The following is a 57,671-nucleotide window of genomic DNA, read 5'->3' on the forward strand; positions in this document are numbered from 1 at the left end:
CAGTCCGGTAGCTCGTCAGGCTCATAACCTGAAGGTCATAGGTTCAAATCCTATCCCCGCAACCAATCAAAGCAAAGCCGCTAAGTCAATGACTCAGCGGCTTTTTGCTGTCCAAAACATAAAAGCAAAACTCGGCAATAACCGCCTGAGCCTTTCGTCCTCCCTCGGAAGCATTACGGAAGCACGAGAATCACAAAACAAACGGCTTGACCCAAAGCGTTACCCATTCAGTCGTCTTCAAGCCTGGCATTTAAAAGAGCAACAATCTCGTGGTGACCCATGTATTGGGCTATATCTAAGGCCGTGAAAGTTTCTCCGGAGGCAGGGTTCTGGCAGCACACTGTATGATCTGCTCGGGCGTCGATCAGGGCAATAACCGTATCGGTATGGCCGTTTTGTGCGGCTAGAAGCAGTGGGAATGGCTGTCAATATTGAAATTCATGCTCTATTTCTGGGCTACCAGAGGATAGAATCTGTGTGGGTACTATCTTTATCCGCAAAAATAAGGACAATATGGGCAAGCACATTTTGAGAGAAGCCCTTTATCGTCATGTGCAGCGGTCCTTTGCGTGACTGGGCGGATGATCTTTTAGATGAAAAACACGTGCGTGAGGATGGATTTTTTGATCCTGTTCCTATCTGCAAGTTATGGGGGGGTACTGGTTTGGTAAGCGGAGCTGGCACTATCGGTGTGGTGTGTTTTGATGTTTCAAGTCTGATGGGACGGATAGAAAAGCATATAAATGTCCTTAATATTTTGGTGTAGGGGGTAAGTATATCTCATCATGGTAATTTGTTTTGCGCATAAAAGTGGCGGGTCATTTGTAAGTATAAGCTATGAATAAAAAGAAGGTTTTATTAATAGTAGATAATCGGGTTGAATACCTGTTGTCTCATAGATATTCACTTATTAGTGAAGCAAGGAGGCTGGGTTATGAGGTTCATGCAACAACCTTAACTGACGGTAATGTTGATAAATTAATAGATAATGGGATTTTATTTCATCCAATATCAAAGAAAAGGAGGACGGGATCCGTTATCGATGAATTTGTGTTATTGTTAAATTTATTTAAAATTTTTAGAACGGTAAAGCCAACTTTAATTCACAATATTACAATTAGATCAATATTGTATGGCGGATTTTTATCATGTTTTCGAAGAAAATGTTCTATTGTGAATAGTTTTACCGGACTTGGCTATATTTTTACTGACGATAAATTTATAGTTAATTTGTTGCGCAGGATCGTGGGTGTATTTCTGAAATATACATTAATTATTAATGGTGCGGGAAATATTTTCCAAAATAGGGATGATTACAATCTTTTTGTGGGCAATGGGTGGGTTGCTTCAAACAAAAATATTATTATTCGCGGGTCTGGGGTTAATTTAAATAAATTTAATTGTATAAATAAGAAATTCAATGAGGTCGTAATTCTATATCCTGCACGCCTTATTGAGCATAAAGGGATCTATGAATTTATTGAAGCAGCAAGAATAGTTCACAATGATTTCCCGGACGTAAAATTTATGGTTGCTGGTGATATCGATACAGACAACCCAACCGCAATCGATAGTAAAATTTTGAATGAGTGGAGGAAGCTCGAGTTTATTGATTTTCTTGGTCATCGCGATGATATGCCATCGATCTTTAATAATGCTAGTATAGTTTGTTTGCCAACTTATCGAGAGGGAATGCCTAAGTCGCTTATTGAGGCTGCAGCAAGTGGTTGTGCTTTGATTTCGACAGATGTTCCTGGTTGTCGGGAAATTGTAGAGGATGGGGTCAATGGCTTTCTGGTGCCGCCACGAGACCCTATAGCATTGGCAGAGGCGATGTGTAAATTGATCACAGATAAGAAACGATGTAAGGAGATGGGTATGATGGCGAGAAAGACGGCAGAAAAGGAATATTCTGTTGAAAATATTGTGTCGTTAACTTTGTCTTTTTATGAAGAAGTTCTGAATTCGTCTTCCACAAAATAATTCATCAGAGTGTTAATATGGCGCGTATACTTATAACAGGTGTTTCTGGTTATATTGGATATTTATTGTCTGAAAGACTGAAGGCGGAGGGGCATTATCTTATTGGTATTGATCGTCGCCCATACCCCGGAGGGGGGGTGGATGAGTTTATTTGCTCGGATTTGGTGGATAGCAGCGAATATGAAGCTGTGTTAGCCAAGGTGGAATGTATCCATCACCTTGCGGCTGCAAAAGGTGATTGGGGTATATCTGAGGAAGAGTATTGCCATGATAATGTGGAAGCGACGCGGGCATTACTTTCTGCTGCTCATGCGGCAGGCGTAAGGAAGTGGATTTTCTATAGTACAGTATCTGTTCTGGGGCCCAGTGATACGCCATTGTCGGAGGATGCACCACGTAACCCGGTAAATCCTTATGGTGCGTCGAAGGCTGTTTGCGAGGATATTTTTGAAGATTATGTAGCGAAAACGCCTGATGCGCATGTTGTAATCATTCGCCCTTCAGTGGTTTTCGGGCCGGAAAATCCATGGAACACGAATATTTTCCGCCTTGTTGATGCAATCTATAAACGACGCTTTTTGATGATAGGCCAAGGTAGTGAAATTAAAACGACGTCCTATATATCTAATCTTATCGATGCTCATATGTTCTTAATGGAGCAGCGGGCTTCTGATCACGGATATGGAGTGGAAATTTATCAGTATGTAGATGATCCTGGTATGACTACGATGGAAATCGTAAATCTTATCAGGGTCCGTTTAGAGCGTGGTGTTAATAAATTTCGACTTCCACTATCAATTGCTGCGCCGATTTCCCTTGTGGGGGATGCTCTTGCAGCAGTAACAGGTGTAGACCTGCCTATAACGAGTGCCCGTGTTCGTAAGTTTTGTACTGCGACGAATTTTAGTGGTAGTAAAATACGCCAGTTGGGGTTTAAGCAAAAAATAAGCAATGAGCAGGCTATAATAAGTACAGTTGACTGGTATCTGACAAAATATCTGCAGCGGAATGTAAAATGACGAAGCTCCTTTTTGTTGAAATTAACGAAGTAAATTTCGATGATATGCGAGCTTATGGGGTGCAGGGGTATTTGCCTGAACTTATGGGCCTGATGGATCGACATGGCGTTGCAAAAACGACTTCCGAGCAGGATTATGAAGAACTGGAGCCTTGGATACAATGGGTTACGGCGCATACCGGATTGGCTTTAGCTGAACATAATGTGTTTAGGCTAGGGGATATCGTAAAGCATGACATTCCACAGATTTGGGAACATCTTGAGGAGCAGGGGCTGAAAGTTGGCGCGATCAGTCCGATGAACGCGAAAAATCGTACAGGTAATGCTGCCTTTTTTGTCCCGGACCCCTGGACGCCAACGTCTTTAACTGCAAGCCCTCTGCTGGAGAATCTTTATTTCGCGGTAGCGCAGGCTGTTAATGACAATGCGCAGGATCGTCTGGCCTTGCGTTCCAAATTCGCCCTTTTGGCGGGTGCCGGCACTTATGCGCGGGCAGTAAATTACGGCCAATATCTTGCTCTGGCGCGAGGGGCGAAGAAGGGGCCCTGGTCAAAAGCCATGTTCCTCGATTTGTTGCTGAGCGATATCCTTATTAAGGAAACGAGGCGGACGGCGCCGGATTTTGCATCCCTGTTTTTAAACGCAGGAGCCCATATCCAGCATCACTATATGTTCAATTCCGCTGTTTATAAGGGTGAACAGACAAACCCGGAGTGGGTTATCGGGCCTCATCAGGATCCAATGTTGGATGTTTACCGCCTGTATGACAGGATTGTTGGTCAGATCAGACAAGCCTTTCCAAAAACGCGTTTGATGCTGGCGACTGGGCTGCATCAGGATCCACATCCTGAAACCACCTTTTATTGGCGACTGAAAGATCATGCTGCTTATCTTACAAAGATTGGTGTGCCGTTTGCATGTGCGAAGCCGCGCATGTCCCGTGACTTTTTCATTGAATGTATATCGGAAGAACAGGCGGCGGAGGCAGAGCGTATTTTGTCATCAGTAAAAGCTTCCGACGGCACAAAGCTGTTCGATGTGGATAACCGAGGGCGGGATCTGTTCGTCATGCTGGTCTGGTCGCACGATATAGAAGCGGATTTCTCATATACTGTAGGGAAACGCGCGTTTATTGGGTTGCGCGACGATGTGGCATTTGTAGCCATAAAGAATGGCCAGCATAACGGGATCGGCTATTTCCTTGATACGGGGCTGTCCGCCGATGCGATGCATGGTACGTTCCCCTTGGCTGAAATTCCTGTGAAAATCTGTGATGCATTGGGCGTTTCATGGAGGGAGACGGCGCGGTCCCAAGCAATTGCCTGACTGTAGTATCATTCAAGATATATGAAACTTTCGCGCGGTGATTTGAAAATGGCCAACTGCGTAATCTCGTAGAAAAGTAATCCGTGGGCCCGTTTTCTTTAATAGCCAGATAACTGACAAAGCCGCTTTCTTGCCCTTGCGAAGGGGCGGGGCTTATGGAATGATCGGCTGAAGCCAAGGCATAAAGCCGTAAAAACATAACTGTGGGCTGTGTTGGATTGGGCGCAGCTTTGTTTTATTGGGGATAGTTTGATGGAAAAATCGGCTCAGGAACAGCATGATACGCAGGTTTTCCCGGTGGCCTGCCCCCATTAAGTGGTCCATTTGTTAAGTTAGGACTTGGCCACTATTGCCATCCAGTTGCAGCGGCTGGAGCGTAGCGTAAGCCATAGCAACTGGATGGGGCAAGATTGTTTCCGGTGCCGGTGGTTTATATCCCAACGAGCTGTGCGGTCTGATAGTGTTGTAATGCCGCCGCCAGCGCTCGACCAAGATCGTTGCCTCCTTCATGCTGTAAAATATTTCCGTATTTAAAAGCTCGTCCCTGAGCTTGCTGTTAAAGCTTTCATTGTAGCCATTCTCCCACGGGCTTCCCGGCTCGATATAAAGCGTCTTCGCGCCAACCCGGCCCAGCCAGTCCCTGACGGCATGGGCCGTAAACTCCGCACCGTTATCGGAGCGGATATGATCCGGCACACCGCGCTGCGTAAACAACCCGGTGAGCGTATGAAGTACATCATCCGATTTGAGCGTCCGGGCCGTCGTAATTGCCTGACACTCGCGCGTGTATTCATCGATCACGGTCAGCATACGGAACGCTCTGCCATCATGCGTGCGGGCCATAACAAAGTCATATGCCCAGACATGATTGCGCCAGCTTGGGCGTAGCCTGATGCAGGAGCCGTCATTCAGCCATAACCGGCCGCGCTTCGGTTGTTTTTTCGGCACTTTCAGCCCCTCCCGCCGCCAGATACGCTCCACGCGCTTGTGGTTCACATACCAGCCCTCCATGCGCAAAAGAGCTGTAATGCGGCGATACCCGTAACGCCCGTATTCGCTGGCCAGCCGGATGATGGGTGCTGTCAGAGCAGCCTCCTCCGGTCTGGCAGCAGGTGCTTTGCGCTGGGTGGAACGGTGCTGACCAAGAACACGGCAGGCGCGGCGCAACGATACGCTCAGCTTGCCAATAACGTGATCCACGCACCGCCTGCGGCGACCGGGGCTTAGAAGTTTCCCTCGGCGGCTTCTTTGAGAATGAGCTTGTCCAGCGTCAGCTCTGCAACGGCTTTCTTCAGCCGCACGTTCTCACGCTCCAGCTCCTTGAGTTTGCGGGCCTGGCTTGTTTGCATCCCGCCATACTGGTTACGCCAGCGATAATAGGTTTGCTCGGCCACGCCAAGCTGGCGCGCGGCCTCACCAACCGTGCGACCCTGACTCAACAAGACCTCGGCCTCACGAAGTTTCGAAATAATCTGTTCTGGTGTGTAACGTCTTTGACGACCCATGTGATTTCTCCTTATTCACGGTCATGAATAAGCCAAAATCCTCTCTGAAAACGGGCCACTTTTCGGGGGGCAGACCAGTCGAAAATACTGATTATTTGGCTTCAGGCTATGTCACTTGAACGACCTGGAGCAATGTTGCCTGGTGGTGATTACCGTCATTTTCAGCGCTTTATTCTAGCTGAACTGCCAACATATTTGCAGGGTATCGCCCCTTCCGTAGATCGGACTTATGGAGCGGGCATTAATCTTCAATTGATGTATGGTGAAAACTTCCGGTTTTCGAGTGAGCCTGAGCCAGGGCTGGAATTGGTTGATATAGTAACAAATGCGCTACGACGCGGCCTTGTTGGCAATTTAGGAGAAGAGGGTTGGCCTCCGTTGCGTGGACTTATGATTCACCGTAGTGACGTATATGTAAACCCAGTTGGGCTCTTTCAAGGCGCTGACAGGAAGGTTGCAACAGCGCTCCTTCCTGCAATGAATAAGTTTCGTGAGGGTGGCCGCATCATGGCCACCTCTAGTCTTCAATGGCCGGAATCTAATCACAAGGCCTAGCTCTTTGGTTTAAAAAATCTTGCTGTTCATCTTCTCAATCACATCGCGGGTATGGCCTTCGGATAGATGAGAGTAGCGTTTCACCATCTGCAATGTTTTGTGGCCAAGGACTTCGGCAATTTCAAGCTGGCTGGCTCCGTTTATGGAGAGGTGGCTGGCGGAACCGTGGCGCAGGTCATGGAAGCGAAAATCCACTATACCAGCCTTATCAAGGGCATTTTCCCAGGCTTTGCCAATATCAATAGGCTGTTTCCCATCGGTACGCGGGAAAATGAAGTCTGAGTCAGTTCCTCCTCATTTGTGGTTAGGCTTTAAGGCACAATGCCAGAAATTTAGCCAAACTATCCCAGATAGCGCGGAGGTGTTCTGGCGAAGGCGCAAAATCAGGTGAATGCACATAGCGGTGCAGAGTATCGATCGATATTATCTTTTCCGCCTGCTGCATTTTTTTCAATTCAGACAAATATTTCTTGTCGATCTGGCCTCGTTTGCAAAGGTCATCGGCGACCTTGATTAACTTATTGGCGAGCTTGTCGTTGTCGTAAACATTTTTCAATGTCGTGCGGGCCAGATAATTCTCGATCGACAATTCCAACAACACCCGAAAAAGTGTCGAGATAGCATTTGGATGAGTTTCCAAAAAAAGCTGATGCTGTAACTCTTCCCAGATATCTCGATGACGCTGTAAGTGCCCTGGCCAAGTAATTCCGTAGTCGGTATCAGGGATTAGTGTTGTTCGTTTTTTTGGGCGTGGCGCGGAGAAACGCTTGAGTGGTTTTGATGAAGATGACGCTACTGCCTTGACCTCCGGTTTTTCAATCGCATCTTTTGCTGTTGGTAGAATGCCTTCTTGGTCTAAGCTGTCGAGATAGCGGGTTTTGGCTTCAACATCCCATATATCTTCCAACACCACCTTTTTTTCAGCCAAGTCGCGGGCTACCCGCGCCATGGCCCTGAGAGAAGCCTCTTTTTTACGGATGAATTTGAATTCCCCTTGGCTCACACTGATCCCAAGCCTGTTGCGAAAGGCTTCTGCGGATAAAAGCCTGTTAAGATTTGATCGCGGAATCCTCTGGGCAGGAAGCATCTTTGCTTCTTTTAAATGCGTTTCGATTTGATCGGCTATATTAATGCCGGTGCACTTGCCTGTACGGGTGACAAAATGGGATTTCATCCGGTCATCCCACATGCTCTGGCCAACGCCATTTTGGCTACCCGTGTGGCGACGAAATAGAATTTCGTCGATACGGTCTCGATCTTGTTCGACTTGGCACGGAATCTTGTTCGGAAGTTCTCCGGACCAAGAGTCTTTCAGCTTTTGGAAAAAAACTTGCAATTCAGCCGTTGGTGCACGGCGAGGGTTGATGATGAGCTTCAGGCACGTGGTTCGCCTGTTTCCATCATAAACGGTATATTTGTCCCCAGTTGGAAAGACGAGTGGCGGCTCGTAGATGCCCTTACTTTTTACAATATCCTTGGCAAGGTTGCGCATGTGCGTTTCACGATTGTTGAACAGCCATGATATCGCGGCGGTCTCGTTCTCCAGCTCGCCATGGCGGTCATTCGCGCGGTTGATCAACAGTTTCTCTATATCTATCAAGTCCTGTAACATACGTATTCCAACATCATTCAGATGGGGTGAGTGCTTGGGATATCCGGTGCCCGACTGCGAAGTGACAACTCTTGAATGGAATTTACCTGAATAGACCTGCTTATAAAGCCAAAAATTGTATTAGTAAGCTTTGAGCAAGGCTAGGAGGGCTGGAAACGTGAAAAGGGCCTTTTGCCATTAGTGCCAATAGTGCTACCCCTTCTTCCGGCCTTCATTCTCCTGTGATGGGCCGAGCATGTGGCTTTCGACGACGGCGAGGTGTTTTCGGTAGCGGCTGGCGCGCATGTTCAGGGCGCGGCGCACCAGAAGCGCCGCTGCGTTGTTGATGGGCAGCCATATGAGCGCATAGGCCCATATGGCCAGCGCATATTTCCAGCCGATGGCGCTGATGAAGATGCCGTAAACGGCCATCAAGGTCCCCAGAATCTGCGTGGCTTCCGTGGCCAGGAGCAGGCGCAGGGACGGCCATGGCTTCATCCAGAACCAGTTCTGGTTGCGTGTGACAAAGATGGTCAGATGCCCTGCCACCAGAAGCTTGAGGAAGATCAGCGTCTGGATCGTTTCCCGGGGCAGTTCCAGCACCCGATCGGCATACCAGAACAGCAAGAAGCTGGCGCTGACACCCGTGATCCCGAGAGTCGTGGCGACGACCAGCACCCGCTGCATGTCCCAGCGCACCGGCTTTGGGGCCACATCGGCATTGTCATAGGCGATCATCATGATCGGGAAGTCGTTGAGGATGGCCAGCAGCACGATCATGATCGCGGTCACGGGGTAGAAGTCGAAGATCAGGATGGACAGGGTCATGAAGGCCAGCACGCGGATCGTCTCGGCGATGCGGAAAATGGCATAGCTGGTCATCCGCTCGAAGATGCGGCGGGCTTCCTCGATGGCGCTGGCAATGACGCTCAGCCCCTGTCCCGTCAGCACCACATCGGCGGCGGCGCGCGCGGCATCGGTGGCCCCGCTGACGGCAATTCCCACATCGGCCTGCTTGAGGGCCGGGGCGTCATTGACCCCATCACCCGTCATGGCCACGATATGATTGCGCGCCTGCAAGGCCCGCACGATCTTGAACTTGTGCTCGGGCAAGACGCGGGCCACCCCATCGGCCGCCTCGATCTGCCGGACGATATCGCTTGGCGAGGCGCCCTCAAAGATCTGCTCCGCCGCGCCGATATTCGTGCCCAACCCCAGCTTGCGGGCAATCTGACGCGCAATGGCTTCATGGTCGCCGGTGATCATCTTGATGGACAGCCCCATCTCCCGGGCCGTGGCGATGGTGGATGAGGCATCTTCGCGCGGGGGATCGTAGATCGGCACAAGCCCCAGGAAACGCCATGGCGCCTCGCCATCCTTCTGTGCCACCCCCAGGGCGCGATACCCCTTGCGGGCAAGCGCTTCCACCGCGCCTTCCAGGCGCTGACGGGTTTCGGGGTCCGGCTTTACCAGATCAAGGATGACCTGCGGCGCGCCCTTGCTGAAGCGCACGGTCTGCCCGTTGCGCCGGGCGGTGGCTTCGGCGCGTTTCGAGATGGGGTCGAAGGGCCGGAAGGAGGAAATGTCACAAGCCGCAGTCTCATCATCCGCCGCGGCCAGAATGGCCTTGTCGATGGCATCGGGATCATGGCTGTTGCTCGCCAGGCGCGCCGCCAGAAGAAGCTGCGCGCGGCTCGTGCCTTTTTCGGCCTGCACATCGCCCACGGTCAATTGATTCCTGGTCAGCGTGCCGGTCTTGTCTGCGCAAAGCACATCCACGCCCGCCAGTTCCTCGATCGATACAAGGCGCGAGACGATGGCCTTCATGCGGGCCAGCTTTTCTGCTCCCACGGCCATGGTAACGGACAAGACAGTGGGCAGGGCGACAGGGATCGCAGCAACGGTGAGGATCAGGCTGAATTGCAAGGTCGTCAAAAAGGGCGTTTCGCGAAAGACCGACACGATCAGGATCAGCACCACAAGGGCCACCGTGCTGAGGATCAGGAAATTGCCGATATTCAGCACCGCGCGCTGGAAATGCGACCGGCTTTTGGCTGATTGCACGAGCTGCGCGGTCTTGCCGAAATAGCTGTTCATCCCGGTGGCGGTGACCATGCCGGTCCTCTCGCCCATCTTGACGATCGATCCCGAATAGGCCGTCTCGCCCCGCTTTTTCTCAACGGGCAGGCTTTCGCCGGTCAGCGCTGCTTCATCGACGCTCAGATAGGCTCCCTTGCGCATCGGCAATGTCGGCGGGGACGACATTGCCGATGCGCAAGGCCACGATGTCTCCGGGGACCAGATCCGCGGCGGGCAGGGTGGTCCATCTGCCGTCGCGCAAGGTTCGCGCGCTGAGCGCCAGATTTTCCTTGAGCGCTTCAATGGCGCTGCCGGCCCTGCTTTCCTGCCAGAAATCAACCCCGGCATTCACCAGCAACATGGTGACGATGATCGCAAAATCGGCCCAATCGCCCAAAAGCATCGACAAGATGGCGGCCGTCTCGATCATCCAGGGGATCGGCCCCCAGAAATATCCCAAGAAGCGCTCCAACGGGCGGAGCTTCTTTTCTGCCAGCGCGTTGGGGCCATATTGCTCCAGCCGTCGGGCCGCCTCTTGCGTGCTCAGGCCTTGCTCGATGTCGGTGGGTGGCAGGACTTCAGGCGGTTTTGAAGGATTGCTCTTCTTTGTCATGCGCTTTCCTCCTTCAAAAGCCATGCGCGGGCCGCCTCGAATTCGTCATCGGCAAAAACCTTCAGCGGATGGGGGAAGAACGCGCCGAAAAACAGCGTGGAATCGCGCAGCCATCTCAGATCGCTGACAAGAGCCAGGCGCGAGAAATCAAGCCAGTGCCGAAGCCCCAATTTGGCGTCCGACCAGATCGCGCCGGGCTCAAAGCCCTGAAAATCATCGGAAATGCGCACCAAAAGCCGAACGTTTCCATAACGCCTGATCCTTTTTTCGATCTCGGGAAGCAGGATATGGGCATAATCTTCGGCGCTGACATGCCCCACATGGGACACGCCCAGCGCGTTCTTGGGAAAGCCTTTCAAAATGCGGATCATGGCATGGCCCTCCTTGCCCGGATGCATCGGCGCTGCTGGCCCTTGATCCATTGGGCGATACCCGGCCAGACGTCTTTCAGCGTTCTGGAGCCCATGAACAGGCCGATATGCCCGCCGGGAACCAGATTCTTGACGATCTGCTCTTGAGGCGTGCCCAAAAGATGCTCGGCAGCAAAGACCTGTTCCCGGGTGGTGATGTCGTCTGAAGCTCCGGCCAGCAGATAGGTGGGGCAGGTTACGTCCTTGAGTGATAAAGCGCGGCCCAGGCCGGTGAATTCTCCCTTGGCAAAGCGGTTTTCCTTGAACATCAGCCGGATCGCCTGAAGATAATAAATACCCGGCAGATCAATCGGATTTTCATACCAGCGCTCGAACTGTTCGGTGCGCTTGAAATAGGATTTGTCCTCGATATGGGCGTAAAGATCGACGAATTTTTTGCCATATTGCACGCCGGGATGCATGTTTTTCAAACCAGCCAGCATATATTGGCCCAGCATGCGGCCATCGCCCGCGGCGACCATTTCCTCATAGATGCTCAGTGGCAGGCTGTGGGCCAGCTTCTTGATCGGCCCGTTGCCGGCATCTGTGTCGATGGGCGCGCCGGCCAGCACCAAGGAGGCGACCTTTTCAGGGAAGCGGCAGGCATACATGGCGGATAACCAGCCGCCTTGGCACAGCCCAACCAGCGCAACACGTCCGCCCAGATCGTCCACCACCACATTCATATCTTCGAGATATTTGTCGATATCATAATTGCGCATCTCGGGGGTGGCCGATTTCCAGTCGGTTGCCAGTACATGGCTCAGGCCCGAGGCCAACAATGTTTCGATCAGGCTTTGGCCTTTCGCATAGTCGGCGATGGTCGAGCTATGGCCCGCATAGGGCGCGTCCACCAGTACCGGCACAGCATCGCTTTTTTTGGGCGAGAAATCCCGCAAACGCATGGTGTCCAGATCCAGCAAAATCTTGTTTTCGGTCGCCCATTCCGATGGTGGCGGGTTTTCAATCTTCTCGGCCTCGGCAACGAAGCGCAGATTGTTCTGAAATGCTTGCAAGCCTTTTTCTTCCATCTCGATAGCGGCCGCCATTGGCCAGAAGGCCGGAACGCAATGTTCATATCGGGGTGTTTTCGCCTGTTCGGATGTCATGGCATGGGTTTCCTGCTATGCGTTTAGCAATATTGCTGCACTGCAACAATTCAAGTGACCACAATTTCTGCCGGGTTATGCGGCTTAGATGTCGCAGGGGGAGGATTTTACGCAACCCTTGTAGTCGTTGATGTTTTTGACCGTCATGGGCGGGTCCCTTTTGGCAAAAAGGCCTCAGCGCAGGTTGAACATCTCCTGATGGAAGTCGGCAGGGCGCAGGCCATGTGCAATAAGATCGCGCCGCAGCACTTCGCCAAAGGCGGCTGGGCCGCAGAACCAGACGCTGGCCTTGGACCAATCGGGCAGCATTTCGCGCAGGCGTGCGCCGCTTAACAGACCGTCTTCCTGGTCACGCATCAGATGCAGCTTAACGCCGGCTGCAGCGGCATCCGCTTCCAGCAAGGCTTTCGGTTCCGGCGCGATTTTGGGCACCGTATGGATCAGGTCGATCCGCTTGCCATCGCCCGTTGCGGCCATGTGCTTTAATCGGGCGATGAAGGGCGTGATGCCGATTCCGGCACCGATCCAGATCTGCCGGTCTTTGCTATCGTCGAAGGTGAAGCGTCCATAAGGCCCTTCGACGGTGACACCGTCATTGACTGCCAGCGCCTTCGGCAGCCGTTGAGTATAATCGCCCAAGGCTTTGCTGATGAAGGTGATGGATCGGGTTGCTGGGTCCCAGGACGAGGCGATCGTGAAGGGATGTGCGCCTTCCTTGCGATCGAAGGTGACAAAGGCGAACTGGCCTGCCTCATGTCCGGGCCAGCCCTTGCCCATTGCGACCTTGATTTCGGTTACTTTCATTGATGGGAACTGACGCAAAGCGGCGATCTGGCCCGGCACCTGTCGGCTTCGACCAATCTGCCGGGTGAGCGCGAACGCCGCCGCCACGACACCACCGGCCATCAAAAGGGCGGTGACAAGCCCCACCGGCTGTGTCCATGCGTCGAAATCCATCAGGACGGCTGCGTGGAAGACCAGTACAAGATAGACAATGGCAATCAGGGTGTGGGTCGCCGCGAAGAACCGGTATGGAATCCGCTTGATAAGCGCAATGGCGAGCAGTGCAACGGCCACATAGAAGGCCCATTCCCCCAGCATTTCGGCCATTTCACGCTGGCTGTTGAAAAACTGTTGAACCGCGCCAAGATCGGGCAGTCCGTCTTTGTGATGCTGCCGCTTGCGTGGTTCCAATAGTCCCCAGGAAACGGCCCATTTCGGCCCGTTAACCCAGAGCCAGTGGAATATGGACATCACCAACGCGGTCATGCCGAGCCATTTGTGCAGCCGGTAGGATTTATCGAGCCCGTTTAGCCAGCGTTCCACCTTTGGGGACCGCACGGCCAGGATCATCGCAACACTCATCGCACCGATGCCCAGGACGCCGGAATATTGCACCAATAAATGGCGAATGGTGAAGATGGTGAGGGTTTCGGGCAGGGGCAGGTTGGCGGCGATCCATAAAACGCTCAGGCCGAGCATCAGGGCCCAAAGGGTTATTCTAATCGGTTTCATTGCAGTCATCCTTGTACAGACTCATGTGCGATCCGGTTTGGTCTCCATTGCGCCCAAGGAAATGTGGCCAACTTTGGCGGTCGAATGGCGTTCATGCATGAGAGGGCCGATGCTGCTACGCAATATTATAACTAGGAAATATCGATTTGGTCATGGTTTTGTTGATCCAGATCAATATTGCACTGCAATATTTTCGCTAGACAGGGATGTGGCGGCCTCGGTCGGGGCGATATGGAATTGGTCCCGGTGGGTGTATCGGCGATGTGCCGGTGCCGGATTGACCCTTTCAAAGTCAGTGTTTTGCCGCGCCTTTCAAGCTGATGGCGCCTCATGAAATCGGGAGAGAGACATCATGCAATCGAGATCTGGACAGGATGGGCGAGGCAAGACCAATCGACGGGCTGTGGCTCAACCAACCCGCAGCTCTCGTAAGGTGGTGAAGAGGACCCCGGATATGACGGATGCGGACAAGCCCAAAAACGGCGCCGCCGATAAGCAACAGGCGCGGAAGGTCAAGCCTTTAGCGGCAGCGCTGACAGCCATTTGTGATGATCGGGTGCCGCCCGGTCATTATACGGCTCAGGCCATCGATCGCGCCTTCAAGGCGAATTTGGCGCGGCTTACCAATGGCTTGTCTCCGGCCGGGCTTGCGGACCTTTATTTCAACTGGCTTGCGCATTTGTCCCTGTCTCCGGGGAAGCATGCGGAACTGGCAGAGAAAGCCAGCCGGAAGCTTGCGCGTCTTATGCTTTTTGCAGGGCAATCGGGGGCAAACCCCGAGGTGCCGCCCTGCATCGAGCCATTGCCGCAAGACCGCAGATTCGCGGGCAAGGAATGGCAGCAATGGCCTTATAATCTGATCTATCAGTCGTTCCTGCTTTCGCAGCAATGGTGGTATAACGCGACGACCGATATTGACGGCCTTTCGGATAAGGACGAGCAGGTCATTTCCTTTGTGGCACGGCAATTGCTCGATCTATATGCCCCGTCAAATTTCATTTGGACCAATCCTGAAATTCTGAAGGCCACCATAGAACAGGGCGGCATGAACCTTATCAAAGGGGCTCAAAATCTTGCCGCCGATTGGCAGCGGGGGATGGCTGGCAAAAAGCCGGTCGGCACAGATGATTATCAAGTCGGGCAGAACATCGCCGTTACGCCCGGCAAGGTCGTTTATCGCAATCACTTGATCGAGTTGATCCAATACACACCGACAACGGATAAGGTCTATCCGGAGCCCATTCTCGTCGTTCCGGCATGGATCATGAAATATTATATCCTTGATCTTTCGCCGCACAATTCTTTGGTCAAATATCTGGTTGATCAGGGCCATACGGTTTTCATGATTTCGTGGCGCAATCCGACATCGGAGGATCGTAATCTGGGGATGGAGGATTATCGCCGGCTCGGCGTTATGGATGTCCTTGATGCCGTTTCGTCTATCGTTCCCGATCGCAAGGTTCATGCGGTTGGCTATTGCCTTGGCGGGACATTGTTGTCGATCGCGGCTGCTGCGATGGCCCGTGATGGTGATGACCGCTTGGCAACCATCACGACCCTTGCCACGCAAGTGGATTTCACCGAAGCGGGCGAGCTGATGCTGTTCATCCGGGAAAGCGAAGTTTCCTATCTGGAAAACATGATGTGGGATCGGGGATTTCTGGACGGCTCCCAGATGGCCGGCGCCTTCCAGATCTTGCGTTCCAATGATCTGATCTGGTCGCGTTTGGCGCATGAATATCTTCTAGGCAAACGCGCAGGCATGAATGATCTCATGGCGTGGAATGCGGATCTCACTCGTATGCCTTATAAAATGCACTCGGAATATCTGCGCGGGCTTTTCCTGAACAATGATCTGGCGTCCGGACGTTTCATGGTTGAAGGCCGGCCGATTAACCTTGCGGATATCCGGACCCCCATTTTTGCCGTGGGGACGGTCAAGGATCATGTCGCCCCTTGGCGGTCTGTCCATAAAATCACCTTCCATCCCGCCACCGATGTCACCTTTTTGCTGACCAGCGGCGGCCATAATGCCGGTATCGTCAGCGAGCCGGGCCATCCGCGCCGCAATTATCAGGTCGCCACCAAACATGCGGGGGAGACGTATATCGATCCGGATACTTGGCACGCACAAACGCCATATAAGGACGGTTCCTGGTGGCCGGAATGGCAGGCTTGGCTGGCTGGTCATTCCACCGGCCCCGTCGCCCCGCCGCCCATGGGGACGCCGGGCAAGCGCTATGCCCCGATCTGCGATGCCCCGGGCACCTATGTTTTTCAGGAGTAGGGGCATGAATCCGCCATTGGAGCTACTTAAGGGTAAGAAGGGGCTGATTGTCGGCATCGCCAATGAGCACTCCATGGCATCGGGCTGCGCACAGGCCTTCCATGATGCGGGAGCCGCGCTGGCCGTGACCTATCTGAACGACAAGGCCAGGCCCTTTGTGGAGCCGGTGGCACAGGCCGTGGGGGCCGAGATCTTCATGCCCCTTGATGTGGAATCCGATGCGCAGATGGATCGGCTTTTTACTCAGATCGAAAGCCGCTGGGGGCGTCTGGACTTCGTGCTGCATTCGATCGCCTTTTGCCCGAAGGCGGATCTTCAAGGCCGGGTGGTGGATTGCTCGCGCGCGGGCTTTGCCACGGCCATGGACATTTCGGTCCATTCCCTGATCCGCATGGTGCACCGGGCCGAGCCCCTCATGAAAGAGGGCGGCTGTGTGCTGACCATGAGCTATTATGGGGCCGAAAAGGTCGTCGATCATTATAACATCATGGGGCCGGTGAAGGCGGCGCTGGAGTCCGTCACGCGCTATCTGGCGGCGGAGCTGGGGCCGAAGGGTATTCGCGTCAATGCCTTGTCTCCGGGGCCGGTCATGACCCGGGCAGGATCGGGGATCGCGCATTTCGATAAATTGATCGACGAGGCGCGTTCTCGCGCACCGGAGCAGCGGCTTGTCACGATTGAAGAGGTGGGGGCTGTCGCGGTTGGCCTCGTTTCCGATCAGGCCAAAGCCGTTACCGGCAATATCGCCTATGTCGATGCGGGCTATCATGTCATGTCCTAGAGGCGAGGATGAGATGCCTCCCCATGCCGCACGCTCCGGACACTGAGGAACAGCGAATGCAATATATCGAGAACAAGACCTTTGACGAAATCGAGGTGGGCCAGTCGGCGGAGCTGGTCCGCACGCTCAAGGCCGAGGATATCGAGCTTTTCGCCGTGATGTCGGGGGATGTGAATCCCGCCCATGTGGATGCGGAATTTGCCCGCTCCGACCCTTTCCACAAGGTGATCGCCCATGGCATGTGGGGCGGGGCGCTCATCTCTGCGGTTCTGGGGACGGAACTGCCCGGACCCGGCACCATCTATCTCAATCAGTCCCTGAGTTTTCGCCACCCCGTGGGCCTGGGCGACAAGGTGACGGTTCGCGTCACCGTGCGCGAGAAGAAGCCGGAGAAAAAGCGCCTCATTCTCGATTGTCTTTGCCTCAATCAAGACGGCGAGACGGTCATCAAGGGCGAGGCCGAGGTGATCGCGCCGACCGAGAAGGTCCGCCGTCCGCGTGCCTTGCTGCCCGAGGTGCATCTGCATGAACGCGGGGCCAGCTATCGGGCCTTGATCGAGGCCACGCGCCAATATGAGCCGGTGCGCACCGCCATTGTCCATCCTTGCGATGCGCTCTCGCTTTCCGGCGCGTTGGAAGCGGCCAGCGAAGGGCTCATCACCCCGGTACTGGTGGGGCCGCGCGCCAGGATCATGGCCGCCGCGAAAGAGGCCGGCCGCCGCCTCGATGACTGCGAGATCATCGACGTGCCCCACAGCCACGCGGCGGCGCAAAAGGCCGTCGAACTGGCGCGCCGGGGCAAGGTCGAGGCCCTGATGAAGGGCAAGCTTCATACCGATGAACTGATGGGCGCGGTGGTGGATCGCAACAGCGGGCTCCGAACCGAAAGGCGCATGAGCCATGTCTATTGCTTCGACGTACCGCACTATCCCAAGCCGTTGTTCATCACGGATGCAGCGGTCAATATCCAGCCCAGCCTGAACGACAAGCGCGACATCGCGCAAAATGCCATCGAACTGGCGCAGGCGCTGGGGGTGGAAAGGCCCAGGCTGGCCATCTTGTCGGCGGTGGAAACCGTCTCTGCGCGGCTGGGCTCCACGCTGGATGCGGCAGCCCTTTGCAAGATGGCCGATCGCGGACAGATCAGCGGCGGGCTTCTGGAAGGCCCGCTGGCTTTCGACAATGCCGTCTCGAAAAGCGCGGCCAGGACCAAGGGCATCGACTCTCCCGTGGCGGGTGACGCGGATATCCTTCTGGTGCCCGATCTGGAAGCGGGCAACATGCTGGCCAAGCAACTGATCTATCTGGCCGGCGCCGATCCGGCCGGCATCGTTCTGGGCGCGCGTGTGCCCATCATGCTCACCAGCCGGGCCGATGACATGCTGTGCCGTCTGGCCTCGGCCGCCGTGGCTCAGCTTTTCCTGCGCCGCCGACCGCCCCGGCTTGAAATCCCGAGCGAGGGAAATGCGCATGACTGACACGCTGTTGGTGCTCAATGCGGGCTCGTCCTCCATCAAATTCGCCGTCTATCCCGCCCATGAGGATGGCGCGGCGCTGTGCGCGGGGCAGATCTCGGGCATCGGCACCGCGCCGGTCTTGCGGATGAAGGTTGCGCAAGGAGACGGGCAGTCCGAAGCCCTGCGCTCATTCGGACAGATCGCGCCCGATGAAGGGCACCCCGGCCTTCTGGCGCGGCTGCTGGTCTGGCTGGAAGGCGGTCTGGAGGGCCATCGCCTCGTGGCGGCGGGGCATCGGGTCGTTCATGGCGGGCGGGATTTTGCCGACCCCGTGCGGATCACCCCCGATGTGCTGGCGCGGCTCGACAAGCTGGTGCCTTTGGCGCCCCATCATCAGCCGGACAATCTGGCCGGTATCCGCGCCATTGCCGATGCGCGGCCCGATCTGCCGCAGATCGCCTGTTTCGACACGGCCTTTCACCGCAAGCAGCCGCGTCTGGCCCAGATCTTCGCCTTGCCGCGCGCGCTCACCGATGAAGGCATCTTGCGCTATGGCTTTCACGGCCTGTCTTATGAATATATCGCCTCCGTCCTGCCCCGATATGCCGGAGCACGCGCCGATGGGCGCTTCATCGTCGCTCATCTGGGCCATGGGGCGAGCCTTTGCGCCATGCACCACCGCCAAAGCATCGACACGACCATGGGTTTCACGGCGCTCGACGGGCTGGTGATGGGCAAGCGGCCCGGATCGCTGGACCCCGGCGTCCTGCTCCATCTGTTGCAGGACAAGGGCATGAGCCCCGAAGATCTGTCGCATCTGCTGCATCAGCAATCGGGGCTTCTGGGGGTGTCGGGCGGCTTGTCCGACGATATGGGGGAACTTCTCGCGCTCGATGACCCAAAGGCGCGCGAAGCCGTTGATCTTTTTGTCTATCGCGCCATTCGCGAGATCGGGGCGATGATCTCGGTGCTGGGCGGGCTCGATGGCCTCGTCTTCACGGCGGGGATCGGGGAAAATGCCAGTTCCATCCGCGCGCGGATCGTTGCGGGGCTCCATTGGCTGGGCTTGCGGCTGGACGAGAAGGCCAATGCCGATCACGGCCCGCGGATTTCCACGCCCGACAGCCAGGCGGAGATTTTCGTTATCCCAACGGATGAAGAGCGGATCATCGCCCGGCACAGCCGCGCCTTTTTGCATGAAGCTAGCCGGAAGGCACAATAATGAAGCATGATGATCATGTCCCGAAATCTCCGCGCCGGGGATGTCGGTTTGTTTTCAAGGCGTCGGGGTCCGCGATCAGGAGCAGCTCATGAAAAGCATTCGCAGCGTCTGGATTTTTCTTCTTCTGGCGGCCTTGCTGGGCGGCGGCGCCTATAGCTTATGGCAAGCGCGTCAGTCCGATCTGCCCGAGGGCTTTTCCCGCGCCAATGGGCGGATCGAGGCGGAACGTATCGACATTTCCCTCAAATTCGGCGGACGCATTGCCGAAATTCTGGTGGATGAGGGCGATATGGTGACGGCCGGTGACGTGATCGCCCGGGTGGATTCCACGGAACTGGAAGCCCAGATCCGCGCCGCCGAGGCCGCGACACGTCAGGCCGAGCAGGAATATGAGCAGGCCGTGGCGCTGGTAGCTCAGCGTGAGGGCGAGCTGGACTATGCCGAGGCCGAATTGAAGCGCGCCGAAACTTTAGCGGAATCCGGCCATGGCACGGCGGAAAGGGTGGATCAGCGCCGTTCCCAACATATTACCGCCAAGGCGGCACTCAATACCGCGCGGGCGCAGATCGCCGCCACCCAGGCCGCCATCGAGGCCGCCCAGGCCCATGTGGCGGCGCTGAAGGCCAATCTGGCCGATTATACCCTGATCGCGCCCCGAAGCGGGCGGGTGCAATATCGTCTGGCCCAGCCCGGCGAAATTCTGGCTGCGGGCGGGAAGGTCATTTCGCTTCTGGATCTAATGGATGTCTATATGGATGTCTATCTGCCCACCGATGAGGCGGGCCGCCTGCGCTATGGGGCCGAGGCGCGCATCATTCTGGATGCCGCGCCCCAATATGTGATCCCGGCCCATGTGGATTTCGTCGCTTCGGAAGCGCAGTTCACTCCCAAATATGTGGAAACCGCCAGCGAGCGTGAAAAGCTGACCTTCCGCGTCAAGCTTCAGATCGCGCCGGAGATCCTTGAAAACTATCAGGATGTGGTGAAAACCGGCGTGCCGGGGGTGGCCGTGGTGCGTGTGGACCCCGAGGCCGAATGGCCTGAAGCTCTCGCCGTGAAGCTCCCCTGATGATAACGCCTGCTCAGCCAGTTTCTTCCCTGCGCCATGTCACCCATCGCTATGGCCAGACGCGGGCGCTGGATGATGTGTCGGTGGACATCCCCGCAGGCTGCATGGTGGGGGTGATCGGCCCCGATGCCGTGGGCAAGTCCACCTTTCTGGGGCTGATCGCCGGTGTGCGCCGCTTGCAAGAAGGCGCGGTGGAAACGCTGGACGGCTCCATGGGCGATGCCAGCCACCGCGACGCCGTCTGTTCGCGGATTGCCTATATGCCACAAGGGCTTGGCCGCAATCTTTATCCCACTTTGTCGGTTTGGGAGAATATCGACTTCTTTGGCCGTCTATATGGCCAGTCGGCCAGGGAGCGCGCTGCGCGCATCGAGGATCTTCTCAAGAGCACGGGGCTTCATCCCTTTGCGGACCGGCCTGCGGCCAAACTGTCGGGGGGCATGAAGCAGAAGCTGTCCTTGTGCTGCGCCTTGATCCACGACCCGGACCTCTTGATCCTCGACGAGCCGACCACAGGCGTGGACCCCTTGTCGCGTCGGCAATTCTGGCAGTTGATCGACCGCATCCGCGAGCGGCGACCCCAGATGAGCGTCCTGATTGCCACGGCCTATATGTCGGAGGCCGAACGCTTCGACCAGTTGATCGCCATGAATGCCGGGCGCATCCTGGCCAAAGGCACGGCGCAAGAGCTGAAGGATCAGGCCGGGGCGGCGGATCTGGAAAGCGCCTTCATCGCCCTTTTGCCCGAGGAGGACCGGCAGGGTCATCAGGCTGTCCATCTGCCGCCACGCCAGCCGCAGGAGGGGCCTTTGGCTATCGAGGCCGAAGGGCTCACCATGCGCTTTGGGGACTTCACGGCGGTGGATCATGTGAGCTTTCGGATCGAGCCGGGGGAAATCTTCGGCTTCATCGGCTCCAATGGCTGCGGCAAGACCACCACCATGAAGATGCTCACGGGGCTGTTGTCGGCCAGCGAGGGCGAGGCGCGGCTGTTCGGCAAGCCGGCAGGGGCGGGGAATATGGCTGCGCGGCGGCGCGTGGGCTATATGTCGCAATCTTTCTCGCTTTATTCCGAATTGTCCGTGCAGCAGAATCTGGCCCTTCATGCGGATTTGTTTCATCTGCCCCGATCGCGCCGGGCTGCGCGGATCGCGGAATTGATCCAGCGTTTCGACCTTGGCGCTGTGGCCGAAGCCACGCCTGAAAGCCTGCCTTTGGGCGTGCGTCAGCGCCTGCAACTGGCCGTGGCCGTCTTGCACGAGCCGGATATCCTGATCCTCGACGAGCCCACCTCCGGGGTTGATCCCATTGCGCGGGATGCCTTCTGGGCGCTGTTGATCGAATTGTCCCGCAAGGACGGGGTGACGATCTTCATCTCCACCCATTTCATGAATGAGGCCGAACGCTGCGACCGCATCTCCTTGATGCATGCCGGGCGCGTTCTGGCGCAGGGGCGGCCTGATGATCTGTGCGAAGCGCGCGGGGCGGCCACGCTGGAAGATGCCTTCATTGCCTATCTCGAAGAGGCTGGAGCCGGGGAGGGCGCGCCCCATGATGCGCCGGACATTCCCGCCGCCAAAGAGGCGACGTCGGTACGGCTGGGAGGGTTTTCCCCGGCGCGTATCTGGGCCTTTGCCCGGCGCGAGGCCACCGAGATCCTGCGCGATCCCATCCGTTTGGCCTTCGCCCTTCTGGGGCCGGTGGTTTTGATGCTGGCGATCGGCTTCGGGATCAGCTTCGATGTGGAAAATCTCTCCTATGCGGCGCTGGATCAGGATCAGTCGCGCGAAAGCCGGATGTTGCTCAATGCCATGGCCAGTTCGCGCTATTTCGAGGAACGGCCCAAGCTGGAGACCTTTTCTGATCTGGACCGGCGCATGAAGGCGGGCGAGATTTCGCTGGCCCTGGTCATTCCGCCCGACTATGGGCGCGACCTGATGGCCGGGCGCAACCCGCAGATCGGCGCCTGGCTCGATGGATCGAACACCATTCGGGCGGAAACGGGGCGGCGCTATGTGCAGGGCGTGATCTTGTCTTATCTGAGCGATCTGGGCATGCGCGAGCAGGGCGAATTGCCGGTTCTGTCCCAGGCCACGGTGGAGCCGCGCTTTCGTTACAATCAGGCCTTTCGCTCGAAATACGCCATTCCGCCGGGGGTGTTGATGATGCTGCTCATCATGATCCCGGCCATGCTGACCGCCCTGGGGGTGGTGCGCGAAAAGGAAATGGGTTCGATCCTCAATCTTTATGCCGCGCCGGCGCGCAAGATCGAATTTCTGCTGGGCAAGCAATTGCCCTATATCGGCGTGGCCATGCTCAGCTTCGCCATTCTGGTGGTGCTGATGCTGACGGTTTTCGGCATCGGCCTGCCGGGCAGCCTGCCGGCGCTGGTGCTGGGGGCGCTTCTTCTGACCACGGCGGCCACGGCCTTTGGTCTGGTGATCTCGACCTTCGTGCGCTCCCAGATCGCGGCGATTTTCGCCACGGCCATCATCGTCATGATCCCGACGGTCAATTTCTCCGGGATGCTCTATCCCGTTTCGACGCTGAAGCGCGATGCGGCACTTCTGGGGGAGGGATTCCCGGCGCTTTATTTCCAGCAGATCAGCGCGGGCGTGTTCAACAAGGGATTGAGCTTCGAGGCGCTTTACACCAACCATCTGTTTCTGGCGGGCTTTTGCGTTCTTTACTGGCTGGCCGCCAGCTTCCTTTTGCGCAAGCAGGAGCGCTGACCCATGCGCAAAATCCTCAATATCTACAAGCTGGGCATCAAGGAGATCTACAGCCTGCTGCGCGATCCGGTGCTGATGGGGCTGATCTTCTTCACCTTCACCATTGCCATCTACTCCGTGGCCCATGGGGTGCAGACCGAGCTCAACAATGCCTCCATCGCCATTGTGGACGAAGACCGCTCCAGCCTGTCGTCACGCATCAGCGGGGCTTTCCTGCCGCCCTATTTCAAGAAGCCGGACATGATCGAACTGTCCGAGGTCGATCCCGGAATGGACGCGGGCCGCTACACTTTCGTGCTCGACATTCCGCCCGATTTCGAGGCCGATGTGCTGGCGGGGCGGCAGCCGCAGATCCAGATTTCCGTGGATGCCACCGCCATGACCACCGCGGGCAACGGGACGGTCTATATCAGCAGCATCGTGCAGGCCGAAGTGACGAAATTCCTGGGCCGGTCCAGCGGCGAGGTGGCCTTGCCCGTGGATGTACAGATCAGGTCCAAATACAATCCCAATCTGGATTCAAGCTGGTTTCTGGCGATGATGCAGATCATCAACAATCTGACGATCCTGGCGATCATTTTGGCTGGCGCGGCCGTGATCCGCGAGCGCGAACACGGCACCTTGGAGCATCTGCTGGTGATGCCGGTGACATCGGGCGAGATCATGCTGGCCAAGGTCTGGGCCAATGGTCTGGTGATCGTGCTGTCGGCGGTGCTGTCTCTGCAGATCGTGGTGCAAGGGGTGCTGGACATTCCCATTCATGGCTCGATGTGGCTCTTTGCCTTCGGATCGGCCATCTATCTTTTTGCCGTCACCGCCATGGGGATCACCCTGGCGACGCTGGCCACAAGCATGCCGCAATTCGGGCTGCTATCGATCCCTGTCTTTGTGGTGATGAACCTGCTGTCTGGCGGTATCACACCGCTGGAAAGCATGCCCCAGGCCCTTCAGGACATCGTGCAGCTTCTGCCTTCGACCCATTATATCAAGTTCGCGCAGGCCGTGCTTTATCGCGGGGCGGGGCTGGAGATCGTCTGGCCGCAGCTTCTGGCCACGGCGGGGATCGGGCTGGCCTTCTTTGTCTTTGCGCTGTTCCGCTTTCGCGCCGCGCTGGCCTCTGCCAGATAAAGTCATCGGGCAGGGCAGGCGATGAAATTGTCTTGAACGATCGTTCTGGACATGCGAGGCACATGGGGCTTCAACCAAGGAGATGATCCCCATGGCCCGAACCGGCAATAATGCTTTCGCGCATATGTTCAAGATGTCCAAATTATGGTCTTTCCCCTTGCGCATGGCAGGGACGCTGTTCGGGGCATTGGTGTGTATGGGCGCATCGGCCATGGCCGGGGATCAGGACACTTACCAAAAGGCGCTCGATAGCGTGGGTGGCCGCGCGGCCATAGAGGCGATTGCGTGGGTCGAGGCGCGGCTGACCGGCTTTAATTACGAGCCCATGGAAAATGTGGTGATGGAAACGCCCATCCATACATCCGATGACAAGCTGCGCATTGTGTGGGAGCCCGGCTCCAACCGCTTCCGCCGCGAAACCGTGTTGGAAACCATCTTTCCCTTCAAGGGAAGCTGGACCTATCAGGAGGTCTTCGATGGCTCGGCCGGCATCTTGACAGGCCGCGATGGCTTTCGCCCCAGCGCACAAAAGCAGCTTGCCCCCGCGCGCATTGGGGCGGACCTCAAGGAATTCTGGCTTTTCAATCCGCAATTCCTGTTGGCCCATGCAAGGCCCGTGGAAGGCGCGTCGTCGCCGGAATCGAGCACGGGTGACATCACGCTCAGCCTGCCCGACAGGCCCACAGAATGGCGGCTGCGGCTCGATCAAGGCGAGATGCTGCCCATCCGGCTTTCGGTCACGGAGCAAGACCCGGTTTTCGGGCCGGTGGAGGTGACCGCGACCTATGGCGACTGGCGCGAACTGGACGGGATCATGACGCCCTTTCGGGTGACGAAGCGGGTGGATGGCGCCTTGGTGCGGCAGGAAATTCGCGAGACGGTTCTTTATCACAAGACCCGCACAAGCGATGAATTCAACCTGCCCGATGGTGCGGCGACAGGGCAGCCGGATGCCTCTCTCCTGAACTGGGGATGGGGCATGGCGCACTGGTTCTTGCGCCGCGCCGCCATGGCCGCTCCGGCGGATGCCGATCAGTCGCAGCCGGTCGAGTTTCTCGAAGTCGGCAAGGGCGTGTTTCAGGTAACCGGCAGCAGCCATCATAATCTGGTCATTGTTGGCTCGGACAGTTTGGTCGTTGTTGATGCGCCGCTCTATGACCGGCGTTCCCATGCGGTGCTGGCCGCGCTGGCCGAGCGCTGGCCGGACAAACCCGTGCGCGATCTGGTGCTGACCCATCATCACAATGACCATATCGGCGGCTTGCAGCCTTATGTCGCGGCGGGCGCCCGGCTTGTCGTGCCGAGGCGCGACCATGGCTTTTTTGACGCGGTCGTGCGCCGAACCCTTGGCATCGAGGCCGAGATCCTGTCCGTGTCCGCGCCCTTGACGCTGCCCGATTTCAGCCGCAAGGTCTCCTTGCATCTGGTGCCCAATTCGCATGCCAATGACATGCTGGCCGTCTTTTTACCAGAAGAAGGGCTGATGTTCGTGAGCGATATCTACTCGCCGGGGCGCAGCGCGCAGAACCCGCTTTTATCATCGGAATTGCTCAATGCCATCCGCTTTCAGGGCCTGGCGGTCAGCCGGCTTGTGGGTGGCCATGGCCGGGGAGTGGAGCCGCTTTCGGCGCTGGAGGCCGCCGCCAAGTACTGAGGCTGCGGCCAATCCTGCATGGGGCGTGCATGACCGTTTCGGACATGTGCGTCCGTCTGGCTGAAGGAGAAAATCATGCCGTGGATCAAGAACTTCGATGAAGCAGAGGTTCTGGAGAAAGCCATGCAGGCTTTCTGGGCGCATGGTTATGAGGCCACATCAATGCAGAATTTGGTGGACTGCACCGGGGTCAATCGGGGCAGCCTTTATGCCACCTATGGCGGCAAACGCGCGTTCTTTTTGGCGGCGCTGCAGATGTATGACCATAAGATGCGCCGTGAATTGCTGGCCGGTTTGGCAGCACGCAACAGGCCGCGCGAAGCCATAGGGGCGCTGTTCCGGACTTTTATGGAGGACGTTGCAGAAGATGGTAGCAATCGCGGCTGCCTTCTTACCAATACGGCGCTGGAATTGTCGGCCCATGATCCCGAAATTGCCCGGATTGTCGCCCATGCGCAAAAGCAGACGGAAGACTTTTTCACCCGCATGATCATAAAGGGGCAAAAGCGCGACGAGATTGCCGGCCATGTGGATGCAGAAGGAACCGCACGGGGCCTTTTGGCCAGCCTGCTCGGACTTGTGGTGCTGGTGCGCAGCCGTCCGGACACGGCACTCCTTCAAGGCATTGTCGCCGATGCCCTGCGGCGGCTTGATTAGTTTCCGGCCATAAGCCCTTCTGCTTTGCCGCGCTCTATGACAGACGCCACAATGCGGTCGCACCGTGCTCCATCAAAGCTAAAGACTTCCCCGATGGTGATGTCCATGTCCTGTGCCAGGCTTTCGCGCAGCAGGCTGCGGGCCCTGAAGAAGCGGGTGCGGACGGTGGCCTCTGGAATATCCATTGCTTGTGCCACGTCTTCGACGCTCATTTCCTCGATCGCGCGCAACACGAAGACCGTGCGGAATGCTTCGGGAAGTTGATCGATGCGCTGTTCTATAAGTTTTCTCATTTGCGACCGTTGTGCTGATTGTTCAGGGGCGCGTTGAGGGCCATCGGTCAATGCGGCAAGGGCTTCTGGCGCGGATGACATCATGGCGGCGTCTAATGGAATGACTTGCGCGCGTTTTCTTCGCAATCGCCCTAGCGCTTCATTGGTGGTAATGCGGACCAACCATGTGGAAAGTTTGCTTTGTGCGCGGAATTTACCGAGAGCGCGCCACGCGCGGAGATAGGATTCCTGAACCACATCTTCGGCTTCGCTATCCTCGCACACAATGCTGCGGGCCGTGCGGAACAAAAGCTGATTGTGGCGCCGCATGATTGTCTCAAACGCGGCCCCGTCCCCTTTAATGGCATATGCAATCAAGTCCGTTTCCGAAGCGGTTTCCACATGCCGCGCTATCGCTTGATGAGTTGAAAGTTTCATATGCATCTCTCGTGCAAAGATCGAAACAAGAGACTATGTAGTCTCACATATTTTCCGATGTACGGTCCAAGCGCTGTTATTGTTTTCGCAGGCCAAGAAATTCACGCCGCAGGGCCTCATTTTCAAGAAAAGCCCCGCGCATCACCGAATTTGTCATGACCGATTGCTCATCCTTGATGCCGCGCCAATGCATGCAGAAATGATCGGCTTCCATCACAACCGCCAGTCCATCGGGTTTGATGCGATGTTCAAGCTCGTCGGCAAGCATGACGACGGCTTCTTCCTGAATTTGTGGGCGGCTCATGATCCAGTCACAAAGGCGGGCATATTTTGAAAGTCCGATCAGATCGGAATTCGCATTCGGTAAAACACCGATCCAGACCCTCCCCATGATGGGACATAGATGGTGCGAGCAGGCACTGCGCACCTTGATCGGCCCGACGATCATCAGTTCGTTCAGTTGCGATATGTTCGGAAATGTTGTGATCGCGGGAGCATCTTTATAGCGGCCGGCAAACACTTCATTGATGAACATCTTGGCGACACGCCGCGCGGTATCGGCTGTGTTATGATCGTTTTGAGTGTCGATCACGAGGGCTTGCAGCACCTCATTCATCCGGTCTTCAACCTCTGAACAAAGCTCGTCCAGTTCGCCGTCTTTGATGAATTTCGAGATATTGTCATTGGCAAGAAAGGGTTGCCCAATTCTGGTCAACCGATGCCGGATGCGCTCAGATACCGTTCTGCCTGAAAGGCGCTCTTCGTTATGTAATTCCTGAACGAGTTTCGTGTTGAACATGATTGGTCCTCAGTCGTCGACGGTGTGCGCCGGATGTTATTTGATTGGACCAACTGCTGTTTATCGCAGTTGTTGAGCAGCGAGGGCGGTTATCTTTGATCTTGCCCAACGCCATAGCCATAGACCAGTTTGCCGCCCAGCCAGCCGCCAATCACAAGGGATAAAAAGCCGCCTGTGTCGAGCACAAGCGACAGAGTGTTTGGGCCGAGCGGTTGCAACTGATCAAGCCGCAGCAGCAAGCGAAGGGAGAAGAATGTAAAGGCACAAAGCATCGCGCCCATATGCGCCCAAGCGTGGCGCATGGCCACGCCTTCGGGCACGCGCGAAAGCTCTATCATGCCAGCCAACATAGCTGGCAGAGCCATCGTGCAGCCTATAGTGAGCAATCCACCCGACCATCGCCACGCAGCCTCCTCCAGCCAAATGCTGGCAAAGTCGGCGAAAACCGCAAGCGACCAGCAAGTGACCGGAAAATGCACGAGTACGGGATGTAAAGGATGACGCATCTTATCAAATGGCCTGGGATAAGATGACCAGAAATCCGGCCACAGCAACCCCGGCATGTATGATCACAATGGCTTTCGGCGGGAGATGTTTGCGCAAATGAAACGATGCCAGAAAAAACCCTCCAAGCGCTGCGATCAACAAAAGCGCAAAGCCGATCAATACGGCTTGGGCGGTCGACCCCTGGACCATCAGGGCGATCAGAAGAATGAGGCCGGCTGCGCCCAATGCCGCGTGTAACAACGATAATGCCCAAGGGGCAAATTTACCGCGCAAGACATATGACGCGAGGACAATGCCGCCAATGGCAGCGATGGCAAAAGCGATTAGGGCATATATAAGCATAGCTATTCCTGCTTTTGGTATGGAAAGTGTCGGTTATTAGATGCGGCAATGGGTTATTGCGTTCCCGAAAATTGGAAAAAATATTACAACGGGCAAATACCTGAAAAATAAAAGGGTTTTCTGGGTTCGATCAGCGGCGGCCTTTTTTGTTGCTGCTCGTCTTTTGACCGGATGCGTATCTGGCGGTGGGGTATTCGTGGATGTCATTATTTAAACAAAAATGAATGTAAAATATGATTATATACCAATTCACTAGACCAGAATTAAATCAGTGGCCTAAATATAGCGTTGACAGATTGTGGTGTATTGGTCAATTTTGGGAGGGTAAAAAATTGACCATATAGGGGAGGAGTGCCGTGAGGCAGACAATAACATTGCCACGTCGCTGGAACGTCGGAGAGAAAGTCGGAATAGGTCAGGCGCTTCTGCTTTCCACTGCATTGGTGGCTTTAGTGGCGCCCATGGCGCATGCGCAGGAAGAGTCTTCGATAGAAACCATCGAGGTGACAGGCACGCGAAGCACTATCCGGAATTCTATCGAGGTGAAACGCGATTCCGCGGCGATCGTCGATGCGCTTTCGGCTGATGATATTGGTGATTTGCCGGCGCTTTCGATCGGTGAAGCCCTTGAAACCCTGACCGGCGCTTCGTCTCATCGTGAACAGGGCGGTGCAACGGAAATATCCATTCGCGGGCTTGGTCCGTTTCTTGGGTCAACGGTGATCAATGGCCGCGAAGCAACCAACGGATCGGGCGACCGTTCTGTGAATTTCAGTCAGTTCCCGTCAGAGCTTTTCAATAAGCTCGCGATTTACAAAACCCAGCAAGCAAACCTTATTGAAGGCGGCGTTTCGGGGCAGATTGCGTTGGAAACCCTGAAACCACTGGAATATGGCAAGCGCCGTATCCAGGGCGAAATCAAAGCCAATTACAACCCGGATAATAATAATATCAGCCCGCGAGAGAGAGATTTCGGCTATCGCGGCACTCTCAGCTATGTGGATCAGTTCGACCTTGGCTCTCTTGGTAAATTCGGGCTTTCCATTGGGGCGCAGCGCAATGTGACCACCAATCCAGAACAGGAAGCGCGGTCGACAAGTACGTTCCGTGATTGTCGCAACGACCCGTCGCGCGACGGCGACGGCGTGTTCCGCGATAACAATAATTGCGATTCCGGCGGCGGTAATCTTGATCTTGTCGCGGATGAAAATGGCGTTGTTCCTGATGAAAATGCGCCCTTCGTTATGGCTGCAAGTTCTCGTTCATTCCGCCAGAATATTACCGATGATGATCGTGATTCTGTCTTCGGGGCTTTCCAATGGCGGCCGACAGACCGTTGGGATATCAATTTTGATATTCAATATTCGGATCGCGTGTTTACCGAGGTCCGCAATGATCTTGTATTCGCAGAAAATCGCCGGATTGATGAGCCCGGCTTTGTCCGTGACGGAAAGTTCGATGTTCCCTTGACTGTAGGGGAATTTGGATCGCTGCAAACCTTTACGAACAATCAGCGTATTGAAACTAATAGCACCTATCAAGAACGGCTTGAGGAATATGTCGGCGGCGGGCTGGGGCTTTCTTATATGCTCACCGATCGTCTGATTGTTTCTCTTGATGCCTCTTATTCAAGAACGGAGCGGCGCGAAAACATTATCCAGACGCGCCTTCAATCGGAACCTGTGGATATTTTCGGCAATCCCGTTCCCGGTGCCGCAGACAATGGCCGTGTGGAAACAGCCACGCTGATCGGGCAAAATGGATCGGATATTCATAATTTCTTCGTGCGAAATTTCGATGTAACGGACCATGATCTTTTCGCCGATGCGGCGCGCACACGTGTCGATCTCAATCAATTTCGGAATAATGAAATCAAGGCCATTCGCGGAGATTTCGATTATGAAACCGGTTGGGGCCTGATCAATAATATCGAAGGCGGTATGCGCTATTCCAAGCTGGAATTTAATTCCGTCCCGCAGATCCGGGATGAATTCACCTTCGATGATAGTGCGATCGCTGCCGTTAGTCAGGCATGTCGCTTTGGCAGTTTCCCGGAAAGCGGGTTTCTTACATCGGTTTCCGGCGGGCAGCCTTTGATCACAAATTTCGATGATGATGGCAATGTGATCGCCGAAGGGACGGGAAATGGGTTTGCCGCATTCGATCCGCTTTGCCTTGCTGAACAGTTCCTTGGGAGTGCGCCTCAAATTCCGGATCCGGCACAGGATATTGCGAATGTGGATGTGACGGAAAATACCATTGCAGGTTATATGCAGGCCAATTATGCGGGTGAATTGGGCGATTTGCCGGTGCGTGGGAATTTTGGCTTGCGCATCGTGCGTACCAAAGTTGAATCCACGGGCTTGCGGGGCGAGCTTTTTATCGTTCCGGGTGCCGAGCCGGGTGAAATCGCCGATATTGATGTGGATACAAGCACGGTCACCGAAGTTGTGGGCGGTGGTACCTACACGAAATTCCTGCCGAGCTTGAACGCGGTGTTTGATCTTCGGGACGACTTGTTGGTTCGCGGCGCCGTATATCGGGCCTTATCACGCCCCGATCCCGATTCTTTGGGATTTGGACGGTCCTTTTCCGGCATAACGGATGATTCCGAAGGCGAAACCGATATTTCAAATGTAGTTGCGCTGGCAACGGCAAATGGCAATCCGTTCACCGATCCTTTGATGTCGTGGAATTTTGATGCGGCCATTGAATGGTATCCCAATGACGACACGATTTTAGCCATAGGGACTTATTACAAGCGCTTTGATGGCGGATTCGATACGGTTGGCCAGATTGAAGAGTTTTTGATCGATGGTCAGGCGCTGCAAACGGTTGTGACCACCACGGAAACAACGGGGAACACCAGCGAGATTGTCGGAATGGAGATAACCGCCGCGCATCGGTTCAGCTATTTGCCTGGTCCGCTGAGTGGTCTGGGTGCCAAGATCAGCTATAATTATGCGGACTCGAATTTCGAGTTTGAAGATGGGCAATTCGGGGAAGGTGTTGTCCTTGTTGATGGCGAAGAGCGCCGTCGTGCGGGGATTATTCCGCCGGCGGAAATTTTCGGATTTTCCAAGCATGTCCTTTCGGCGCAGCTTTACTACCAGATCGGGCGCCTTGATATTCAGGGTATCTACAAATACCGCAGCGAATATTTCCAGCAATTCGTTTCGACGCCGGGAAATCTTCGTTTCATCGGTAATACCGGCGTGTTTGAAGTGCGTGTCACTTATGATCTGACGGATAATATCGAGTTGAAGTTCGAAGGGCTCAATCTCAACAACGAACCCCGCAAACAATTCAATCCGACCCGTGAAAACCTTGCTGAAGTGAATGTCTATGGACCACGTTTGTTCGCAGGCGTTCGGGTGAAATTCTGAAGCTCTTCCAGGTAAAAGGGCGCGGCCCTATGGGGCCGTGCTCTTTATGCCTTGCGGGTGAAGGCCATTGCTGAATGATGGCTGGAAATTGGTATATGAAATTGATATAGATGTGTCTGGTTTGTTTTGTGTGGCGCTAATTCAGTGAGTTTTTATGGCTGAGAAACGGCTTTATCATTCTGTTGCAAAGCAGATTAAGACATTGGTGCAAGAAGGGGCCTTTCCTCCGGGGAGCAGGCTTCCTGGCGAGCGGGATCTGGCAGAGAAACTGGGCGTTAGCCGGGTAACCGTGCGTGAAGCCCAGATCGCTCTTGAAGCGGTTGGCCTGCTTGATATCCGTGTTGGGTCGGGCGTTTATGTTTTGCGTCAGGCAAATGAGTCCATGCAGGAAATGCCCGCTGTCACCGCGTTTGAGCTGACGGAGGCGCGGTCTGCCATCGAGTCTGAAGCAGCGGCCCTTGCGGCGGTATCGATTTCTGATGATGAGCTTGATGCGCTTGATGATATTGTCGCAACGATGGCGGCGGAAACCGATGCCAATGAGCCTTTGGAAGCCGATGCGGACAGGCAGTTTCATCTGTCGATCGCCCGGGCAACCAAAAATAATGCGATAATCGAAACCGTTGAGCGTTTGTGGCGTATACGAACCGATAAGCCGGATATCAAGCAGGCTTATGACCAGATCTGCGGCATCAACCCCGATATGCGGTTGACGGAACATCAAGATATTGCGCAGGCACTTCGGGCGCATGATCCAGAACAGGCCCGCAGGGCCATGCGGACGCATTTCAAATGTATCATTGAAGCCATGCTGAGCGCGACCGAGGCGCAAGCAATTGAGGAAGCACGGCGGAAAACGCTGGAGAGCCGCGAACGCTTCCTGAACAAGACCACAGCGGTTTTTTGAGTTTTCTGGCTTTAAGATATCTATACCAAAAAATATGACCGATTTTGATAATTGGACTATATTAATCGTTGTCCAATTATAATTTCTCCCATATGCTTCTGCGGGCGTTTCCGTGAAACTGCGCCGGATATTAAACAGGAGCACGCTATGGGCATGTCGATCTTCCTATCTAAACCTTTCACCAAAGCGTTTATCGGCGTACTTGGATATGCCATAGCTGTACTTCCGGTCAGCGTCGCCAATGCCGAAAATTATCGTGTGACGGATCAGGCCGCTTACAAAAAGGCGGTCAAGGCATTGCAGCCCGGCGACACCCTTGTTTTGGCCAATGGTGAATGGCGGGATTTCGAAATGGTCTTCGAAGCCCATGGGACAAAAGACCAGCCCATTACGCTGCGGGCCGAAACACCCGGCGATGTGATTATTACCGGGCGATCAAATCTGCGCATCGGTGGCGCGTATCTCATCGTCACTGGTCTTACCTTCAAGGACGGCTATAGCCCCGGCAAAGAGGTCGTGTCCTTTCGGAGGGATTCCAATACGCTTGCGCACCACACGCGGTTTACCGAAAATGCGATTATCGACTTCAATAAGCCGGATCGCACAAGCAATGACCAATGGGTTGCGCTATTTGGCAAAAATAATCGCGTCGACCATAATTATTTTGCCGGAAAAACCAATAAAGGCCCCACATTCGCTGTTCGTTTGAACACAGAGGAAAGCCGCGCCAACAATCACCGTATTGATCATAATTTCTTTGGGCATCGGCCGCCTTTGGGCGGAAATGGTGGCGAGACTATCCGGATTGGGGTGAGCGATTATTCCCGCACCCGTTCAGATACGCTTATCACAAGGAACTATTTCGAGCGGCGCAACGGTGAAGTCGAAATCATTTCGGTAAAATCCGAAGGCAATCGCATTTCTGAAAATGTTTTCTATGAATCCCGCGGCGCGGTGGTTCTGCGCCATGGTGGGCAGAATACCGTGTCCCGCAATGTGTTTTTTGGCAATGGTGTTTCCGATACGGGCGGCATCCGCATCATCAATGAAAATCAAACGGTTACAGGGAATTATTTTGAAGGGCTGCGCGGAACGAAATTCCTGAGCGCCTTGACGATTATGAATGGCGTGCCGAACTCCCCCGTCAATCGCTATCATCAGGTCAAAAATGCGCTTGTGGCGAACAATAGCTTCCTTGATGTGGCTTCGGTGGGATTTGCTGTCGGCGCAGATGAAGAGCGCAGCGCGCCACCTTTGGACAGTGCGTTCAAGAATAATTTGCTTGTCACCGACAGCGATATGCCTGTTTCTGTTTTTGATGATATCAGCGGGATCAGTTTTAGCGAAAATATCTCCAACAATGGGGCATTCGCCTCCTATGGGGCTGCCATCCAGCCAGAGATTGATCTTGTTCGCGCCGAAAATGGCTTGCTTTATCCGCCACAGACCGGAAAATTTTCTTCAGTAGGAGCGCCGCGCGATCTGGTGCCGGTCAAGCGTTCTGAAACGGGCCCGTCATGGCTGGAAAAGCCCGCGCAAAAGATCAAAGGCGCGCGCGTGATCGATGTGTCATCCGGCTCCGAATTAAGCCAGGCCGTTCTGCAATCCTTGCCGGGTGACAGCATTGTCTTGTCAGGGGCGACTTATGATCTGGAGGCGCCTTTGGTCATTGGTCACACGCTCACTCTGCGCGGGGCGTCTTCGGCGTCGATAAAAGCACAGCTGAAAAGCCACGGGCCGTCTATTTTTATCTTGAAAGAGGGGACCCGTCTCACCCTTGAAAATCTCGTGCTAGGGGCGACCGATAGCAACAAAGCATTGCTTTATGCAAAAGCGAAAAACTATCGCGGCGCATATTCATTGGCGATGACGGACATTGTGGTGGCAGCCCCGGCCGGGGAGACCTTGCCCATTCCGGTTCTTGATACCGACGCGGAAACCTTTGCGGAAAAAATAGCCCTGGATCATTTCATGGTCCGCGATTGGGGCGGTCCCGTTCTTTCCCTGAGCGGTGAAGGACTGGCGGGGTGGTATCTTGCCGACGATGTGACAATCACCAATTCGGTGTTTGAAAATATTGACGGGCCGCTGGTGATATTTGGTCGTGAAGGGCGCGATGAAAGCACCTTTGGACCTCGATTTTCCCTTATCGGGTCAACTCTTACGGATGTGGGACAGAAGGATTATGCGCTATATCTCAATGCCATCGACGGTCTGATACTGCGCGACAATCACATTGTGCGATCCGGTGCGGTCTATATCCGGCGGCGTGTTCTTGGGATGCCGTTCTCCATTGCAGACACTGTTTTTCAACAGTCTCCAAAGCCGCAAGTTTTTGATGAAGCCGGAAAGGCGATGGATCTGGCGCAAAATGGGACCGGAAAATGAAAAGGCTTCGCGCTTTATTGGTGGCCATATGTGCGGGAACAATGCTTTTCATTATGGTGGATGCAAAAGCTGCACGACCCTCTCTTATACTTACCGCTGAAGGGGTCGAGGCTATCCGGAAAAGCCGACAGGCCCGGCAAACATATCCCCTTTTTGAAGCGGCGTTTGAAGATGCAAAGGCCCGTGTAGAGCGCAGCATCGCAGAAGGTGTTCTTGTTCCCACGCCTGTAGACCCGGGCGGCGGCTATACCCATGAACGCCATAAGGAAAACTATAAGGTTATCCATGATGCGGGCATTTTGTTCCAGCTTTTAGGGGACAAGCGCTATCTGCGTCATGCGACGGATATGCTTTTGGCCTATGCGGAAATTTATGAAGATCTGCCACTGCATCCTGTGCAGAAACGGCAGTCTCCGGGGAAGCTGTTTTGGCAAAATCTCAATGAATCCGTCTGGCTCGTCCATGTGGTTCAGGGATTTGATGCCATTGCCGATGCGTTGTCCGACAAAGACCGGGCGATCATCGAAGACCATTTGCTGCGGCCGGTTGCGGATTTCCTTTCGCTGCAAAATCCGGAAACCTTTCAAAAGATCCATAATCACGGAACATGGGCTGCCGCCGGCGTTGGCATGACAGGATATGCCTTGCACGATCCATCGCTGGTGGAGCGCGCTGTGCTCGGGTTGACGGGCGATGGAACCAGTGGGTTTCTGGCGCAACTGGATCAGCTTTTTTCGCCCGACGGGTATTATACCGAAGGGCCTTATTATCAGCGATATGCCTTGATGCCTTTCGTTCTGTTCGCGCAGGCGATCGATCATAACGAACCGGAACGGAAGATTTTTGAACATCGCAATGGCGTTCTTCTAAAAGCGATCGATGCCACTATCCAGCAAAGCTATGCGGGCAAGTTTTTCCCGATCAATGATGCGATCAAAGAAAAGGGCCTTGATACGCAGGAACTTGTTTATGCGGTGGCGGTGGCCTTTTCCCGAACCGGGCGCAATGATCTTTTGTCTATTGCGGACTATCAGGGAAAAACGGTTCTGACCGGCGATGGCTTGACTGTTGCGCGGGCTGTAAGCGAAGGAGCAGGGCAATCCTTTGCTTTTCGCACAATGATGCTCCGTGATGGACCGGATGGTGATCAGGGGGCGCTGGCGATTTTGCGCATGGGCGACGGGCCTTTGGCGCAGACGATTGTTGCGAAAAATACGTCCCAAGGCATGGGACATGGCCATTTTGATAAGCTCTCTTATATTCTTTACGACAATGGCCGGGAAATCCTCACGGATTATGGCGCGGCGCGGTTTCTCAATGTTCCGTCAAAAGATGGCGGCCGCTATCTTCTTGAAAACCAAAGCTGGGCGAAGCAGACAATCGCCCATAACACGCTTGTGGTGAATGAATCCTCGCAATTTGGTGGCGATTGGAAGCGCGCGCAAAAATATTGGCCCACTGTCCGATATTTCGAGGCCGGGGAAAGGCTGAATGTTGTTTCTGCATCGCTTGAAAATGCGTATCCGGACACGGTGATCGAGCGAACGGTGGTGCAGCTTGACCATCCGGCCTTTGCGGCACCTCTTTTGATTGATGTGATGAGCGCTTCATCGCAGGAAAAGGCCACATTCGATCTCCCGTTTTATTTTGACGGGCAGATTGTGGATTTTTCGGGGGCGTTGCAGGCCAATACGGAGTCCCGCAAACCCTTGGGGCAGGCGCATGGTTATCAGCATCTATGGGTGGAAGCGACGGGGCAGCCCACCAATGGCCTGCTCCGCTTTTCATGGTTGAACGCCCGGCGATTTTACACATTGCATGCGGTGGCGCCTGAAAAGACAAAACCGGTTTTTGTGCGCACTGGTGCCAATGATCCGGATTTCAATCTACGGGATCAGCAGGGGCTTATTCTTCGCAGCAATGGGCGTAAGGCTGTGCGGTTCTTGTCGGTAATCGAGCCCCATGGGATCTATAATCCGGCGGCGGAATTTACAGCAGGCAGCGATAGCCAGATTGCCCGCATCGACCATGTGTTTGAAGCCGGTGCCGATCTCATAAAAATCGAAATGAAAACCGGTGAGATCATTCGTCTGGCGATCTCGAACGATCCGGATTCTGAAAAGACACACCGCATTCTATCGGCAGGCCATGAATGGGCTTGGCGCGGATTTGTTACGGTTTTGGAGGAAGAATGAATGGCGTCCCTCGATGTTACACAAAAACGCAAAGCGAAGCCTGCCCATGAGAGTCCGGCCTTCATAATGGGAGATAATGCCCTTGTTGAGCAGTTGGAACCGGGAATCCGCCGGCAGCTTTTGGGGTTCAATGACCAGATCATGGCGGCGCGTGTCTGGTTCGAGAAAGATGTGGTGGGCAGCATGCATGCCCATCCCCATACCCAGGTCACCTATATCGAGAGCGGGGCCTTTGAGGTGACCATTGGTGACATCACCAAGCGTCTGAGCGCGGGCGACAGCTTCTATGTGGCTCCGGGCGTCAATCATGGCTCGGTATGCCGCGAAGCCGGTGCGCTCGTCGATATGTTCGCGCCCATCCGCGAAGATTTTTTACAAGGGGGGAATACACCATGATGAAGAACCGCTTGAGATGGTGCATTGTCAGCCTTGTGGCGCTGGCCACCATCATCAATTACATTGATCGCAATGCGTTGGGGATCATGTGGCCCGAAGTCTCGAAAGATCTGGGGCTGACCACCACTGACTATGCCATTATCCTGAATGTCTTCACCTTTTCCTATGCCTTTGGGCAAAGTCTTTTTGGCAAGATATTCGACTGGATTGGCACACGTTTAGGGTTTGTGTTGTCCATCGTCGTCTGGTCGGTCTCCATCATGCTACATTCGGTCGTCCATTCATTGGTGTCATTGAGCATCGTGCGGGCCACATTAGGGCTTTCGGAAGCAGGCAACTGGCCCGGTGCCACCAAGGCAAATGCGGAATGGTTCCCCATCAAGGAGCGCGCTCTGGCGCAAGGGATCTTTAATTCCGGCGCGGCGGTGGGCGCTATTATTTCGGCCCCTATCATTGCCTATCTCTTTGCCTTTTTCGGTTGGCGGGCGACATTTCTGATTGTCGGGGGGATCGGCTTTTTGTGGCTGGTTCCGTGGTTGATCCTTTATAAATCCGGGCCCGAAACGCATCCTTGGCTCGCCGAAGAAGAGCGCACTTATATTCTAACGGGCCAGCGTCCTGCTAAAGATGTGTCTGCCCCCACATATGCGCCGGCCACGGCAGAGCTTTTGTCGCGGCGGCAAAGCTGGGGCGTTATTCTGGCATCGTTTTTCATAGATCCGATCTGGTGGCTGTTTGTTGGCTGGCTGCCGATTTATCTGTTTCAAACATATGGCTTTGGCGTCAAAGAGATCGGCCTTTATGCGTGGGTGCCCTATGTGGGCGGCATGTTTGGAGCTTTCTTTGGTGGATGGCTTGCGAGCAATCGTCTCGCCGCCAATTGGTCAGTCAATAAAACCCGAAAATTCATCATCACCTTGGGCGGCGCAATCATGCTGCCTGCATTATTGCTGACAATGGTTGCCGCCACGCCTTTGCTCGCGGTGTTGCTGATGGCGGTTATCCTGTTCGGGTTCCAGACCGCGATTGGCAATATCCAGACATTACCCAGCGACCTCTATGGCGGAAAATCCGTTGGGTCTTTGGCCGGATTTGCTGGAACCGGCGCGAAACTTGGTGTTGTCGCGCTCAATTTTCTTATCCCGGTCATTACCGTCAATAGCTATGCGCCGGCCTTCATTGTTGGCGCCGCCCTTGCGGTTTTAAGCGTCCTGAGCATTTGGGTGCTCGTGGGGAAAGTAGAGCCCTTGTCGCCGCAATCATCTTGATAACCGATCTCCTCCGTTTTCTTAGATAAGGAACTGATATGAAAAAGCTTGATGGAAAAACTGCAATCGTCACAGGTGGCGGCAGAGATATCGGCAAGGCTATTTCTCTTAAACTTGCGAAACTTGGCGCCAATATTGTGGTCAATTATTATGGCGATCAGGATGCGGCTGAAAAAACGGTTGCAGAGATTACCAAGGCGGACGGAAAAGCCATATTGTTCCGCGGCGACATGACAAAGCAAGACGATGTGCTGCGCATGATCGCGCTGGCAAAAGAAACATATGGCCCTGCTATTGATTTGCTTGTGAATGTGGCCGGCGGGATCGTGGCGCGCAAAACGCTGGAAGAAATGGATGAGGATTTCTTCAGCGCCGTTGTCCGGCTGAATCTGAATTCTGCATTTTTGACCTGCAAACATGCAACACCGCTGATGAGCGCCGGGGCATCGATCGTGAATCTTGCGTCTCAGGCTGGCCGCGATGGTGGCGGCCCCGGAGCCTCTGCCTATGCCACGGGAAAAGGCGCGCTCATGACCTTTACGCGGGCCATGGCCAAGGAGCTGGGTCCAAAGGGCATCCGTGTGAATGCGGTCTGTCCCGGTATGATTGCCACCACCTTCCATGATACCTTTTCGAAGGATGAGGTCCGCAAAAATGTTGCCGCGGCAACGCCTTTGAAACGGGAAGGGCAGGCGGAAGAAGTCGCCGATCTGGTGGTTTATCTTGGGTCTGACGAGGCATCTTTCATCAATGGCGCCTGTATCGACATCAATGGCGGTTTGCTTTTCTCCTGACCCATAGGCATTCGAGCCGCTTCTTATAGATGTGATGCATATGATCAAAAAGTTTGAACAGTCCACTGTCTATGCCATTGGCGAGTGTATGATTGAATTTTCACGCACCAAGGACGGCAGTTTTCAACGGTCATTTGCAGGCGATGTCTATAACACCGCCGTCTATTTGAAGCGCCTTGCGCCCATCGGGGTGACTGTCGCATTTGTGAGCGCTGTCGGTGAGGATAAAATCTCCGGAGAAATGCTGACGTTTTGGCAAGGCGAAGGCATTTCGGTCGATCATGTGGCCCGCCTTCCGGGAAAATCGCCCGGGCTTTATGTGGTTGATACCGATGAGCAAGGAGAACGCAATTTCTCCTATTGGCGTAGCCGGTCGGCGGCACGCAAGTTGATGGATGCGGTGGAGGGGATTGCCATGGAAGGTTTGTCGGAAAAAGATATTATCTATTTTTCCGGCATTACCTTGGCAATTCTCAGCCCGCCGGATCGAGAGGCGCTGTTCGCATTTCTTCAAAATGCGAAAGAAAAGGGCGCCCTCATCGCATTCGATCCTAATTACAGACCGGCCTTATGGGAAAGCCGCGATTGTGCTGCCGCCAATACAATGGCCGCTTATGGCCTGTCTGATATGGTTCTGACCGGTGAAGAAGAAGAGGCAAATCTTTTTGGATGGCGGTCCCAAGCCACAGAAATATCCGAACTGGAACGGATAGGCGTGGCCGAAACGATCGTGAAAGCTGGTGAGCGCGGCATTTTTGGTAAGGTGCGTGGCGGGCAATTCCACGTGCCCTTTGAACCGGCGGATCGTGTTGTTGATACAACGGCAGCCGGGGATTCTTTCGCCGGTGCCTATTTGGCTTATCGGTTAAAAGGCCAAGAACCAGAACAGGCCGTGGAAAGTGCTGCACGCATTGCACGTATCGTTGTGTCATCGCCCGGCGCAATCATTGAACGGGAGCGCTTTTTTGCTCAATTACGCTCCGATAATGTTTTGGCTTCAGAGCATTCCAACGTCACCTGATAAGCGGCTCCCGTGCGGGATGTCTTTCATGCGGATGGAGGGGCTTTGCGCTGGCGGTCTTTCAGCCATGCAAGGCTTTCTTGATAGTCAAACACCAAAGACACAAGATCAACCGCAACAAGCACCCAAAGATAGACATCATATAGCCCCGTTGCTGGCGGTCTGGCGAACAGGATCAGACAAACCAGAATCGTCCATGGCAGGATATGCGGCAAGGCCATGAAGTTCGTAAAGCCGCGTTCATAAAGCATGATCGGCAGGTTCGACAGCATGGCGATATTGGCAAGGATTGCAATCCACAGTCCCATGGGCTCGGTCAGGAACAACAGGCTGGCCATATTGACGGGCACTAAAATCAGGGCGACCCAGAATTGCACCCAGAGCGGTTGAGATCGGTAAGAAATCCAGATATCACGCAACAAAGTGGTTTCTTGGTGGGGCGTTCTGGTCATGCGCTATCTCTCTATGGTCGTGGCGCCGCAAGGGGTCCGTGATCGCATACAGCCGGTTAGCTGGCCTTTGAGCCGGTGATTATGTGGGCGATCCTGCGCGTGAGAAAGATATGTTTGCAATTTTTGTTTGCAAATCTTGATCAGGGTGGCGGTGATCCCACTTTCTGAAATAGCGCATCTTGTTGTTTTTACCACATTTGTGCGCTTTTTGGCCGGGAAGGCAATCATTGAACGGGAGCCAAGTCCTTTCTTTCTTTTAGGCTATTTCGTAATTTCAATAATCCTCAATGCTATTGCAGCGCTGTTCAGGAACCCATGAGTATGACACAGACCGATAAAACGAACCGCCAATTGGTTCTGGCCGCACGGCCAAAGGGCGAACCCACAAAAGACACGCTGCGCCTTGTTACGGGGGATATCCCCTGTGCGGGGAAGGGCGAGATGCTGTTGCGCACCGAATATCTCTCGCTTGATCCTTATATGCGTGGCCGGATGAGCGATGCGCCCTCATATGCTGCGCCGGTAGAGATCGGGGATGTGATGATCGGCGGCACGGTGGCGCAAGTGGTCACCTCAAATCTGGACGGTTTCGCGCCGGGTGATTGGGTGCTGAGTTTTAATGGTTGGCAGGATTATGCCCTATCCAATGGCGAAGGCGTGGCCAATCTGGGGCGTGCGCCTGCGCATCCGTCTTGGGCGCTGGGGATTTTGGGCATGCCCGGCTTTACGGCATGGGCGGGGCTGAAACAGATCGGTGCGCCCAAGGCAGGTGAAACCATTGCTGTGGCTGCTGCAACCGGGCCTGTCGGGGCTACTGTTGGTCAAATCGGCAAGATTTTGGGATGCCGTGTGGTTGGCATTGCGGGTGGGCCGAAGAAATGTGCCTATGCGGTGGATGAACTGGGCTTTGATGCCTGTATCGATCATAAAGCGCCGGACTTTGCGGACCAATTGGCCAAGGCGAGCCCGGACGGTATCGATGTCTATTTTGAAAATGTCGGTGGCAAGGTTCTGGATGCGGTGCTCCCGCTTTTGAATGTGAATGCGCGGGTGCCGGTTTGCGGACTGGTATCGCAATATAATGCCACCAAATTACCCGATGGGCCGGATCGGATGAATTGGCTGTTGGGTCAGATCTTGCGCAAGAAGATCCTGATGCAGGGCTTCATCATCTTTGACAATTTTGGCCATCTCTATCCCCAATTTGCCAAGGAAATGGGCGGCTGGGTGGAAAGCGGCAAGATCAAATACCGCGAAGAGATCATTGATGGTCTGGAAAATGCTCCCGAAGCCTTTATTGGCCTTTTGCGGGGTGAAAATTTCGGCAAGCGCGTTATCCGCGTTGGGCAAAAGAAATAAGCACAGCTCCGACTTTGTAAAAGCAAGCCTGGTAACGGGGGTGTTTTCTTTCGAGCCGATGATCATGGCATTTACGGCGGTGCCATCTTTGCTCGCCGCGTGGCTGCGTTTACGTACTGGAAGCCTTTTGCTACCGATCCTAATTCATAATGCTGGAAATTCAGTCTCTTTCTTTGTGTGAGAATGGTCTGCGATATGCAGATGAGCGCGAAAAAAAAACGACCCGATATCCCCTTGTGTTGACCTATTTTCAGGTCTTTAGGGATATCGGGCCGTTTACCCGCAAATAGATGTCGCGGGGATGATCTCAGCGGCGGTGCTTAATAGCTGTAGCTCAACTCAAAACCAAAGCGTCGCCGTGCGCCGGGATTGAGAAAAGGGCCGCCGAATTCTGGCGCACCGATCACTTCTTCCACATAATCGGTCTTGGTTATATTGTCGGCAAAGAAGAGGGCAGACCAGTTTTCCGATTGAAATCCGGCGCGGAGGTTTAGCGTTGCGTAAGTATCGCGTCGCGTTTTGGAAAAATCACTCAGCCCGAACAAGGATGGTTGCTGGTTTTTCTGGACCGTATGGAACCATGTGGGGCCAATGATTTGAGTGTCGGCACGAACGAACAGTTCAACCCAATCGGCTAATGGCTGGGTCCATTGGCCACCCAAATTGACATTGAAGCTGGGCGTTGCCGGGGATTTATTCCCTACCGTATCAGGACGGCCGCTGTTCACCTTGATTTCGCTGTCGATGATGCTGCCATTGACCCAGGTTTTAAAGCGATCAGAGATTGCCCAGGAAACCGAACTTTCAAGCCCATAAATATCCACATCTTCGATATTGGAAACCACCCGCAGCAATCCGAATGTTCCGACAAAGAATTCGAAGAACTGCATATCATCTACATCGGTGTAAAATGCGGCTGTTTCATAGTGAACAGCGCCATCGAAGGCTGAGCCTTTTAGCCCCACTTCAAAGGCAGATGAGGTTTCTTTCTCAAAATCATCCTCAACATTTACGGTGCTGCCAAAGACGGCATTGATCTGGGTATCGACGGTGGCTTTTGAGCCCTGATTGTTGAAGCCGCCGCTTTTGAACCCAACGCCCCAATTGGCAAAGGCTGTAAGCCCAGGCGTTAGATGATAGGTGGCAGAAATTTTGGGTTGGAACTGATTGAAATTGCGATTGCGTTCGTCAATCTTGCCTTCCGGGTTGATCAGCGGGTTCAGTCCAGGATTAAGGGGCGCACCACCGGTAAAGGGCGGGCCATCGAAATCGATGAACTGCGTCAAGGCATCGGTGGGGACCAGATTGTTCACCGTGCGCTCTTCGCGGTCATAGCGGCCAGCAAAAGACAAGACGAACTTATCCGTCACATCATAGCCAAGTTCGCCAAAGACAGCATAAACATTGGTGTTGAAGCGATCATGCAAAAGCTGCTCTGTGGGATTGGGCTGGTCTTGCGGTACGAACAATTCCCGCGTCACTCCATCGCCCGTATCAATGCCAAGATTGACCCCCACCGTGCGCTTGAGATCAAGGAAATAACCGCCAATACCCCATGTCAGCCGCTCACCCATGGTGCGACCGCTCAAACGAGCCTCGATGCTGAAATCCGATTGATTGCGCACTTGAAATTGCGTGCCGTCACAAGTGGTGGGGGTGTAGGGGCCAAGCAAAGAAGTGGGGAAGCCCGGGGTTGGTCCTAAAAATTGAGGACCGGGCAAGGTAACACCTTGTTCGAATAGTTCTCGTGTTGAATCCTGGCAGGTCTGCTCATCAGTAAAAAAGCCGAAGGCACCGGATGTCCCATCGGCACTGAACGAGTTATCAATATCAGAATAGAGTGACCAGATAGTGAGGTCACCAAAATCAAAGGCGTAGTCGACCTTGGATGAAATTTCCAGAGCATCTTGTTTATTTAAAGGGTCGATGCTGGCTTGAAAAACGAAGTCATGGTCATTCACGTCTTCGAAAAATAAGGGCTGGTTAAATGCATCGGCCAATGCCGGAATTTCAAAGGCTGCATTGAATGTAATGGCCCCAGCGGTAACTTCACCATACCGCACCTTCGTATCGATGCTTAACCTGTCGGTGGGTTCGGCGAACAGCCGGGCATTGATATTCCAGTTTTCAAAATCATCGACGATAGGACGATTGTCTTGAAAGCTGTTGCGGTAAAAGCCATCAGTCTCACGATAATCGGCACTTACCCGCAAGAAAAGCTTATCTTCGATAATAGGGCCTTCCACGGACCCGTTTAAAAAAAGTGTGTCGTCTTCTGCATAGCTGGCTTTTCCGGAAGCATGAAACTCGTTGCCCGCTTTGCGTGTTGTTACCACAATGGCACCGGCGGCGGCGTTACGTCCGTAAATGGCCCCTTGTGGCCCTTTCAGGATTTCGATCTGTTGAAGAGCTGTAAATTCGCGATTAAAGGCTGCCGGGTTGGTGTAGAGGATGCCATCCATCACAAAGGCAAAGCTGGATTCCGCATCTCTGGTTCCGTTGATGCCACGAATATTTACCTGCGTATCGCCAGCTTCCGCAGCGTTCACAAGACTGACACCGGCGGTCAGGCTGATGAAATCTTCCGCACGCTCCACACCGGCATCACTGATGGTGGCACCGTCGATTACTGAAACGGTGGCAGGCACGTCTTGAATGGATTCTGCGAACCGGCGTGCTGTGACCACAATTTCTTCAAGGGTTGTATTACTATCGGCTGTTGGTTGTGTTTCCTGAGCCAGAACAGGTCCGCCGACAAGAAGGGCGAAACTTCCCACAGAACTCAAAAGTCGTCGTGTCGTGATTGGATTAGCCATTATTGTTCTCCCTGTTTATTAAATTGCCTTTGTGACGAACGGTTATTGCTGCGATCCAAACAGCGACTTTCGCGCATCATCATCAGGATTTCCGATTTTCATCACATCCCCCAGCACAGCCATGCCACGCTGCACGGCGGGGCGGGATTCAATCGTTTTCGCCCAGCGTTTTAAGTTCGGGTAATCGTCGATATTCATATGATGAAGGTCGCGGATAACCGGTGCTATCCACGGATAAGTGGCCATATCTGCGATGGAATATTCGTCGCAGATAAACTCTCGAGATTTCAGCTGGCCTTCTAGAACGCTATAGAGCCGCTTTGTTTCAGTGTGATAGCGGACCTTGGCATAAGGCACATCTTCAGGGGCATATCCCAGAAAATGCCCGCATTGCCCCAGCATTGGTCCCATGCTGGCCACCTGAAAATAAAGCCATGTTTTCACAGTCCACCGTGCATGCGCTTCGGTGGGCAAAAAACGACCAGATTTTTCTGCAAGATATTCAAGGATTGCACCAGATTCAAACAACGTAATTGGCTGTTTTTCGGGGCCTGAGCGGTCCACAAGAGTGGGGATTTTGTGATTAGGATTGAGCGCAAGGAACGTTTCCTTGAATTGCTCGCTTTTCAGGATATTGACTGGATGGACTTCATAGGCGAAGCCCATTTCCTCAAGGGCGATAGATGCCTTATGACCATTGGGCGTCGGCCAGTAATAAAGCTCGATCATAGGGAGGCTCTCCCCTGAGAAGATAGGACTTCATTGATCGATTTTCTGAAAAACCCGGGGCTCTCGTCAGCCTCGAAGTCTTTGTTCCAAAACCAGTTTACGGAATCGCGCCGCGTTGCCTCATCGAACCATGCACTTAATGCCGGGCGGCCTTTGCGCCAGTTATAACCGGGATTGACTGGATCGGCATCGCCATAGAATTTGTTGCGAAAATCGGTGTAGGAAATCATCTGCAACATGCCCACATGTCCGATGTCAAAGTGATCCCAGCCTTTTTTTGCCTCAACCTCCAGATGATCAAGGCCACGTTCGATCTTGGGCCAGATCCATTGGAATGTTTTTAGGTGCTGCTCTTTTTCCGGGTACCAGCCTTCCATCACCATCTGGACGGTTTGTTCGAACATCATGTCGGCAAGGGCGAGGCGAGTGATCGCCTCCATGCGGGTTTTGCCGTTATTAAGGGCGATGGAAGGGAATAAAGGGGGACCAGATATGCGCTGGCTATCGAGATATTCGCATATGGCCTGACTGCCAAAGATGACCTGCCCATCGGCCAGCGCGAGTGTTGGTACTTTATCCAGTGGATTGATAGGGGCCAGAGAATATTGACCGCTTACATCATCGCCATTTCGGTTCCGGAAGGGAAATGTAGGGACAAGGCTGATCTTATCCTGAAGGCCCGTTTCATGCGTCACCACCAACGTCTTGTGGATGAAAGAATGGAAGGGGGAATAGAACAGTTTCAAAGCAGCCTCCTTGCGGTCGAATATTTGGCGTTCTTATAAAAAGTTATATTATATCAATACGTTATCTCCGCTCATATAGACATAGACCTCTTGGAAACGGTCGCCGCGAACGCGCCAAAAATTTGTGTTATGTAGCAAGTTGGTGCGGCCATCCTTGGTTATCAGTTCGGCGGTGAAACTGGCGCAGATCCGGCCATTGGCGGGATCTGCGGTACATTCGAAGTCACGATGGATGATCCGCTCGAAACTGCTGAAGAAATCAGCAAACATGCGCTTGATAGCTGCCTTGCCGGCATGCGTTGTAAGGGAGGTTTGGACTGTCAGTATGGCTTCGTCATGAAAACAGGCTAATGTGCCGTCCATGTCTTTATTATCGACGCTGCCGAAATACCGTTTCACGGCAAGATTTATCAGCTCGTCTCCTGAAAGATCACTTTGATATTGCATGATTGATTATATTCCTAAACTAGAAGGTTTTCACCGCTCATATAAACAAAGACGCGCGTAAATTTGCCGTCTTTCAAATAAAAGCGATTGCAATTTTCATAGCGATGTTCTTTTGATCCATCAGGCTTTATTTCTACGCTGAATTGAGAGCATACGGATTGCCGGATAATATCAACTGTATGCACAAAATTTCCGTGCCAGATGCGATCATTATTTGATAAAAGATCTTGGAACATACGGCGAATGCCTTGATCGCGACCGTCATGTCGGGTGTCTGATGTCATTTCATGGATGAAAGCATCTTCGTGAAAACAATCGAGGACTAGATCCAGATTCTTGTTATCCACGCCGTGGAAATAACGCTTTGTCACAATATCCACATAATACTCGTAAGGGGCGATTCCATCTCGCTCTTTAGGATACTTGGTTCCTAGCCATGCAACATCGAAAGTCATGTCAGGATCTCCTTGCCAAAATCTCAGAGTCTTTCGGACATTCAGGTGTGGGGAAGGCTCGCTTCGAGTGGGATAGCCCGCATTCAAGAATCAGTTCGCACATTTTGTAGGCGGTTAGTCCGGGGTTGATTACCGGCACCGGTAGGCGTTCTGCCAGATAGCCGTGGCTTTGATGCATGGTGGTGGACCCAAGAACGATCACATGGGCGCCATCCTTTTCGATGGCCGCGAGGCTCTCTTGTTCCAGCTTTTCAAACACCACATCTTCCTTGCCTTCGAGCAATTCAGAGAGGTCCGGGCGTGTTTTAATGGATCGCATGGAGGCCAGACGGCCCCAAAGTCCATATTCAGTAAGGATTTTCCGATAGAGCGGGAACCATTCATCCCACATGGTGATAATCGAAAATTTGTGACCCAGCATGGACGCCATATGAAGGGCGGTTTGCCCCGGACCGACAACGGGGATCGAAAGACGCGAGCGCAGGGCATAAAGACCGCTATCGGATACAGTGTCGATACAAACGGCATCATATCCTTCTTCTTCCGCCTTTAGTCCGGCCTCGAAAACGGACATATCCATCAGCAGCATATCGTAATAGCTGTCGCCGAGTGCTGCGCCGTACGAGACTGCCTCGAAGTCTACCTCGTAACCTGACGCGATCTGGCTGCTAGGGAGTTGTGCGGCACGATTTTCAACACCGCTCTCGTCCATTGGGATAGGTACGATTATCTTGATACGCGGCATCGTCTCTGCCTCCTCCCAGCTTCCTACCTTTACGGTGAAATTATAGTTCGCTAGAGTTTCTGAGAGAATGCTATTGTATACAGAATGGCGCGTCAAGCACAACTATGTGAACGACGCTGTATCCAACCTGATGGGGTAAGTGAGATATGTCGAAAGCGTCGGAGAAAGCGTATCGGGAATTGCGGGAGCGGCTTTTGCGCGGGGAGTTCAACCCCGGTGACCGCTTGGTTGAAGATGAATTGGCAACCCTTTGTGGGGTGAGTCGTACCCCTATCCGTGAGGCGCTGCAAAAATTAGCTAACGATATGTTTGTGCAGCAAATTCCAAATCGCGGCACCTATGTTATGGAGATATCGGAAACAGATCAGGAAGATCTGTTCGAACTGCGTGCCGTATTGGAGGGGGTCGCAGCTGCGCGTGCGGCAAAAAATGCTGATGAAGAGACTTTAGCGCTTCTTGATAAGCAGGTTGCACGCATTGATGAAGCCTTGTCTGATAGCGATGGGTATCAGTTGGATACTTTTTTGGATGCCAATCGCCGTATACACAGCTTGATTATCGATATGGCAGGCAGTGCGCGCTTACGGGTTTTTTTGCAAAATCTAACTGAACAGCCGGTGCTGATCGGTACATTGCAGCGCTATTCTATGGCCAATCTCAAACGTTCCAATGAACATCACCGGGAAATTGTCGAAGCCTTGCGCGCGGGCGACTCCTCATGGGCGCAATCGGTGATGGTGTCCCATATTCATGCGGCCCTTCATAGTTTTAACCGCGAGAAATAAGGTTCTCCATGAGGCTTAGAGCTTCATCAAGAGGGACAATATCGGCATATTTCTGCCCAAGATCGAATAGATTGGCTTGTTGCACCTGAGCATTCCGGTCGCCGCACGCTTCCGGCACAACCAAGGGGATGAAGCCACTTTGCATGGCGTCAAGGGCCGTGGCTCTTACGCAGCCTGATGTGGTGAATCCGCAGATAAAGCAGCTGTCCACTCCCATTGCGCCCAGAGTGGATGCCAGCGATGTGCCGAAAAAGGCGCTGGCATATTGCTTTGTCACCACCAGTTCATTGCCGATGGGGGCTGGGTGATCGGGAAACTCTCCCATAGGGTTCCCGGCTTCCAACACCTTAAGAGACGCCACTTTTCGGAAAAACAGGCCGCCATCTGCGCCGCCGGGTGTATAGCGCACATTGGTGAATATCACCGGAATATTGGCCTTTCGCGCGGCATTTACCAAATTCCCGGCGGCTTTGGCAGCGGGTTCTACATTGGCATAAAGCGGTGAGGCAGGGTCCAGATATGCTTTGACAATATCGACCACCACAAGGGCTGGGCGACGCCCCATTCCAAGCCGGTTCCCAAAGCCGGCGCTGGCATAATCCTGTTCATGATTTGGTTGCCGGGTCGCGGCCATCAGATCACTCCATCTTCAGACAAGCGGGCGAGCTCTTCGCGGGTTTTTCCGAGCAGTTTGCCATAAACTTCTTCATTGTGCTCGCCCAGTTTCGGGCCGGGCCAGGCAATATGCCCGGGCGTCTCGGACAGGCGCGGGGTAACATTTTGCATCCACAGATTTTCGAACTGCTCGTGGGGGACTTTAACCAGCGCTTCACGGGCCTTGTAATGCGGATCTTCCAGCATATCCGGTGCTTTGAATATCTTGCCCGCAGGAACGCCATATTCTTCCATTAAATCAAGAAGTTCTTTGGATGTGAATGTGCATGTCCATTGGGAGATCAGGTCATCCAGCTCTTCTTGATTGGATCCTCGGGCGCTATGGGTCGCATAGCGTGGATCCTGAGCCAGTTGGGGGCGCTTCATGGCCTGGGCAAAGCGTTTGAATACGGTGTCCTGATTGGCGCCAATCAGCACCTCTCCATCCTTTACAGGATAGGCGTTGGAGGGGGCGACTCCGGGTAAAACCGAGCCTGTGCGTTCCCGTAAAAAGCCTTCAACGGTATATTCCGGCACGGTGGATTCCATCATAGCCAGAACCGATTCATAAATTGCACTATCTACCATTTGCCCTTTGCCAGTGCGTTCCCTGTGATGTAGGGCCATCAACGCCCCCATGCAGGCAAAGTTTGCGGCCAGAGAATCGCCAATGGAAATGCCGATACGGCTGGGAGGCCGGTCCGGGTGGCCTGCCAGATTGCGCAGCCCTCCCATGGCTTCACCGATCGAGCCATATCCGGCGCGTTTGGCATATGGTCCTGTTTGCCCAAATCCGGAAACCCTGATCATGATCAGGCGAGGATTGATGGCGCTCAGGGTTTCATAGCCAAGGCCCCAGCGTTCCATCGTTCCGGGACGAAAATTTTCTAAAAGAAAATCCGTCTTGGAAACCATTTCTTTTAGCAACTCCTGGCCTTTTTCGGTGCGCAGATTGAGTGTGACAGACTTCTTGTTGCGCGCAACAATGGGCCACCACAGGCCACTTTTCTGCCCCCATTGGCGCATGGGGTCTCCCCCTTCAGGCTGCTCTACCTTGATGACTTCGGCACCATGGTCGCCCATGATCTGGGCGCAAAAAGGTCCGGCGAGCAATTGGCCCATTTCGATAAGACGTAAGCCTTTTAGTGCGCCTTGGGGCTCAGTTTTCACTGCATCCATCCTCTCTCTCCTGACCTGCAATGCCAAATTTATACACAACCACGTCGGATAACTGTATACAATTGATTTTTCTTATTGCATACAATTAAACGGACTCACAAGGGAAGCAGGAGAATTCTTTTATGTCAGTCAGAAAGCCCGTCACACTTATTGATGTGGGGCCGCGTGATGGCCTGCAGAATGAAACTGTGGCGGTAGGAACGGCGGATAAAGTGGCCTTGATAAGCCGCCTGATTGACGCTGGCGTGAAACGGATAGAAGTGGCCAGCTTTGTTCATCCAAAGGCGGTGCCGCAAATGGCAGATGCTGAAGCCGTGGTGGCCGCTCTCCCTGTTCGGGATGATGTCAGCTATATTGGGCTTGTGCTCAATGAGCGTGGATTTCTTCGGGCTTTGGCCACGCGGGAAGCCGAAGGTGCTTCAATTGATGATATTGGCTGCGTCGCTGTTGCCACCGATACCTTTGCGGGGAAAAATCAAAGGCAAACCTGCATGGAAAGCGTGATGCTGGCTTGTGACATGATCCGCCGCGCCAAGCAGGAAGCGATGAGTGCACAAGTCACATTATCAGCAGTGTTTGGGTGTCCGTTTGAAGGTGAGGTGGACCCGGTGCATGTTGTGGATATGGCTAAGCGCGTGGCCGAAGCTGAGCCCGACGAAATTGCACTGGCCGATACCATCGGTGTTGCGGTCCCATCGCAGGTAAGCGATCTAGTGGGACGGGTGCGAGAGGCCGTTGGGCATATTCCTTTACGGGCACATTTTCACAATACGCGCAATACCGGTATTGCCAATGCCTGGGCCGCTTATGAAGCAGGGGTGGATAGGCTAGATGCCTCCATCGGTGGGGTTGGGGGATGTCCTTTTGCCCCCGCGGCTACCGGCAATATCGCCACGGAAGATCTTGTCTATTTGCTGCAACGATCCGGTGTGGCGTCGTCCATTGATCTGAACAAATTGATTGGAACTACAATCTGGCTGGGTGGTCTCTTAGGCCGGACCTTGCCGGCGCAGGTATCGCGGGCAGGTATTTTTCCCGCCCATGAGGAACAAAAGCAGCGGAGGAGTGTCAGATGAGTTACCGGCTGGGTGTCGATGTCGGGGGAACTTTTACCGACGTACTGGTGGTTGAGGATGCATCAGGTAAAACATGGCGTGGGAAGGTGCCTTCTACGCCCGATGACCCGTCCCGTGCGGTGATCAATGGCGCGCGCAAAGTATGTGAAGAAGTGGGCGTGAATCCTGAAGATGTGAACTATTTCTTCCACGGCACGACGGTTGCTACCAATGCTGTTCTTGAAGGCAAGGGAGCCCGTGTGGGGCTGGTGGTTACCCAAGGTTATCGACAAATTCTGCAAATTGCCCGGTCCTTTGTGCCCGGCGGTCTTGCTGGCTGGATTGTATGGCCCAAGCCCGAACCGATGGCGGCTTTGGAATGTACCATTGAAGCTCCGGAACGGATCGGGGCCGGCGGATCGATCGTGCGCGAGCTTGATGAAGCGACCCTGCGCCAGCGGTTGGAGGCATTGAAGACAGAAGGCATTGAGGCGCTAACCGTTTGCTTGATCAACAGCTATGTGAATGACGTCCATGAACGGAGGGTCGCTGAAATCTGCGCGGACATTTTCCCTGATATTCCGGTGACCATCTCTGCCGATATTTTACCTGAAATGCAGGAATATGAGCGCACGCTTACGACGGTTGCCAATTCCGCAGTGCGCCCGGTGGTGGCCCGTTATGTGCAGCATCTGCGCGAGTCCCTTGTGGAGTGGGGCATGAACGGCCAGCTTAATCTGCTGCGTTCCGATGGTGGATTGATGTCTGCCGAAAAATCTCGGGAAGCGCCGGTGAGCTTGCTGATGTCTGGTCCCGCAGGCGGTGTTGCCGGTGCGTTATGGGTGGCGCGCAATGCCGGGATCGATAATTTGCTGACATTGGATATGGGGGGCACATCTACGGATGTGGCGCTGATTGAAAATGGCGAACCGCGTTTGCGCCGTGAAACATCGGTTGGAGATCTGACGGTACGCGCCAGTTCTCTCGATATTCGTACGGTAGGCGCGGGTGGTGGGTCGATCGCCCATGTGCCGGAATTGACAAAAGCCCTGCGGGTTGGCCCGGAAAGTGCCGGTGCTCTTCCTGGCCCTGCGGCTTATGGGCGAGGCGGAAAGCTCCCCACTGTAACCGATGCCAATGTGGTGTTGGGATATCTGCCGGAAAGCCTTTTGGGCGGCGATATGGAGCTGGACCGAAAAGGCGCGTGGCTTGCCGTGAAATCCGTGGCCGATGCGCTTGATATTTCGGTGGAAAAAGCAGCCGAAGGTATCATCGATATTGTGAATGAGCATATGTTCGGGGCTTTGCGGCTGGTTTCGGTGCAGCAAGGTTATGATCCGCGTGATTTTGCGCTGATGGCCTTTGGTGGCGCGGGTCCTTTGCACGCCAATGCCTTGGGACTTCTCATGGGCTCTTGGCCTGTGGTGATTCCGCCAAGCCCCGGCGTTCTATGTGCTTATGGCGATGCCACCACGCGGCTTCGGGCGGAAACACAGCGCAGTTTCAATCGGACCAATGACCAAACCAGCGACGAAGAAATCGCGGCTCTACTTGATGAAATCGGCTCGGAAGTTACGGCAGATCTGATTGCGGAAGATATTGCACAGTCGGAGATCACTTTGCGCTATGAAATAGACGTGCGATATCGCGGTCAGGCCTTTGAGGTACCCCTTGCAATCGAGGCGGAAGCCTTCCGTAAGGGAACCGGTCTTGCAAGACTGATCCAAAGCTTCGACACCGAACATAAGCGGTTGTTTACCTTCAATCTGGATGTGCCGCGCGAGCTGGTGAATGTGCGGGTAACAGCCCTTGGCCCTTCTGGTGAGTTGAAACCCGGGGTCATTCCTTCAGGGAATGGTGATCCTTCAGGGGCCAAATTGCGTGACCACAAAGTGTATATGGGGGGCGAGGAAAAAGCGGCGGCAATCTATGCCCGTGACCGATTGCGGGCAGGAGATCATATCGTTGGTCCCGCTGTTATTATCGAGATGGATTCCACCACCTTGCTTCATGATGGCTGCGTCGCGGACATCGACGATCACGGCAATATCCTGATCGTGCAGGCCTGATCGGCTCGGCAAGCCCAGATAATTCGGAGATTTTTGATGACAGCACGTATCGTGGAAACCAATCCGACGCCTTTCAATCCCTGTGAGGTGGATCCCATCACATTGGATATCGTTGAAAATGCACTCAAAAATGCGCGTAACGAAATGGACGCGACGGTCTATCGCACAGCCATGAGCCCCGGCATTCGTGAACAGGGCGATTCCTTTCCGCTGATTGCGGACCGTAAAGGTCGTATGGTGGTCGGGCAGTTTGGCAGCTTTATTCAGGGATTCCTCAATGGTTTTGAGGGGGATATTGAAGATGGCGATGTGATCTGGCTCTCGGATCCCTATTCTTGTGAAGGGGCGGTGAGCCATAATAATGACTGGTTGATTTTGCTGCCTATTTTCCGCGATGGACGGTTGGTCGCATGGGCTTCTCATTTCGGACATCAAACCGATGTGGGGGGGAAGGTGCCCGGATCGCTCCCTACGGATGGTGGATCGATCTTTCAAGAAGGCATCCGTATTCCGCCTGTGAAGCTTTATAAAAAAGGCGAATTTCAAGAGGAAATTCTCAATCTGGTTCTGCATCAGGTGCGTATGCCCGAATGGTGCCGATCGGATTTGAACGCTCTTTTGGCGGCTTGTCGCGCTGCTGAACGGCGGGTGCATGAAATGTGTGCGCGGTTTGGCGATGATGTGTTTGTTGCCGCCAATGAGGAATTGCTGGCGCGCAATTATCGGGCCATGGAGCAGCTTATCCAGACGACGGTTTCGGAAGAGAAGCTGAGCTTTACCGATTATATTTGCGACGATGGCAGGGGATTTGGTCCCTATAAGATTCATTGCACCATGTGGCGTGAAGGAAATCGGGTGATCCTCGATTTTGATGGCACCGACCCACAATCGGAAAGTTCGATCAACTTTTATATGAATGAAAACATGTTCAAGATGTTTTTTGGCATCTATATGATCATGGTGTTCGATCCGCAGATCCTGTTCAATGATGGCTTTTATCCACTGGTGGATGTGCGCATCCCTGATGGCTCGCTTTTAAAACCAAAATTCCCCGCGGCGCTGTCTTGCCGCACGCATGCCTTGGGCCGGATTTTTGATATTTTGGGTGGACTTTTGGGGCAAAGGCAGCCGCAGTTCCTTAATGCTGCGGGTTTTTCCTCCAGCCCGCATTTGATGTTTTCCGGGTATAATCCCGATGGAAGCTGGTTTCAGCTTTTCCAGATTGGCTTTGGCGGTATTCCGGGGCGGCCCTTTGGTGATGGTCCTGATGGACATTCTTTATGGCCGGGTTTCACCAATGTTCCGAACGAATTTCTGGAACGTTATTACCCTATGCGTATCGAGCGCTATGAAACCGAGATCGACAGCGGTGGTGCAGGCAAGCACCGGGGAGGAAATGGTATCATCATGACCTATCGTTTCCTGAGCGAAGGCACCATTTCTATTCATGATGATCGCTGGTTCATTCATCCTTGGGGCGTCAATGGCGGAACACCGGGCAAGCGTGCCCGCAAGATCCTTGAACGTGCCGACGGCACCCGCACGGTGATCGGAAATAAGATCGACGAACTAAAGGTCCATGATGGCGACCAACTTCACTATATCACCTGGGGCGGTGGCGGTTGGGGCGACCCTCTGGAGCGGGATGCGGACCTTCTGGCCCTTGAATACAAGCGCGGACTGGTAAGCCGTGAAGGGGCCAAGCGTTATGGTGTGGTGTTGGATGATGCCGGAAAAGTGGATGAAGCGGCTACCAATGCGTTGCGCGCTGATATGCGAGCCAACCGCGAAGACATTCCAGTGTTCGACTTTGGTCCGCCCATCGAAGAGCTGAGAAAGAATGCGCTTGAGGAAACCGGGCTTGCTGCCCCTCGGCCACCCCACCAGCAAAGCCTTTAGGGGGAAGGGATTATAATAGCGGATAGGCGAGATTTCCCGTTCCTAGAACCGGGTGATCAAAGCGCTCATCGCTTGCCAATGGGCCAAGCTTTAGTGTTTGGGCAGCCTTTTCTTCCGGTATCGCGGCGCAATCGGTGAGAGTCATCGTTTGCGCCGTGCCAAGCCCGAGTGCATGAACTCTTCGATGCCACGAAGCTAAGTGCGCGTCTGGCCTTTTTATAGCTGGACAGGATGTGAGAAAAAACCACCCTTCCACGTCGGCAAGGCCGGGGCGGGTACCTTGCAAATAGGGTCGGCCATCGGCAAGTTGTCGCGCCAAAAGTTGAGCATGGGCCAAAAGAGTTTCAGGGTTTTCTTCGCTAGCCCGTATCGCATGGGCGCTCCAAAAGCCAAGCGCCAAAGGCATGCCGTTATTACCATTGGGAAACAATGTCGGCTCTGGACAGGCAGCTTCTAAAGCCAGCGTGGCCAATTGCGCTCCGCTAAAAAAACGCCGACCCCATTGGATATAAATGCCAGCTTCGTCCTTGTCGAAGGGGTCTCCATTCTCGGTCAATCCATAAGTGCAGCCTTTCAATGCAAGAATTTTGCGCAATTTAAGCGCAAGGGAAGAGGAGGGATGAGCATGAAGAACAAGCATAGCAGCCTGAGGCTCCTTTCTTCTAAGTGCGAACTTTCATCACAGAGTATATTCTTGCTGATAACAAGCTCTTTTGTCTGGTGCCGTTCGATGGAAATTGAGGGGGCGCGGTGCGGGAAATAAAAGAAGATTGAAGGTGCTCTAAAAAATATTCTAATAATTCGAGGAGACTATTATTTCTTGAATATATTGAAATCTGTGTGAGGAAAAAACGCTGCAAAGCAGTGTGGGCATGGG

General features: G+C 54.0%; 50 protein-coding genes and 1 pseudogene. 28 read left to right on the forward strand and 23 right to left on the reverse strand.

The window, feature by feature from the left end; all coding sequences use genetic code 11:
• On the forward strand, nucleotides 1-307 hold a 307-nt coding region (locus IEX96_RS14150), incomplete at its 5' end, for a hypothetical protein (RefSeq protein WP_229773747.1).
• Here IEX96_RS14150 and IEX96_RS14355 read toward each other — a convergent pair.
• Nucleotides 228-413 carry an ankyrin repeat domain-containing protein gene (locus tag IEX96_RS14355; RefSeq protein ID WP_150006438.1) on the reverse strand — a complete coding sequence of 62 codons (186 nt, stop codon included), beginning with the start codon at nucleotides 411-413 and terminating at the stop codon, nucleotides 228-230. The genes IEX96_RS14150 and IEX96_RS14355 overlap by 80 nt on opposite strands.
• Before the next feature lie 424 nt (nucleotides 414-837).
• On the opposite strand from IEX96_RS14355, the gene IEX96_RS13085 reads away from it, so the two are divergent.
• Genes IEX96_RS13085 through IEX96_RS13095 form a run of 3 tightly spaced genes read left to right on the forward strand, consistent with a single transcriptional unit; the run spans nucleotide 838 to nucleotide 4,327 of the window.
• Nucleotides 838-1,983 (forward strand): glycosyltransferase family 4 protein, encoded by a 1,146-nt coding sequence (locus tag IEX96_RS13085; protein WP_150006433.1) that lies wholly within the window; start codon nucleotides 838-840, stop codon nucleotides 1,981-1,983.
• A gap of 17 nt (nucleotides 1,984-2,000) precedes the next feature.
• Nucleotides 2,001-3,002, forward strand: coding sequence for an NAD-dependent epimerase/dehydratase family protein (locus tag IEX96_RS13090; RefSeq protein WP_188874071.1), 1,002 nt, complete (start codon nucleotides 2,001-2,003; stop codon nucleotides 3,000-3,002).
• A complete protein-coding gene (locus IEX96_RS13095; protein WP_188874073.1) occupies nucleotides 2,999-4,327 on the forward strand; it encodes a hypothetical protein in 1,329 nt (442 codons plus the stop codon). The genes IEX96_RS13090 and IEX96_RS13095 overlap by 4 nt, the downstream gene beginning before the upstream one ends.
• Nucleotides 4,328-4,654: 327 nt before the next feature.
• Here IEX96_RS13095 and IEX96_RS13100 read toward each other — a convergent pair.
• A protein-coding gene (locus tag IEX96_RS13100) for an IS3 family transposase (protein WP_188874075.1) occupies nucleotides 4,655-5,832 on the reverse strand; the annotation gives its coding sequence in 2 pieces (ribosomal slippage) (nucleotides 4,655-5,568 and nucleotides 5,568-5,832; 1,179 coding nt in all).
• Between the two features lie 108 nt (nucleotides 5,833-5,940).
• Between IEX96_RS13100 and IEX96_RS13105 the strand changes: the two genes are divergently transcribed.
• A complete protein-coding gene (locus IEX96_RS13105; RefSeq protein ID WP_188874077.1) occupies nucleotides 5,941-6,387 on the forward strand; it encodes a hypothetical protein in 447 nt (148 codons plus the stop codon).
• A 9-nt stretch (nucleotides 6,388-6,396) separates the two neighbouring features.
• On the opposite strand, the pseudogene IEX96_RS14360 reads toward IEX96_RS13105, so the two are convergent.
• The 7 genes and pseudogenes from IEX96_RS14360 to IEX96_RS13135 form a co-directional block, all read right to left on the reverse strand.
• Nucleotides 6,397-6,672, reverse strand: a pseudogene (locus IEX96_RS14360) (site-specific integrase); the annotation flags it as partial.
• 19 nt (nucleotides 6,673-6,691) lie between these two features.
• Nucleotides 6,692-7,966 carry a hypothetical protein gene (locus tag IEX96_RS13115; protein ID WP_229773749.1) on the reverse strand — a complete coding sequence of 425 codons (1,275 nt, stop codon included), beginning with the start codon at nucleotides 7,964-7,966 and terminating at the stop codon, nucleotides 6,692-6,694.
• Nucleotides 7,967-8,191: 225 nt separating this feature from the next.
• A complete protein-coding gene (locus tag IEX96_RS13120; protein WP_268238513.1) occupies nucleotides 8,192-10,219 on the reverse strand; it encodes a plasma-membrane proton-efflux P-type ATPase in 2,028 nt (675 codons plus the stop codon).
• On the reverse strand, nucleotides 10,188-10,670 hold the full coding sequence (locus tag IEX96_RS14225; protein WP_268238514.1) for a cation-transporting P-type ATPase: 483 nt from the start codon (nucleotides 10,668-10,670) through the stop codon (nucleotides 10,188-10,190). The genes IEX96_RS13120 and IEX96_RS14225 overlap by 32 nt, the downstream gene beginning before the upstream one ends.
• Nucleotides 10,667-11,041, reverse strand: coding sequence for a SpoIIAA family protein (locus tag IEX96_RS13125; RefSeq protein ID WP_188874079.1), 375 nt, complete (start codon nucleotides 11,039-11,041; stop codon nucleotides 10,667-10,669). Before IEX96_RS13125 ends, IEX96_RS14225 begins: the two co-directional genes overlap by 4 nt.
• The gene (locus tag IEX96_RS13130) at nucleotides 11,038-12,189 is read right to left on the reverse strand and encodes an alpha/beta fold hydrolase (RefSeq protein WP_229773750.1); all 1,152 of its coding nucleotides are present in this window, start codon (nucleotides 12,187-12,189) and stop codon (nucleotides 11,038-11,040) included. Before IEX96_RS13130 ends, IEX96_RS13125 begins: the two co-directional genes overlap by 4 nt.
• Before the next feature lie 174 nt (nucleotides 12,190-12,363).
• Complete coding sequence (locus IEX96_RS13135; protein ID WP_150006178.1) at nucleotides 12,364-13,704, reverse strand: ferredoxin reductase family protein; 1,341 nt, start codon at nucleotides 13,702-13,704, stop codon at nucleotides 12,364-12,366.
• Between the two features lie 454 nt (nucleotides 13,705-14,158).
• Between IEX96_RS13135 and IEX96_RS13140 the strand changes: the two genes are divergently transcribed.
• The 9 genes from IEX96_RS13140 to IEX96_RS13180 all read left to right on the forward strand — a co-directional run bounded on the left by IEX96_RS13140 (nucleotide 14,159) and on the right by IEX96_RS13180 (nucleotide 26,691).
• Nucleotides 14,159-15,991, forward strand: a complete 1,833-nt coding sequence (locus tag IEX96_RS13140) for a PHA/PHB synthase family protein (RefSeq protein ID WP_150006177.1) — start codon at nucleotides 14,159-14,161, stop codon at nucleotides 15,989-15,991.
• A 4-nt stretch (nucleotides 15,992-15,995) separates the two neighbouring features.
• The gene (gene fabI / locus IEX96_RS13145) at nucleotides 15,996-16,772 is read left to right on the forward strand and encodes an enoyl-ACP reductase FabI (RefSeq protein ID WP_150006176.1); all 777 of its coding nucleotides are present in this window, start codon (nucleotides 15,996-15,998) and stop codon (nucleotides 16,770-16,772) included.
• 56 nt (nucleotides 16,773-16,828) lie between these two features.
• Nucleotides 16,829-18,250 carry a bifunctional enoyl-CoA hydratase/phosphate acetyltransferase gene (locus tag IEX96_RS13150; protein ID WP_150006175.1) on the forward strand — a complete coding sequence of 474 codons (1,422 nt, stop codon included), beginning with the start codon at nucleotides 16,829-16,831 and terminating at the stop codon, nucleotides 18,248-18,250.
• Nucleotides 18,243-19,451, forward strand: coding sequence for an acetate/propionate family kinase (locus IEX96_RS13155; protein ID WP_150006174.1), 1,209 nt, complete (start codon nucleotides 18,243-18,245; stop codon nucleotides 19,449-19,451). The genes IEX96_RS13150 and IEX96_RS13155 overlap by 8 nt, the downstream gene beginning before the upstream one ends.
• Nucleotides 19,452-19,539: 88 nt before the next feature.
• A complete protein-coding gene (locus tag IEX96_RS13160; protein ID WP_188874081.1) occupies nucleotides 19,540-20,520 on the forward strand; it encodes an HlyD family secretion protein in 981 nt (326 codons plus the stop codon).
• Nucleotides 20,520-23,252, forward strand: coding sequence for a ribosome-associated ATPase/putative transporter RbbA (rbbA, locus tag IEX96_RS13165; RefSeq protein WP_188874083.1), 2,733 nt, complete (start codon nucleotides 20,520-20,522; stop codon nucleotides 23,250-23,252). The genes IEX96_RS13160 and rbbA overlap by 1 nt, the downstream gene beginning before the upstream one ends.
• Nucleotides 23,253-23,255: 3 nt before the next feature.
• Nucleotides 23,256-24,380, forward strand: a complete 1,125-nt coding sequence (locus IEX96_RS13170; RefSeq protein ID WP_150006173.1) for an ABC transporter permease — start codon at nucleotides 23,256-23,258, stop codon at nucleotides 24,378-24,380.
• A 91-nt stretch (nucleotides 24,381-24,471) separates the two neighbouring features.
• Nucleotides 24,472-26,034 (forward strand): MBL fold metallo-hydrolase, encoded by a 1,563-nt coding sequence (locus tag IEX96_RS13175; protein WP_188874085.1) that lies wholly within the window; start codon nucleotides 24,472-24,474, stop codon nucleotides 26,032-26,034.
• Nucleotides 26,035-26,109: 75 nt separating this feature from the next.
• Nucleotides 26,110-26,691, forward strand: a complete 582-nt coding sequence (locus tag IEX96_RS13180; RefSeq protein ID WP_150006171.1) for a TetR/AcrR family transcriptional regulator — start codon at nucleotides 26,110-26,112, stop codon at nucleotides 26,689-26,691.
• On the opposite strand, the gene IEX96_RS13185 is transcribed toward IEX96_RS13180, so the two are convergent.
• The 4 genes from IEX96_RS13185 to IEX96_RS13200 form a co-directional block, all read right to left on the reverse strand.
• Entirely contained in the window at nucleotides 26,688-27,401 is a 714-nt protein-coding gene (locus IEX96_RS13185) for an RNA polymerase sigma factor (RefSeq protein ID WP_188874087.1), read from the reverse strand. The genes IEX96_RS13180 and IEX96_RS13185 overlap by 4 nt on opposite strands.
• A gap of 76 nt (nucleotides 27,402-27,477) precedes the next feature.
• Nucleotides 27,478-28,200, reverse strand: a complete 723-nt coding sequence (gene folE / locus IEX96_RS13190; protein ID WP_188874089.1) for a GTP cyclohydrolase I — start codon at nucleotides 28,198-28,200, stop codon at nucleotides 27,478-27,480.
• An 89-nt stretch (nucleotides 28,201-28,289) separates the two neighbouring features.
• Entirely contained in the window at nucleotides 28,290-28,763 is a 474-nt protein-coding gene (locus tag IEX96_RS13195) for a DUF2231 domain-containing protein (RefSeq protein ID WP_150006168.1), read from the reverse strand.
• Nucleotides 28,711-29,049 carry a hypothetical protein gene (locus IEX96_RS13200; RefSeq protein WP_150006167.1) on the reverse strand — a complete coding sequence of 113 codons (339 nt, stop codon included), beginning with the start codon at nucleotides 29,047-29,049 and terminating at the stop codon, nucleotides 28,711-28,713. The genes IEX96_RS13195 and IEX96_RS13200 overlap by 53 nt, the downstream gene beginning before the upstream one ends.
• Before the next feature lie 356 nt (nucleotides 29,050-29,405).
• Between IEX96_RS13200 and IEX96_RS13205 the strand changes: the two genes are divergently transcribed.
• The 8 genes from IEX96_RS13205 (at nucleotide 29,406) to IEX96_RS13240 (ending at nucleotide 41,404) form a co-directional block, all read left to right on the forward strand.
• Entirely contained in the window at nucleotides 29,406-32,435 is a 3,030-nt protein-coding gene (locus tag IEX96_RS13205) for a TonB-dependent receptor (protein WP_188874093.1), read from the forward strand.
• A 154-nt stretch (nucleotides 32,436-32,589) separates the two neighbouring features.
• Nucleotides 32,590-33,342: a FadR/GntR family transcriptional regulator gene (locus IEX96_RS13210; RefSeq protein WP_150006164.1), complete on the forward strand. Its 753-nt coding sequence runs from the start codon at nucleotides 32,590-32,592 to the stop codon at nucleotides 33,340-33,342.
• 153 nt (nucleotides 33,343-33,495) lie between these two features.
• Complete coding sequence (locus IEX96_RS13215; protein ID WP_188874095.1) at nucleotides 33,496-35,730, forward strand: polysaccharide lyase 6 family protein; 2,235 nt, start codon at nucleotides 33,496-33,498, stop codon at nucleotides 35,728-35,730.
• The gene (locus IEX96_RS13220; protein WP_150006162.1) at nucleotides 35,727-37,925 is read left to right on the forward strand and encodes an alginate lyase family protein; all 2,199 of its coding nucleotides are present in this window, start codon (nucleotides 35,727-35,729) and stop codon (nucleotides 37,923-37,925) included. Before IEX96_RS13215 ends, IEX96_RS13220 begins: the two co-directional genes overlap by 4 nt.
• A complete protein-coding gene (locus IEX96_RS13225) occupies nucleotides 37,926-38,321 on the forward strand; it encodes a cupin domain-containing protein (protein ID WP_229773751.1) in 396 nt (131 codons plus the stop codon).
• Entirely contained in the window at nucleotides 38,318-39,589 is a 1,272-nt protein-coding gene (locus IEX96_RS13230) for an MFS transporter (RefSeq protein ID WP_150006161.1), read from the forward strand. Before IEX96_RS13225 ends, IEX96_RS13230 begins: the two co-directional genes overlap by 4 nt.
• A gap of 38 nt (nucleotides 39,590-39,627) precedes the next feature.
• Complete coding sequence (locus tag IEX96_RS13235) at nucleotides 39,628-40,383, forward strand: SDR family NAD(P)-dependent oxidoreductase (protein ID WP_150006160.1); 756 nt, start codon at nucleotides 39,628-39,630, stop codon at nucleotides 40,381-40,383.
• A gap of 40 nt (nucleotides 40,384-40,423) precedes the next feature.
• Complete coding sequence (locus tag IEX96_RS13240; RefSeq protein WP_188874097.1) at nucleotides 40,424-41,404, forward strand: sugar kinase; 981 nt, start codon at nucleotides 40,424-40,426, stop codon at nucleotides 41,402-41,404.
• A 26-nt stretch (nucleotides 41,405-41,430) separates the two neighbouring features.
• Here IEX96_RS13240 and IEX96_RS13245 read toward each other — a convergent pair whose 3' ends face one another.
• On the reverse strand, nucleotides 41,431-41,856 hold the full coding sequence (locus IEX96_RS13245; RefSeq protein WP_229773752.1) for a hypothetical protein: 426 nt from the start codon (nucleotides 41,854-41,856) through the stop codon (nucleotides 41,431-41,433).
• Nucleotides 41,857-42,177: 321 nt separating this feature from the next.
• Between IEX96_RS13245 and curA the strand changes: the two genes are divergently transcribed.
• Both curA and IEX96_RS14365 read left to right on the forward strand, forming a co-directional pair.
• Nucleotides 42,178-43,215, forward strand: coding sequence for an NADPH-dependent curcumin/dihydrocurcumin reductase (gene curA / locus IEX96_RS13250; RefSeq protein WP_150006157.1), 1,038 nt, complete (start codon nucleotides 42,178-42,180; stop codon nucleotides 43,213-43,215).
• Complete coding sequence (locus IEX96_RS14365; RefSeq protein ID WP_373293772.1) at nucleotides 43,136-43,396, forward strand: CPBP family glutamic-type intramembrane protease; 261 nt, start codon at nucleotides 43,136-43,138, stop codon at nucleotides 43,394-43,396. The genes curA and IEX96_RS14365 overlap by 80 nt, the downstream gene beginning before the upstream one ends.
• A 139-nt stretch (nucleotides 43,397-43,535) precedes the next feature.
• On the opposite strand, the gene IEX96_RS13260 is transcribed toward IEX96_RS14365, so the two are convergent.
• From IEX96_RS13260 to IEX96_RS13285, 6 genes are read right to left on the reverse strand one after another with little or no spacing between them, the layout of a single operon-like run.
• Nucleotides 43,536-46,031 (reverse strand): TonB-dependent receptor, encoded by a 2,496-nt coding sequence (locus tag IEX96_RS13260; protein WP_188874099.1) that lies wholly within the window; start codon nucleotides 46,029-46,031, stop codon nucleotides 43,536-43,538.
• Nucleotides 46,032-46,073: 42 nt separating this feature from the next.
• Nucleotides 46,074-46,760 carry a glutathione S-transferase N-terminal domain-containing protein gene (locus IEX96_RS13265; protein WP_150006153.1) on the reverse strand — a complete coding sequence of 229 codons (687 nt, stop codon included), beginning with the start codon at nucleotides 46,758-46,760 and terminating at the stop codon, nucleotides 46,074-46,076.
• A complete protein-coding gene (locus tag IEX96_RS13270) occupies nucleotides 46,757-47,506 on the reverse strand; it encodes a glutathione S-transferase family protein (RefSeq protein WP_188874101.1) in 750 nt (249 codons plus the stop codon). The genes IEX96_RS13265 and IEX96_RS13270 overlap by 4 nt, the downstream gene beginning before the upstream one ends.
• A 48-nt stretch (nucleotides 47,507-47,554) precedes the next feature.
• Nucleotides 47,555-47,953, reverse strand: a complete 399-nt coding sequence (locus IEX96_RS13275) for a nuclear transport factor 2 family protein (RefSeq protein ID WP_150006152.1) — start codon at nucleotides 47,951-47,953, stop codon at nucleotides 47,555-47,557.
• Between the two features lie 14 nt (nucleotides 47,954-47,967).
• A complete protein-coding gene (locus IEX96_RS13280) occupies nucleotides 47,968-48,408 on the reverse strand; it encodes a nuclear transport factor 2 family protein (RefSeq protein WP_150006151.1) in 441 nt (146 codons plus the stop codon).
• Between the two features lies 1 nt (nucleotide 48,409).
• Complete coding sequence (locus tag IEX96_RS13285; RefSeq protein WP_188874103.1) at nucleotides 48,410-49,153, reverse strand: aspartate/glutamate racemase family protein; 744 nt, start codon at nucleotides 49,151-49,153, stop codon at nucleotides 48,410-48,412.
• A gap of 146 nt (nucleotides 49,154-49,299) precedes the next feature.
• Between IEX96_RS13285 and IEX96_RS13290 the strand changes: the two genes are divergently transcribed.
• Entirely contained in the window at nucleotides 49,300-49,938 is a 639-nt protein-coding gene (locus tag IEX96_RS13290) for a GntR family transcriptional regulator (protein ID WP_150006150.1), read from the forward strand.
• On the opposite strand, the gene IEX96_RS13295 is transcribed toward IEX96_RS13290, so the two are convergent.
• Nucleotides 49,922-50,572 carry an isochorismatase family protein gene (locus tag IEX96_RS13295; RefSeq protein WP_150006149.1) on the reverse strand — a complete coding sequence of 217 codons (651 nt, stop codon included), beginning with the start codon at nucleotides 50,570-50,572 and terminating at the stop codon, nucleotides 49,922-49,924. The genes IEX96_RS13290 and IEX96_RS13295 overlap by 17 nt on opposite strands.
• The gene (locus IEX96_RS13300; RefSeq protein ID WP_150006148.1) at nucleotides 50,572-51,771 is read right to left on the reverse strand and encodes a CaiB/BaiF CoA transferase family protein; all 1,200 of its coding nucleotides are present in this window, start codon (nucleotides 51,769-51,771) and stop codon (nucleotides 50,572-50,574) included. Before IEX96_RS13300 ends, IEX96_RS13295 begins: the two co-directional genes overlap by 1 nt.
• Nucleotides 51,772-51,893: 122 nt before the next feature.
• Here IEX96_RS13300 and IEX96_RS13305 point away from each other — a divergent pair, with 122 nt between their 5' ends.
• Genes IEX96_RS13305 through IEX96_RS13315 form a run of 3 tightly spaced genes read left to right on the forward strand, consistent with a single transcriptional unit; the run spans nucleotide 51,894 to nucleotide 56,794 of the window.
• Entirely contained in the window at nucleotides 51,894-52,847 is a 954-nt protein-coding gene (locus tag IEX96_RS13305) for a hydroxymethylglutaryl-CoA lyase (RefSeq protein ID WP_150006147.1), read from the forward strand.
• Nucleotides 52,844-54,895 (forward strand): hydantoinase/oxoprolinase family protein, encoded by a 2,052-nt coding sequence (locus tag IEX96_RS13310; RefSeq protein ID WP_188874107.1) that lies wholly within the window; start codon nucleotides 52,844-52,846, stop codon nucleotides 54,893-54,895. Before IEX96_RS13305 ends, IEX96_RS13310 begins: the two co-directional genes overlap by 4 nt.
• Nucleotides 54,896-54,931: 36 nt before the next feature.
• Complete coding sequence (locus IEX96_RS13315; protein WP_150006146.1) at nucleotides 54,932-56,794, forward strand: hydantoinase B/oxoprolinase family protein; 1,863 nt, start codon at nucleotides 54,932-54,934, stop codon at nucleotides 56,792-56,794.
• A gap of 10 nt (nucleotides 56,795-56,804) precedes the next feature.
• Here the strand turns inward: IEX96_RS13315 and IEX96_RS13320 are convergent, their stop codons facing one another.
• Nucleotides 56,805-57,434 carry a glutathione S-transferase family protein gene (locus tag IEX96_RS13320; protein WP_150006145.1) on the reverse strand — a complete coding sequence of 210 codons (630 nt, stop codon included), beginning with the start codon at nucleotides 57,432-57,434 and terminating at the stop codon, nucleotides 56,805-56,807.
• Nucleotides 57,435-57,671 lie beyond the last annotated feature (237 nt).

It is taken from the genome of Iodidimonas muriae (assembly GCF_014647255.1).
Lineage (GTDB): Bacteria > Pseudomonadota > Alphaproteobacteria > Sphingomonadales > Rhodothalassiaceae > Iodidimonas > Iodidimonas muriae.

Coding starts and splice junctions, on each gene's coding strand:
- IEX96_RS13085 (WP_150006433.1), top strand. CDS start 838: ATGAATAAAAAGAAGGTTTTATTAATAGTAGATAATCGGGTTGAATAC.
- IEX96_RS13090 (WP_188874071.1), top strand. CDS start 2,001: ATGGCGCGTATACTTATAACAGGTGTTTCTGGTTATATTGGATATTTA.
- IEX96_RS13095 (WP_188874073.1), top strand. CDS start 2,999: ATGACGAAGCTCCTTTTTGTTGAAATTAACGAAGTAAATTTCGATGAT.
- IEX96_RS13105 (WP_188874077.1), top strand. CDS start 5,941: ATGTCACTTGAACGACCTGGAGCAATGTTGCCTGGTGGTGATTACCGT.
- IEX96_RS13120 (WP_268238513.1), bottom strand. CDS start 10,219: ATGCGCAAGGGAGCCTATCTGAGCGTCGATGAAGCAGCGCTGACCGGC.
- IEX96_RS14225 (WP_268238514.1), bottom strand. CDS start 10,670: ATGACAAAGAAGAGCAATCCTTCAAAACCGCCTGAAGTCCTGCCACCC.
- IEX96_RS13125 (WP_188874079.1), bottom strand. CDS start 11,041: ATGATCCGCATTTTGAAAGGCTTTCCCAAGAACGCGCTGGGCGTGTCC.
- IEX96_RS13130 (WP_229773750.1), bottom strand. CDS start 12,189: ATGACATCCGAACAGGCGAAAACACCCCGATATGAACATTGCGTTCCG.
- IEX96_RS13135 (WP_150006178.1), bottom strand. CDS start 13,704: ATGAAACCGATTAGAATAACCCTTTGGGCCCTGATGCTCGGCCTGAGC.
- IEX96_RS13140 (WP_150006177.1), top strand. CDS start 14,159: ATGACGGATGCGGACAAGCCCAAAAACGGCGCCGCCGATAAGCAACAG.
- fabI (WP_150006176.1), top strand. CDS start 15,996: ATGAATCCGCCATTGGAGCTACTTAAGGGTAAGAAGGGGCTGATTGTC.
- IEX96_RS13150 (WP_150006175.1), top strand. CDS start 16,829: ATGCAATATATCGAGAACAAGACCTTTGACGAAATCGAGGTGGGCCAG.
- IEX96_RS13155 (WP_150006174.1), top strand. CDS start 18,243: ATGACTGACACGCTGTTGGTGCTCAATGCGGGCTCGTCCTCCATCAAA.
- IEX96_RS13160 (WP_188874081.1), top strand. CDS start 19,540: ATGAAAAGCATTCGCAGCGTCTGGATTTTTCTTCTTCTGGCGGCCTTG.
- rbbA (WP_188874083.1), top strand. CDS start 20,520: ATGATAACGCCTGCTCAGCCAGTTTCTTCCCTGCGCCATGTCACCCAT.
- IEX96_RS13170 (WP_150006173.1), top strand. CDS start 23,256: ATGCGCAAAATCCTCAATATCTACAAGCTGGGCATCAAGGAGATCTAC.
- IEX96_RS13175 (WP_188874085.1), top strand. CDS start 24,472: ATGGCCCGAACCGGCAATAATGCTTTCGCGCATATGTTCAAGATGTCC.
- IEX96_RS13180 (WP_150006171.1), top strand. CDS start 26,110: ATGCCGTGGATCAAGAACTTCGATGAAGCAGAGGTTCTGGAGAAAGCC.
- IEX96_RS13185 (WP_188874087.1), bottom strand. CDS start 27,401: ATGAAACTTTCAACTCATCAAGCGATAGCGCGGCATGTGGAAACCGCT.
- folE (WP_188874089.1), bottom strand. CDS start 28,200: ATGTTCAACACGAAACTCGTTCAGGAATTACATAACGAAGAGCGCCTT.
- IEX96_RS13195 (WP_150006168.1), bottom strand. CDS start 28,763: ATGCCGGGGTTGCTGTGGCCGGATTTCTGGTCATCTTATCCCAGGCCA.
- IEX96_RS13200 (WP_150006167.1), bottom strand. CDS start 29,049: ATGCTTATATATGCCCTAATCGCTTTTGCCATCGCTGCCATTGGCGGC.
- IEX96_RS13210 (WP_150006164.1), top strand. CDS start 32,590: ATGGCTGAGAAACGGCTTTATCATTCTGTTGCAAAGCAGATTAAGACA.
- IEX96_RS13215 (WP_188874095.1), top strand. CDS start 33,496: ATGTCGATCTTCCTATCTAAACCTTTCACCAAAGCGTTTATCGGCGTA.
- IEX96_RS13220 (WP_150006162.1), top strand. CDS start 35,727: ATGAAAAGGCTTCGCGCTTTATTGGTGGCCATATGTGCGGGAACAATG.
- IEX96_RS13225 (WP_229773751.1), top strand. CDS start 37,926: ATGGCGTCCCTCGATGTTACACAAAAACGCAAAGCGAAGCCTGCCCAT.
- IEX96_RS13230 (WP_150006161.1), top strand. CDS start 38,318: ATGATGAAGAACCGCTTGAGATGGTGCATTGTCAGCCTTGTGGCGCTG.
- IEX96_RS13235 (WP_150006160.1), top strand. CDS start 39,628: ATGAAAAAGCTTGATGGAAAAACTGCAATCGTCACAGGTGGCGGCAGA.
- IEX96_RS13240 (WP_188874097.1), top strand. CDS start 40,424: ATGATCAAAAAGTTTGAACAGTCCACTGTCTATGCCATTGGCGAGTGT.
- IEX96_RS13245 (WP_229773752.1), bottom strand. CDS start 41,856: ATGACCAGAACGCCCCACCAAGAAACCACTTTGTTGCGTGATATCTGG.
- curA (WP_150006157.1), top strand. CDS start 42,178: ATGACACAGACCGATAAAACGAACCGCCAATTGGTTCTGGCCGCACGG.
- IEX96_RS14365 (WP_373293772.1), top strand. CDS start 43,136: ATGCTCCCGAAGCCTTTATTGGCCTTTTGCGGGGTGAAAATTTCGGCA.
- IEX96_RS13260 (WP_188874099.1), bottom strand. CDS start 46,031: ATGGCTAATCCAATCACGACACGACGACTTTTGAGTTCTGTGGGAAGT.
- IEX96_RS13265 (WP_150006153.1), bottom strand. CDS start 46,760: ATGATCGAGCTTTATTACTGGCCGACGCCCAATGGTCATAAGGCATCT.
- IEX96_RS13275 (WP_150006152.1), bottom strand. CDS start 47,953: ATGCAATATCAAAGTGATCTTTCAGGAGACGAGCTGATAAATCTTGCC.
- IEX96_RS13280 (WP_150006151.1), bottom strand. CDS start 48,408: ATGACTTTCGATGTTGCATGGCTAGGAACCAAGTATCCTAAAGAGCGA.
- IEX96_RS13285 (WP_188874103.1), bottom strand. CDS start 49,153: ATGCCGCGTATCAAGATAATCGTACCTATCCCAATGGACGAGAGCGGT.
- IEX96_RS13290 (WP_150006150.1), top strand. CDS start 49,300: ATGTCGAAAGCGTCGGAGAAAGCGTATCGGGAATTGCGGGAGCGGCTT.
- IEX96_RS13295 (WP_150006149.1), bottom strand. CDS start 50,572: ATGGCCGCGACCCGGCAACCAAATCATGAACAGGATTATGCCAGCGCC.
- IEX96_RS13300 (WP_150006148.1), bottom strand. CDS start 51,771: ATGGATGCAGTGAAAACTGAGCCCCAAGGCGCACTAAAAGGCTTACGT.
- IEX96_RS13305 (WP_150006147.1), top strand. CDS start 51,894: ATGTCAGTCAGAAAGCCCGTCACACTTATTGATGTGGGGCCGCGTGAT.
- IEX96_RS13310 (WP_188874107.1), top strand. CDS start 52,844: ATGAGTTACCGGCTGGGTGTCGATGTCGGGGGAACTTTTACCGACGTA.
- IEX96_RS13315 (WP_150006146.1), top strand. CDS start 54,932: ATGACAGCACGTATCGTGGAAACCAATCCGACGCCTTTCAATCCCTGT.
- IEX96_RS13320 (WP_150006145.1), bottom strand. CDS start 57,434: ATGCTTGTTCTTCATGCTCATCCCTCCTCTTCCCTTGCGCTTAAATTG.